The sequence below is a fragment of the Pseudomonas plecoglossicida NBRC 103162 = DSM 15088 genome, from assembly GCF_000730665.1.
Classification (GTDB): domain Bacteria; phylum Pseudomonadota; class Gammaproteobacteria; order Pseudomonadales; family Pseudomonadaceae; genus Aquipseudomonas; species Aquipseudomonas plecoglossicida.
Window position 1 is genome coordinate 113579 of the sequence record NZ_BBIV01000009.1, and the last position, 55741, is coordinate 169319.

Annotated in this window: 55 protein-coding genes and 1 tRNA gene (2 of these 56 cut by a window edge); 29 read left to right on the top strand and 27 right to left on the bottom strand. The window is 63.0% G+C overall.

The window, feature by feature from the left end; translation table 11 throughout:
* The 3 genes from PPL01S_RS06860 to PPL01S_RS06870 form a co-directional block, all read right to left on the bottom strand.
* On the bottom strand, window positions 1-427 hold the start of the coding sequence (locus tag PPL01S_RS06860; protein ID WP_016395652.1) for a hypothetical protein. Its footprint begins 542 nt before the window's first position; only the first 427 of its 969 coding nucleotides appear in the window; its start codon is at window positions 425-427; its stop codon lies beyond the left edge, outside the window.
* A 71-nt stretch (window positions 428-498) separates the two neighbouring features.
* The gene (locus tag PPL01S_RS06865) at window positions 499-1488 is read right to left on the bottom strand and encodes an alpha-xenorhabdolysin family binary toxin subunit B (RefSeq protein WP_016395651.1); all 990 of its coding nucleotides are present in this window, start codon (window positions 1486-1488) and stop codon (window positions 499-501) included.
* Window positions 1489-1500: 12 nt separating this feature from the next.
* Window positions 1501-2664: an alpha-xenorhabdolysin family binary toxin subunit A gene (locus PPL01S_RS06870; protein ID WP_016395650.1), complete on the bottom strand. Its 1164-nt coding sequence runs from the start codon at window positions 2662-2664 to the stop codon at window positions 1501-1503.
* A gap of 206 nt (window positions 2665-2870) precedes the next feature.
* Between PPL01S_RS06870 and PPL01S_RS06875 the strand changes: the two genes are divergently transcribed.
* The 5 genes from PPL01S_RS06875 to PPL01S_RS06895 all read left to right on the top strand — a co-directional run bounded on the left by PPL01S_RS06875 (window position 2871) and on the right by PPL01S_RS06895 (window position 7289).
* Complete coding sequence (locus PPL01S_RS06875) at window positions 2871-3263, top strand: protease inhibitor I42 family protein (RefSeq protein WP_016395649.1); 393 nt, start codon at window positions 2871-2873, stop codon at window positions 3261-3263.
* Window positions 3264-3352: 89 nt separating this feature from the next.
* On the top strand, window positions 3353-4096 hold the full coding sequence (gene cmoA / locus PPL01S_RS06880) for a carboxy-S-adenosyl-L-methionine synthase CmoA (RefSeq protein ID WP_016395648.1): 744 nt from the start codon (window positions 3353-3355) through the stop codon (window positions 4094-4096).
* Window positions 4093-5049, top strand: coding sequence for a tRNA 5-methoxyuridine(34)/uridine 5-oxyacetic acid(34) synthase CmoB (gene cmoB, locus PPL01S_RS06885; RefSeq protein WP_016395647.1), 957 nt, complete (start codon window positions 4093-4095; stop codon window positions 5047-5049). Before cmoA ends, cmoB begins: the two co-directional genes overlap by 4 nt.
* Before the next feature lie 186 nt (window positions 5050-5235).
* Window positions 5236-5907 (top strand): heavy metal response regulator transcription factor, encoded by a 672-nt coding sequence (locus PPL01S_RS06890; protein WP_016395646.1) that lies wholly within the window; start codon window positions 5236-5238, stop codon window positions 5905-5907.
* Window positions 5907-7289 (top strand): heavy metal sensor histidine kinase, encoded by a 1383-nt coding sequence (locus PPL01S_RS06895; RefSeq protein ID WP_028625459.1) that lies wholly within the window; start codon window positions 5907-5909, stop codon window positions 7287-7289. Before PPL01S_RS06890 ends, PPL01S_RS06895 begins: the two co-directional genes overlap by 1 nt.
* Before the next feature lie 78 nt (window positions 7290-7367).
* On the opposite strand, the gene pdxJ is transcribed toward PPL01S_RS06895, so the two are convergent.
* The 10 genes from pdxJ to rpoE all read right to left on the bottom strand — a co-directional run bounded on the left by pdxJ (window position 7368) and on the right by rpoE (window position 17270).
* A complete protein-coding gene (gene pdxJ / locus PPL01S_RS06900; protein ID WP_153670549.1) occupies window positions 7368-8090 on the bottom strand; it encodes a pyridoxine 5'-phosphate synthase in 723 nt (240 codons plus the stop codon).
* Between the two features lie 61 nt (window positions 8091-8151).
* On the bottom strand, window positions 8152-8835 hold the full coding sequence (recO, locus tag PPL01S_RS06905) for a DNA repair protein RecO (RefSeq protein WP_016395644.1): 684 nt from the start codon (window positions 8833-8835) through the stop codon (window positions 8152-8154).
* Window positions 8836-8888: 53 nt separating this feature from the next.
* Window positions 8889-9791, bottom strand: a complete 903-nt coding sequence (era, locus tag PPL01S_RS06910; protein WP_016395643.1) for a GTPase Era — start codon at window positions 9789-9791, stop codon at window positions 8889-8891.
* Window positions 9784-10473, bottom strand: coding sequence for a ribonuclease III (gene rnc / locus PPL01S_RS06915; protein WP_016395642.1), 690 nt, complete (start codon window positions 10471-10473; stop codon window positions 9784-9786). The genes era and rnc overlap by 8 nt, the downstream gene beginning before the upstream one ends.
* Window positions 10474-10634: 161 nt before the next feature.
* The gene (gene lepB, locus PPL01S_RS06920) at window positions 10635-11489 is read right to left on the bottom strand and encodes a signal peptidase I (protein WP_016395641.1); all 855 of its coding nucleotides are present in this window, start codon (window positions 11487-11489) and stop codon (window positions 10635-10637) included.
* 5 nt (window positions 11490-11494) lie between these two features.
* Window positions 11495-13294 carry a translation elongation factor 4 gene (gene lepA, locus PPL01S_RS06925; protein ID WP_028625460.1) on the bottom strand — a complete coding sequence of 600 codons (1800 nt, stop codon included), beginning with the start codon at window positions 13292-13294 and terminating at the stop codon, window positions 11495-11497.
* Between the two features lie 182 nt (window positions 13295-13476).
* Window positions 13477-14880 (bottom strand): DegQ family serine endoprotease, encoded by a 1404-nt coding sequence (locus PPL01S_RS06930; RefSeq protein ID WP_415639433.1) that lies wholly within the window; start codon window positions 14878-14880, stop codon window positions 13477-13479.
* 208 nt (window positions 14881-15088) lie between these two features.
* Window positions 15089-16054, bottom strand: a complete 966-nt coding sequence (locus tag PPL01S_RS06935; protein WP_028625462.1) for a MucB/RseB C-terminal domain-containing protein — start codon at window positions 16052-16054, stop codon at window positions 15089-15091.
* 12 nt (window positions 16055-16066) lie between these two features.
* Complete coding sequence (locus PPL01S_RS06940; protein ID WP_008094989.1) at window positions 16067-16657, bottom strand: sigma-E factor negative regulatory protein; 591 nt, start codon at window positions 16655-16657, stop codon at window positions 16067-16069.
* Between the two features lie 31 nt (window positions 16658-16688).
* Window positions 16689-17270 carry an RNA polymerase sigma factor RpoE/AlgU gene (gene rpoE / locus PPL01S_RS06945; protein WP_003252049.1) on the bottom strand — a complete coding sequence of 194 codons (582 nt, stop codon included), beginning with the start codon at window positions 17268-17270 and terminating at the stop codon, window positions 16689-16691.
* 435 nt (window positions 17271-17705) lie between these two features.
* Here rpoE and nadB point away from each other — a divergent pair, with 435 nt between their 5' ends.
* A complete protein-coding gene (gene nadB, locus PPL01S_RS06950; protein ID WP_016395637.1) occupies window positions 17706-19310 on the top strand; it encodes an L-aspartate oxidase in 1605 nt (534 codons plus the stop codon).
* A 17-nt stretch (window positions 19311-19327) separates the two neighbouring features.
* Here the strand turns inward: nadB and PPL01S_RS06955 are convergent, their stop codons facing one another.
* Window positions 19328-19786: a protein YgfX gene (locus tag PPL01S_RS06955; RefSeq protein WP_016395636.1), complete on the bottom strand. Its 459-nt coding sequence runs from the start codon at window positions 19784-19786 to the stop codon at window positions 19328-19330.
* Window positions 19770-20024 (bottom strand): FAD assembly factor SdhE, encoded by a 255-nt coding sequence (locus PPL01S_RS06960; RefSeq protein ID WP_008094993.1) that lies wholly within the window; start codon window positions 20022-20024, stop codon window positions 19770-19772. Before PPL01S_RS06960 ends, PPL01S_RS06955 begins: the two co-directional genes overlap by 17 nt.
* A gap of 133 nt (window positions 20025-20157) precedes the next feature.
* On the opposite strand from PPL01S_RS06960, the gene ygfZ reads away from it, so the two are divergent.
* The gene (ygfZ, locus tag PPL01S_RS06965) at window positions 20158-21099 is read left to right on the top strand and encodes a CAF17-like 4Fe-4S cluster assembly/insertion protein YgfZ (protein ID WP_016395635.1); all 942 of its coding nucleotides are present in this window, start codon (window positions 20158-20160) and stop codon (window positions 21097-21099) included.
* A gap of 31 nt (window positions 21100-21130) precedes the next feature.
* Window positions 21131-21937, top strand: coding sequence for an HDOD domain-containing protein (locus tag PPL01S_RS06970; protein ID WP_016395634.1), 807 nt, complete (start codon window positions 21131-21133; stop codon window positions 21935-21937).
* Between the two features lie 14 nt (window positions 21938-21951).
* Here PPL01S_RS06970 and PPL01S_RS06975 read toward each other — a convergent pair whose 3' ends face one another.
* Window positions 21952-23331 carry a sensor histidine kinase gene (locus tag PPL01S_RS06975; protein WP_016395633.1) on the bottom strand — a complete coding sequence of 460 codons (1380 nt, stop codon included), beginning with the start codon at window positions 23329-23331 and terminating at the stop codon, window positions 21952-21954.
* The gene (locus PPL01S_RS06980) at window positions 23324-23995 is read right to left on the bottom strand and encodes a response regulator (protein ID WP_016395632.1); all 672 of its coding nucleotides are present in this window, start codon (window positions 23993-23995) and stop codon (window positions 23324-23326) included. Before PPL01S_RS06980 ends, PPL01S_RS06975 begins: the two co-directional genes overlap by 8 nt.
* 200 nt (window positions 23996-24195) lie before the next feature.
* On the opposite strand from PPL01S_RS06980, the gene PPL01S_RS06985 reads away from it, so the two are divergent.
* The 5 genes from PPL01S_RS06985 (at window position 24196) to PPL01S_RS07005 (ending at window position 29567) form a co-directional block, all read left to right on the top strand.
* On the top strand, window positions 24196-25485 hold the full coding sequence (locus PPL01S_RS06985) for an OprD family porin (RefSeq protein WP_016395631.1): 1290 nt from the start codon (window positions 24196-24198) through the stop codon (window positions 25483-25485).
* Between the two features lie 34 nt (window positions 25486-25519).
* Window positions 25520-26500, top strand: coding sequence for a Bug family tripartite tricarboxylate transporter substrate binding protein (locus PPL01S_RS06990; protein WP_016395630.1), 981 nt, complete (start codon window positions 25520-25522; stop codon window positions 26498-26500).
* Window positions 26501-26566: 66 nt separating this feature from the next.
* Window positions 26567-27025, top strand: a complete 459-nt coding sequence (locus tag PPL01S_RS06995; protein WP_016395629.1) for a tripartite tricarboxylate transporter TctB family protein — start codon at window positions 26567-26569, stop codon at window positions 27023-27025.
* A 3-nt stretch (window positions 27026-27028) separates the two neighbouring features.
* A complete protein-coding gene (locus PPL01S_RS07000) occupies window positions 27029-28543 on the top strand; it encodes a tripartite tricarboxylate transporter permease (protein WP_028625463.1) in 1515 nt (504 codons plus the stop codon).
* On the top strand, window positions 28536-29567 hold the full coding sequence (locus PPL01S_RS07005; RefSeq protein ID WP_016395627.1) for an AbrB family transcriptional regulator: 1032 nt from the start codon (window positions 28536-28538) through the stop codon (window positions 29565-29567). Before PPL01S_RS07000 ends, PPL01S_RS07005 begins: the two co-directional genes overlap by 8 nt.
* Window positions 29568-29610: 43 nt before the next feature.
* Here the strand turns inward: PPL01S_RS07005 and ung are convergent, their stop codons facing one another.
* Entirely contained in the window at window positions 29611-30303 is a 693-nt protein-coding gene (ung, locus tag PPL01S_RS07010) for a uracil-DNA glycosylase (protein ID WP_016395626.1), read from the bottom strand.
* A 126-nt stretch (window positions 30304-30429) separates the two neighbouring features.
* On the opposite strand from ung, the gene dspII reads away from it, so the two are divergent.
* A complete protein-coding gene (dspII, locus tag PPL01S_RS07015; protein WP_016395625.1) occupies window positions 30430-31536 on the top strand; it encodes an enoyl-CoA hydratase/isomerase DspII in 1107 nt (368 codons plus the stop codon).
* Window positions 31537-31639: 103 nt separating this feature from the next.
* Here the strand turns inward: dspII and PPL01S_RS07020 are convergent, their stop codons facing one another.
* A complete protein-coding gene (locus PPL01S_RS07020; protein ID WP_028625464.1) occupies window positions 31640-32068 on the bottom strand; it encodes a hypothetical protein in 429 nt (142 codons plus the stop codon).
* 166 nt (window positions 32069-32234) lie between these two features.
* On the opposite strand from PPL01S_RS07020, the gene PPL01S_RS07025 reads away from it, so the two are divergent.
* From PPL01S_RS07025 to PPL01S_RS07050, 6 genes are all read left to right on the top strand, one after another.
* A complete protein-coding gene (locus PPL01S_RS07025; protein WP_028625465.1) occupies window positions 32235-32453 on the top strand; it encodes a cysteine-rich CWC family protein in 219 nt (72 codons plus the stop codon).
* 33 nt (window positions 32454-32486) lie between these two features.
* Window positions 32487-33179, top strand: a complete 693-nt coding sequence (locus PPL01S_RS07030) for a pseudouridine synthase (protein ID WP_028625466.1) — start codon at window positions 32487-32489, stop codon at window positions 33177-33179.
* Window positions 33180-33559: 380 nt separating this feature from the next.
* A complete protein-coding gene (locus PPL01S_RS07035) occupies window positions 33560-34447 on the top strand; it encodes an alpha/beta fold hydrolase (protein ID WP_016395621.1) in 888 nt (295 codons plus the stop codon).
* 109 nt (window positions 34448-34556) lie between these two features.
* Window positions 34557-34630, top strand: a tRNA-Gly gene (locus tag PPL01S_RS07040).
* Window positions 34631-34788: 158 nt separating this feature from the next.
* Entirely contained in the window at window positions 34789-36489 is a 1701-nt protein-coding gene (locus PPL01S_RS07045; RefSeq protein ID WP_016395620.1) for a SulP family inorganic anion transporter, read from the top strand.
* Between the two features lie 114 nt (window positions 36490-36603).
* The gene (locus PPL01S_RS07050; protein WP_016395619.1) at window positions 36604-37611 is read left to right on the top strand and encodes a DUF4917 family protein; all 1008 of its coding nucleotides are present in this window, start codon (window positions 36604-36606) and stop codon (window positions 37609-37611) included.
* 143 nt (window positions 37612-37754) lie between these two features.
* Here the strand turns inward: PPL01S_RS07050 and PPL01S_RS07055 are convergent, their stop codons facing one another.
* A complete protein-coding gene (locus tag PPL01S_RS07055; protein WP_016395618.1) occupies window positions 37755-38975 on the bottom strand; it encodes a class I SAM-dependent methyltransferase in 1221 nt (406 codons plus the stop codon).
* Window positions 38976-39047: 72 nt separating this feature from the next.
* A complete protein-coding gene (locus PPL01S_RS07060; protein ID WP_028625467.1) occupies window positions 39048-39665 on the bottom strand; it encodes a TPM domain-containing protein in 618 nt (205 codons plus the stop codon).
* 189 nt (window positions 39666-39854) lie between these two features.
* Between PPL01S_RS07060 and bglX the strand changes: the two genes are divergently transcribed.
* The 5 genes from bglX (at window position 39855) to PPL01S_RS07085 (ending at window position 48209) form a co-directional block, all read left to right on the top strand.
* Complete coding sequence (gene bglX, locus PPL01S_RS07065; protein WP_028625468.1) at window positions 39855-42146, top strand: beta-glucosidase BglX; 2292 nt, start codon at window positions 39855-39857, stop codon at window positions 42144-42146.
* 129 nt (window positions 42147-42275) lie between these two features.
* The gene (locus PPL01S_RS07070) at window positions 42276-44033 is read left to right on the top strand and encodes a sensor histidine kinase (protein ID WP_016395615.1); all 1758 of its coding nucleotides are present in this window, start codon (window positions 42276-42278) and stop codon (window positions 44031-44033) included.
* The gene (locus PPL01S_RS07075) at window positions 44027-45361 is read left to right on the top strand and encodes a sigma-54-dependent transcriptional regulator (RefSeq protein WP_016395614.1); all 1335 of its coding nucleotides are present in this window, start codon (window positions 44027-44029) and stop codon (window positions 45359-45361) included. Before PPL01S_RS07070 ends, PPL01S_RS07075 begins: the two co-directional genes overlap by 7 nt.
* Window positions 45362-45593: 232 nt before the next feature.
* A complete protein-coding gene (locus PPL01S_RS07080; RefSeq protein ID WP_016395613.1) occupies window positions 45594-46913 on the top strand; it encodes an MFS transporter in 1320 nt (439 codons plus the stop codon).
* A gap of 156 nt (window positions 46914-47069) precedes the next feature.
* A complete protein-coding gene (locus PPL01S_RS07085) occupies window positions 47070-48209 on the top strand; it encodes a Fic family protein (RefSeq protein WP_028625469.1) in 1140 nt (379 codons plus the stop codon).
* Here PPL01S_RS07085 and PPL01S_RS07090 read toward each other — a convergent pair.
* Together PPL01S_RS07090 and PPL01S_RS25325 are read right to left on the bottom strand one after the other, a co-directional pair.
* A complete protein-coding gene (locus PPL01S_RS07090) occupies window positions 48188-48901 on the bottom strand; it encodes a COG4705 family protein (RefSeq protein WP_244212837.1) in 714 nt (237 codons plus the stop codon). The genes PPL01S_RS07085 and PPL01S_RS07090 overlap by 22 nt on opposite strands.
* The gene (locus PPL01S_RS25325; protein ID WP_162176850.1) at window positions 48840-49043 is read right to left on the bottom strand and encodes a hypothetical protein; all 204 of its coding nucleotides are present in this window, start codon (window positions 49041-49043) and stop codon (window positions 48840-48842) included. Before PPL01S_RS25325 ends, PPL01S_RS07090 begins: the two co-directional genes overlap by 62 nt.
* A gap of 248 nt (window positions 49044-49291) precedes the next feature.
* Between PPL01S_RS25325 and PPL01S_RS07095 the strand changes: the two genes are divergently transcribed.
* Window positions 49292-49579, top strand: a complete 288-nt coding sequence (locus tag PPL01S_RS07095) for a hypothetical protein (protein WP_016395610.1) — start codon at window positions 49292-49294, stop codon at window positions 49577-49579.
* A gap of 116 nt (window positions 49580-49695) precedes the next feature.
* Window positions 49696-50301: a flavin reductase family protein gene (locus tag PPL01S_RS07100; RefSeq protein WP_016395609.1), complete on the top strand. Its 606-nt coding sequence runs from the start codon at window positions 49696-49698 to the stop codon at window positions 50299-50301.
* Here the strand turns inward: PPL01S_RS07100 and PPL01S_RS07105 are convergent, their stop codons facing one another.
* The gene (locus tag PPL01S_RS07105; protein WP_028625470.1) at window positions 50302-50535 is read right to left on the bottom strand and encodes a hypothetical protein; all 234 of its coding nucleotides are present in this window, start codon (window positions 50533-50535) and stop codon (window positions 50302-50304) included.
* A 56-nt stretch (window positions 50536-50591) separates the two neighbouring features.
* On the bottom strand, window positions 50592-50885 hold the full coding sequence (locus PPL01S_RS07110; RefSeq protein ID WP_016395607.1) for a putative quinol monooxygenase: 294 nt from the start codon (window positions 50883-50885) through the stop codon (window positions 50592-50594).
* Between the two features lie 201 nt (window positions 50886-51086).
* On the opposite strand from PPL01S_RS07110, the gene PPL01S_RS07115 reads away from it, so the two are divergent.
* Complete coding sequence (locus tag PPL01S_RS07115; protein ID WP_028625471.1) at window positions 51087-52007, top strand: AraC family transcriptional regulator; 921 nt, start codon at window positions 51087-51089, stop codon at window positions 52005-52007.
* A 150-nt stretch (window positions 52008-52157) separates the two neighbouring features.
* Here the strand turns inward: PPL01S_RS07115 and PPL01S_RS07120 are convergent, their stop codons facing one another.
* A complete protein-coding gene (locus tag PPL01S_RS07120; RefSeq protein ID WP_028625472.1) occupies window positions 52158-53795 on the bottom strand; it encodes a 5-guanidino-2-oxopentanoate decarboxylase in 1638 nt (545 codons plus the stop codon).
* A gap of 114 nt (window positions 53796-53909) precedes the next feature.
* Between PPL01S_RS07120 and PPL01S_RS07125 the strand changes: the two genes are divergently transcribed.
* Window positions 53910-54785, top strand: a complete 876-nt coding sequence (locus tag PPL01S_RS07125) for a LysR substrate-binding domain-containing protein (protein ID WP_016395604.1) — start codon at window positions 53910-53912, stop codon at window positions 54783-54785.
* A gap of 99 nt (window positions 54786-54884) precedes the next feature.
* Here the strand turns inward: PPL01S_RS07125 and PPL01S_RS07130 are convergent, their stop codons facing one another.
* Window positions 54885-55741 carry the 3' portion of an isocitrate lyase/PEP mutase family protein gene (locus PPL01S_RS07130; RefSeq protein WP_016395603.1) on the bottom strand. It continues 13 nt past the right edge of the window, so the window shows 857 of its 870 coding nt (coding positions 14-870); the start codon falls outside the window, past its right edge; its stop codon occupies window positions 54885-54887.

The following is a 55741-nucleotide window of genomic DNA, read 5'->3' on the forward strand; positions in this document are numbered from 1 at the left end:
CGGATAGCTCCCATTTTTCCGCGTTCGGCCCCAGTGCGCTGGTTTTTCCCGCATAACCCATTACCTCAGTCCCTTGAGTCTGAATACTGTCGGCAAATACGATCAGGTCTTGAGCGACAGCTTTACTACCCACCCGCACGCGGGACCAACCACCGGCGTGCTCTTTCAATGCTTTAAACAATTCAAGCATCTTTGCCGGAAGCAGCTCAGGCTCTTCTATATAAGTGTAAGCCAGGTACTGCTCAGTCTGCGGCACCGTATCCGGTAACATCGACACCGTTAGTCCATAGCCATCCAACAACCACAACGTTTCTTGCGCCACCAGAAATGGCACATCTTTCCTGCCACCAAGCTCTCGCAAGGCCTCGACGATCTTCTGATGTTTTCCTGCCCAAGCGTCATCAAACGCGTCAGATTCACCTGCCATACCGTCGCCCCATGGAACTGTAAGAATCCCCCCGCCACCGGGCTGTTACCCGGCAGCTGGAGAGCGGTTCATCACGCCTTGCTTATCAGGCCCAACAGGCTTTTGTTATAGTTTAGAATCTCGGCGAAGAGTGCATTCAGTTTATTAACATCCTGAACATCCGCGATTGACGCTCCTTTCAGTCTTGCGCACTGGCCTTCCAGCGATCCAATGATTGCCCGCACAGTGGAAACCCAACCCGCGGCATATGCCAAAAGCTCCGGAATTACATCCAGCATTGTCTGTTGGCGCTCAATTTCTTTTATTTGCCTGGATTTATCGCTCACTTCACGTTCGAGATCAGCCACCCTTTTTATCACTTCACGGCGGCGCTCCTGCAGCTCCGAATACTGCATACCCTCAAGGAGGGACCCCATCATTTTTTCAAGGTCCTTCATCGCTTTGGTTGCAGCATCAAGCGCCAATTTTGCCTCGGCGCCGGGAACTGCAAGCGCGCTCAACTGTTCCGACGTAGGAACGAGACCACTGAGGTCAAGCTTTACCTCCTTAGCCTCCAGAGCCTCGATCGCATCCGACAAGGTTGCACGCTTTTTTTGTTCGTCCTCTACCAGCTTGCTCAAGCGGCCAATCTCTTCTTGAAGCGCTGTCCCGTTCTTTTCCAGACGACTACGCTCCGTGCTGCCATCAATCGTTGGCAGAGAGGAAAAACCGTCACAATCCGCTTTCAAACAGTTGATCACACTCGCCAGCGGCGTCAGCACGTCATCGCGCAACTCTTGTGCAAGGCTCAGCAAGTCGGCATCGTCACCCTTTTCCAAGCCTTCGAGGACGAGTTGAAGCGGTTCATCAGAAAGTTGCGCAAGCAGCGCTTTCAAACCCAACCTTACGTTGTTCTGATTTTCATCCAGGAGGCTGGCATGGCGCTTGATCAAATCATGAAGCGTAGGTTGGAATGCGAATTGCTGTTTTTGAAACACACCAAGAAATGCACTGACTGCCATGTTCATGGCTTGTACGTCTGGCAATTTTCCACCCGACAGATAAGATACATTGTCGTTCATTTTTAACGCCTCTTATTTAGCTGCTGCCGCTTCATCAAAAATAACAGTCAGTTGCCTTGACGTTTTCTCGATACTGCTCCACTGCCCAAGAAACTGTCGAAAATAAATCATGAACCGCGCAAGCGACTGATTATCTGTCAACTTACCGAGCTTATCGATGGACGCGACAATGTAACTATCCACTGTATCCCAGGCTGTCTGTAGATGAGCCGCGGCCGTCAGCACACTGGCCAAACGAAAATCCAGGTCATCTACAAACTGGTCCAACTGCCTGAGGCTGCCCTCCATTTTTACGCGGGCTTCCAGTTTCCTGGCCACCGCCTTGCGCTCGTCTTCTCGTTTCTTGCGTTCCTTCCTGGCTTTCTCAGCCTTGGCACCATATATGGCACCACCGACAAGAAGCCCGATCGGCCCCGCCGCGGCGCTCCCTATCACACCCTTGATGTAATTGTCATACTCTTTGCGCAGGGTCGCTATCTCCTCATCCAGGTCTGCCAGATCTTTTCGCAGTTGCTGAGTTTCACCACTTGCCAACTCCCTCTCTAGCGCATTGTTTTTTTGCGCCAGCTCCGGAATCAGCTTGAATTTTATTTCGTTGCGCCACTCGCTGGTCTGCGACTTTACGCTGTCCACTCGACTTGCATATCTGACAACATCTTCTCTCAGCACTTCCATGTATTCGACCAGCTGGGTTACCGTCCGCTTGTCATCACTGCTAAGCGCCACCGGCGTTTCCAGTGCCACTTTTTCCCAGGTTGCAACCTCATTGCCCAACGCTTTGATACGTTTGCACTCTTCGGTGATGACCTTGCCACTGGCATCGATCGAGACCGCCGTACTCGCCAACTCACTGGAAAGTTTCTTGCTGTTGTCGGAAAGCGCTGACCATTGACCCGCATGGGTACGCAGCAACTGGAAAAGCGCCTCCCATTTGCTGGGCATCAGCTCTGGATCTGCGATTTTCTTGTACCCTAACCAACGTTCAATATTTTCAAGTTCGCTGGGCAGCGCGAAAACATGATTGACGTATTGATTGATGGTGATGATGTGCTCTCGAGTAAGTGTCAAGCCGCCCTCATTCGGCCCATCACGCTCGGCCATGGCGGAGACCAAGTCACCGGGCAAACTTGCTGCTTGCTCCGACAACGCCTCATAGTTGACGTGTTCTGCACTCATGATTGTTACCTCTCGCTTAGTGACCGTACAGCTCGGTTCCGAGAGGCAAACTTAAGGTACGCCTATCAACGCCGTCAGACTGCAAGCTTTCCCGCCCTGCCCAGTGCAACAAGTTCATGAGTTGATGGGAGCAGGACAACCCGCGGCAACACAAAACCCCGTTCCCTTCAGTTATGCTCTGGCCATTGTCAGCCCCAGGAGCCACCATGACTGCCCATCGCCTGCTCATTCCCTTGTCCCTTTCCCTGCTCTCTGCCTGCGCCCAGCACCCCAGGCAGCCTGTAGAACTGGATGCGGAAAGCGAATGCCCCACGCGCCTGGAAGTGGGCCAGCCCCTTACCCTGAGCCTGCCCAGCAACCCTTCCACCGGTTACCGCTGGCTGGTACAGAACCCGGCTTCACCTATCCTGCGCAGCATCGGCTCCGAGGTTTACAGTTCGCCAGAAGAGGCCGGCATCGTCGGTAGCGCAGGCGTTTCCACCTGGCGTTTCGAAGCCAGAGCCAATGGTGAAGGCCATCTGGTGCTGGTCTACCAGCAACCTTGGGCCCCGGAAGTACGCCCGGTGCAGACCTTCGATTGCGCCATCCGGGTCAATTGAACGCACAGCGCTGGTCAGCCAACCATGCATCCTGGGCGCGGTTTGGCTAGAATGCCGGCCCTGCCTATTGTCAGCCGCCTGGATTCACCGTGAGCAAACAACCCGACCGCCTTTTCGCCCAGCCTCTGGAGCAAGTGCCCGACTTCGTGTTCAACGAAGATGTGGTGCGCGTGTTCCCGGACATGATCAAGCGCTCGGTGCCCGGTTACCCGACCATCGTCGAAAACCTTGGTGTACTGGCTGCGCGCTTTGCCCAGCCGAACACGGCGCTGTATGACCTGGGCGCGTCGCTGGGCGCCGTCACCCAGTCGCTGCGCCGCCATGTACGCATTGATGGCTGCCGGGTCATCGCGGTGGACAATTCGGCGGCCATGGTCGAGCGCTGCTGCCAGTACCTCACCGCACAAGATTCGATGTTCCAGGAACTGCTACCGGTGCAGGTCCTGGAAGCCGATATCCTGGCCCTGCCGTTGGAGCCTGCCTCGGTGGTGGCAATGAACTTCACCCTGCAGTTCATCGCACCCGAGCAACGCCTGGCGCTGCTCGGCCGCATCCGTCAGGCCCTGCTGCCTGGTGGCGCGCTGATCCTGTCGGAGAAACTGCGTTTCGCCGACGAAGAGGAACAGACCCTGCTCAATGAACTGCACCTGGACTTCAAACGTGCCAATGGCTACAGCGAACTGGAAATTGCCCAGAAACGCAGTGCCATCGAGAACGTGATGAAGCCCGACACCCTGCAGGCCCACACCGAGCGATTGCGCGCAGCAGGCTTCAGCAAGGTGGTGCCGTGGTTCCAATGCCTTAACTTTGCCTCGTTGATAGCCCTGCCATGATCGATCTGTCCCCCCTCGTCCGCCGCCTGGCGGGCACGCCCCTGGCTTCCTGGTCCCAAGGCCTGCAAGCGCAACTGGACGCCAAGCTGGAAAAAGGCCACGGCGACCTCGACCGCTGGCGCGGCGCGCTCGACGCCTTGCCTGATCTGCAACCCAGCCAGGTCGACCTGGTCGATGGCCTGCGCCTGGACTGCGACTGCGACGCCACCACCCGCGCGCGCATGCGCGATGCGCTGATGGGGCTTTCGCCATGGCGCAAGGGGCCCTTCGACCTGTTCGGCGTGCATGTCGACACCGAATGGCGTTCGGACTGGAAGTGGTCGCGGGTAGGCCCGCATCTCGACCTCAAGGGCAAGCGCGTGCTCGATGTCGGCTGCGGCAACGGCTACTACCAGTGGCGCATGCTCGGTGCCGGTGCCGACATGGTCATCGGCGTCGATCCCAACTGGTTGTTCTTCTGCCAGTTCCAGGCGGTGCAGCAGTACCTGCCCGAGCTGCCTGCCTGGCACCTGCCGTTCGCCCTGGAAGACCTGCCCGCCAATCTCGAAGGCTTCGACACGGTGTTCTCGATGGGCGTGTTCTATCACCGCCGCTCGCCAATCGAACACCTGCTGGCGCTCAAGGATTGCCTGGTCAAAGGGGGCGAACTGGTGCTGGAGACATTGGTGATCGAGGGGGACGAGCAACAGGTGCTGGTCCCCGAAGACCGCTACGCGCAGATGCGCAATGTCTGGTACCTGCCCTCGGTGCCTGCCCTGGAGCGCTGGCTGCGGCGTGCGGGCTTCAGCGACGTGCACTGCGTGGATGTCAGCGTGACCAGCGTCGAGGAGCAACGCAGCACCGAGTGGATGCGTTATCAATCGCTCGGCGACTTCCTCGACCCGAACGACCACAGCAAGACCGTCGAAGGCCTGCCTGCCCCCCGCCGGGCGACGCTGCTGGCGCGCAAGTGAGCAAAGGCGCCCCAAGGGGCGCCCGTACCCAGCTGTGCTGAAATTCATGCCCAAGCGAACACCCAGATAACGGCTGGATTACAAATCCGTTATCTGCGCCACCCTGCCGCGTTCCTGACGTAAGCTCTTGACCCTGAAGCCCCTACAGGGTCGAAAATCTTCCCTTTTCATACACTCCGAGCCCCCATGCGCCTGCTGATCATCGAGGACGAACTGCGTACTGCCGACTACCTGCAACAGGGCCTGCGCGAAAACGGCTACGTGGTCGACTGCGCCCACACCGGCACCGACGGCCTGCACCTGGCACGCCAACAGCCTTACGACCTGATCATCCTCGATGTGAACCTGCCGGAACTCGATGGCTGGAGCGTGCTGCAGCACCTTCGCGCGGAGTCGCCCACCCGCATCATGATGCTCACTGCCCACGGCCGACTGGCCGACCGGGTCAAGGGCCTGGACCTCGGTGCCGACGACTACCTGCTCAAGCCGTTCGAGTTTCCCGAACTGCTGGCACGCATTCGCAGCCTGCTGCGCCGCAACGACCAGCAGTTGCAGCCCACCACCCTGCGCGTCGCCGACCTGGAACTGGACCCAGGCCGCCACCGCGCTTACCGCGCCGGGCAACGCATCGACCTGACCGCCAAGGAGTTCGCCTTGCTGCACCTGTTGATGCGCCAGAGCGGCGAGGTACTGTCGCGCACACAGATCATCTCGCTGGTGTGGGACATGAACTTCGATTGCGACACCAATGTGGTCGAAGTTTCCATACGACGTCTGCGCGCCAAGATAGACGATCCGTTCGACGACAAGCTCATCCACACGCTGCGCGGTGTGGGCTACGTCCTGGAAGCACGTTGATGCATCAGGCCAGCCTGTCCCTGCGCCTTGGCCTGGGCGTCACCCTGATGGGCGCGGCGCTGGTGCTGTTGCTGGCCTGCCTGGCCGTGTTCGCCCTCGAGCACGAGCTCGACAGCCGCGCCCGCAAGGACTTGGCGCGCAAGATGTTGCAAGTGGAGCACAACCTGCGGGTCGACCTGCGTAGCGAAGACCTGGGCAGCCGCGCCCATCCGCTGCTCGACCTGGTGATGGGGCACGACAACCTGAGCCTGAGCGTGCTCAGCCTGGATGGCCGTCACCCGCAACTGCTCAGCCTCGGCCCGGCCCTGGAATCACAGGTGGGCGAGCTTTCCACAGACGCCCGTCTTGGCTTCCACGAGTGGCGGGACAGCACTGGCCAGCAGATGCTCACGGCAACCCGGCAAATGCGCTTGCGCGACGACACCCCGGTGCGGGTGATGATGTCGCTCAACCGCGCAGACGACAATGACCTCCTGCAGGCTTACCTGCATTCGACCTTGCTGGCCCTGCCGTTGCTGCTGATGCTTATCGGTGCAGGGGCGTGGTGGTTGATGCAACGCGGTTTGAGGCCGCTGCGCCACTTCAGGCGCATCGCCGGCAGGGTTTCCGCCCAGGACCTGCAGCACCGGCTGCCCGCGCAGGGTTTGCCCTTGGAACTGGCCGAGCTGGCCACCGGCATCAACGTGATGCTCGACCGCCTGGATCAGGGCGTACGCCAGCTCTCGGAGTTTTCCGATGACCTGGCCCACGAGCTGCGCACGCCCTTGAGCAACCTGATGGGCAAGGCCCAGGTGACCCTGGCCCGTGAGCGTGACAGCGAGAACTATCGGGAGGTCCTGGCGGACAGCATCGAAGAGCTGACCCGCCTGAACCGCATCATCAACGACATGCTCTTTCTCGCCCAGGTCAGCCAGCCCCAGGCGCAGTTGGCACTCAAGCCGCTAGCTTTGGCTGACGAAGCGCAGCAGGTACTCGAGTTGTTTGCCTTCAGCGCCGAACACAAGCGGCTGACGCTGCAGCTCAAAGGCTGGGGGACTGCCCTGGCCGACCGGCTGATGTTCCAGCGCGCGCTGTCGAATCTGTTGAGCAATGCCATCCGCCACAGCCCGGCGGGCCGTGAGGTCAATCTGGGCATCGAGCGGCGCGGCGATGAGGTCTGGCTTTGGGTAGCGAACGAAGGGCCGGGAATAACCGATGAGCATCTGCCTCGGTTGTTCGAGCGGTTCTACCGGGCGGGGTCGGGGCGTTCACGACTGGAAGGCGGGACGGGGTTGGGGCTGGCGATCGTGAAGTCGATCATGGAACTGCACGTGGGGCGGGTCGAGGTGAACAGCAGCCCCACCGGGCCTACTCGCTTTTCCCTGGTGTTTCGCGCCGAATAGGTTGTTGTCTGTACTGGCCTCATCGCCGGCAAGCCGGCTCCCACAGAGGGCGATGAGGCCGGTACAGACCAGCAATGATCAGCGCGAAGCCGCGACGATCAGCGCCTTCATCTCGGCCACCGCCGCCTTGAAGCCGACGAACAGCGCATGGGCCACCAGCGCATGACCTATGTTCAGTTCATTGATGCCCTTGATCGCCGCCACCGCTTCCACGTTGTGGTAATGCAAACCGTGACCAGCATTGACGATCAGCCCCTGCCCTACACCAAACGCCACGCCATCGACGATGCGCTTGAGCTCTTCAGCCACCTCGGTTGGGGTTTCGGCATCGGCATAGCGACCGGTATGCAGCTCGATCGCCGGCGCGCCGACCCGGCGCGAGGCCTCGATCTGCCGCTCGTCTGCATCGATGAACAGCGACACTTCGGCGCCGGTGCGCGACAGGCGCTCCACCGCGGCCTTGATCCGTGCCTCCTGGCCGGCCACATCCAGGCCGCCCTCGGTGGTCAGCTCCTGGCGGGTCTCCGGTACCAGGCAGATGTGCGCCGGGCGGATCTTTTCGGCAAAAGCCATCATTTCTTCGGTGACGCCCATCTCGAAGTTCATGCGCGTCTGCAGCACGTCCTTGAGCAGCACCACGTCGCGCTCCTGGATGTGCCGGCGGTCTTCGCGCAGGTGCACGGTGATGCCGTCTGCGCCCGCCTCTTCGGCATCCAGCGCGGCTTTCACCGGGTCGGGGTAGCGTGTGCCGCGGGCCTGGCGCAGGGTCGCCACGTGGTCGATGTTGACGCCAAGAAGCATGCGGTTGCTGTGAGTCACGAAAGGCTCTCCTGAGGATTTAGCCACACAGCATACGACGAGCTCAGCGCTTGCGAAACAGTTCGCGGCTGACCAGGGGTTTGGACCCCAGGTGCACCGCCAGCGCCTGGCGCATCAGGCGTTTGGCCGCGAGCAAGGCGCCGGGTGCTGCCCAGTCGGCCTGGGCCAGGGCCAACAGCTCGGTACCATTGAACAGGCCAGGCTGGGCCAGGTACACGCGCTCGAGGCCGGCATCGACCCGCAAGCGGTACAGGCCTTCGGCCTCGACCGGGTCGTCATTGATGTCGTGGCTGAGCGAAAAGGTGTAGCCCAGGTCTTCCAGCAGCCGCCACTCGAACGAACGCAGCAGTGGCTCCAGTGGCCCGCCCTCGGCCAATGCCTGCAGGGTCAGGGCGTAATGCTCGAACAGCTCTGCCTGCGGCGCCTCGGCGGGCAACAGGCGCATCAGCAGTTCATTGAGGTAGAGGCCGCTGAACAGCGCGTCGCCATGCAGCCAGGCGGCAATACCGACGGTGTCCAGGCGCCTGACGTTCTTCAGCTCACCTTTGCCGAACAGTTCCACTTCCAGCGGTACGAACGGTCGCACAAGGCTGCCACCCTTGCCCCGCGCACGGCGCAGCACCGCCCGCAGGCGGCCCTGCGGCGTGAAGAAGTCCACCAGTGCACTGGTTTCCTTGTAGGCACGGCTGTGCAGGACATAGGCCGGCTGGCCGACAGGTTGTTCCATGGGAAATGGCCTGGAAAGGCAAAGGTCCGGAGAAATCCGGGCCTTTGGGGGGATTACAGGTCGCCGTAGCCCAGCGAACGCAGTGCGCGCTCGTCGTCGGACCAGCCGCCCTTGACCTTGACCCAGAGGTTGAGCATGACCTTGGAGTCGAACAGCACCTCCATGTCCTTGCGCGCTTCAGAACCAATGCGCTTGATACGCTCGCCCTTGTCACCAATGATGATCTTCTTCTGGCCATCACGCTCGACCAGGATCAGTGCATGGATATGCAGGACGTGGCCCTGCTGCTTGAACTCTTCGATTTCCACGGTGATCTGGTACGGCAGCTCCGCACCCAACTGGCGCATGATCTTCTCACGCACCAGTTCGGCGGCGAGGAAGCGGCTGCTGCGGTCGGTGATCTGGTCTTCCGGGAAGAAGTGGTCGTTTTCCGGCAGGTGCTTGGCGATCTGGGCTTCCAGCGCTTCCAGGTTGTGGCCCTGCTGCGCGGAAATCGGCATCACTTCAGCGTTCGGCAGTTGTTCCTGCAGCCACTGCAGGTGCGGGATCAACTCGGCCTTCTCTTCCATGCGGTCGGTCTTGTTGACGGCGATGATCAGCGGGCCGGTCACGTACTGCACGCGCTCCAGCACCAGCTGGTCCTCGTCGGTCCACTTGGTGCGGTCGACCACGAAGATCACCACGTCGACGTCCTTCAGGGCCGCCGAAGCGTTACGGTTCATGTAACGGTTCAAGGCCTTGTCGTTGGCCTTGTGCATGCCCGGGGTGTCGACGTAGATCGCCTGCACGTCACCCTCGGTCTTGATGCCGAGCATGTTGTGCCGGGTGGTCTGCGGCTTGCGCGAGGTGATCGCCAGCTTCTGGCCGAGGATGTGGTTGAGCAGGGTCGACTTGCCCACGTTGGGACGGCCGACGATGGCCACATAACCGCAGCGGGTCGAATTGTTCTCAGTCATTGCCATTCTCCACGCCCAGGGCGATCAATGCGGCGGCGGCAGCGACTTGCTCGGCGATACGCCGGCTAACGCCCTGGCCACGGCTCTTGTTGTTCAGCAGCACCACTTCGCATTCGACGAAGAAGGTGCGGCAGTGCGGTTCGCCCTGGATGTCCACCACCTCGTAACGTGGCAGCTCGCAGCTACGCGACTGCAGAAATTCCTGCAGGCGGGTTTTCGGGTCCTTGTTGGTGTCGACCAGCGTCAGGCTGTCGAACTCGTCGGTCAGCCAGGCCAGGATGCGCTCGCGCGCGGTCTGCATGTCGGCATCCAGATAGATGGCACCGATCAGCGCTTCCAGGGCATCGGCCAGGATCGATTCACGGCGAAAACCGCCGCTCTTGAGCTCGCCGGAGCCCAGGCGCAGGTATTCGCCAAGGTCGAAGCCCCGGGCCAGGCGGGCCAGGGTCTCGCCTTTGACGAGGCGGGCACGCAGGCGCGACAGCTGGCCCTCACGGGCCTGCGGGAAGCGCTCGAACAGCGCCTCGGCGGCGACGAAGTTGAGGATGGAGTCACCGAGAAACTCCAGGCGCTCGTTGTTGCGCCCGGCATAGCTGCGGTGGGTCAGGGCCAGCAGCATCTGGTCCTGGTTCTTGAAGGTGTAGCCGAGCTTGCGCTCGAGACGGGCAAGGGGAGCAGTCATGCAGCCACCCGTGGGTTATTCAACGCGTTGTTCAAATCAACATCCTGAAAGACTGTTGGGCTGTGGTCCGACGCAGCGAGCGGCGAATCTCTCGGTCCTTGAGAACACAGCCTATGTCAGAAATGCATTCGGCGCTGTCTGCAGGACAGCGCCGATAGGTATCAATGGATCAGGCCAACCCGCGACAGGTTGGGCAGGTGGCTGAGTTTTGGCTCTGGCCAGCTCATCCACACCGCGAAAGCCTTGCCGACGATGTTCCGGTCGGGAACCATGCCGTGCAGTTCCTTGGGAATGTTCGGGTCATCCCAGTAACGGCTGTCGTTGGAGTTGTCGCGGTTGTCGCCCATCATGAAGTAATGGCCGGCCGGCACGGTCCATTGCTGGTCCGGCGGCATGCGATAACGGGTCATTTCCTTGCGGATCAGGTGCTCGGCTTCGCCGAGTTTCTCCTTGTACAGCTGGGCACTGCCCAAGGTGCCCGGCTCGGCGCCGATCAGTTGCTCGGCAATCGGCTGGCCATTGACGAACAACCGCTTGTCGCTGGTATAGCTCACCTTGTCACCCGGCAGGCCAACCACACGCTTGATGTAGTTGACGTTCGGGTCGCTCGGGTAGCGGAACACCATTACATCGCCGCGTTGCGGGTCACCGACCTCGATGACCTTCTTGTCGATCACCGGCAGGCGAATGCCATAGGAGAACTTGTTCACCAGGATGAAGTCGCCCACTTCCAGGGTCGGTTTCATCGACCCCGACGGAATCTGGAACGGCTCGACCAGGAACGAGCGCAGCACCAGCACGATGAACAGCACCGGGAAGAACGACTTGCCATACTCCACCAGCAGCGGTTCCTTGCTGAGGCGCTCTACCACGGCCATTTCTGGCTGGTTGACGCTACCCTGGTAGGTGGCGATCGCCGCCCGCCGGCGCGGGGCCAGGAACAGCAGGTCGATCAAGCCCAACAGGCCGCAGACGGCTACGGCGATGACAAGCAACAGCGGGAAATTTAGCGACATAGGACCTAGCTATCCAACCTGAGCACGGCGAGGAAGGCTTCTTGTGGAATTTCCACGTTGCCGACCTGTTTCATGCGTTTCTTACCGGCCTTCTGCTTCTCCAGCAGCTTCTTCTTACGACTGACGTCACCGCCGTAGCACTTGGCCAGTACGTTTTTTCTGAGCGCCTTGACCGTGGTCCGCGCGATGATCTGGCCGCCAATGGCTGCCTGGATCGCCACATCGAACATCTGCCGAGGGATCAGTTCCTTCATCTTTTCGGTCAACGCGCGGCCTTTGTACGCCGCGTTGTCGCGGTGCACGATCAATGCCAAGGCATCGACCTTGTCGCCGTTGATCAGTACATCCAGCTTGACCAGGTTGGCCGACTGGTAGCGATCGAAATGATAGTCCAGCGAAGCATAGCCGCGACTGGTGGACTTCAAGCGGTCGAAGAAGTCCAGCACCACTTCGTTCATCGGCATGTCGTAGCGCACCTGCACCTGGCTGCCGAGGAACTGCATGTCGCGCTGGACGCCACGTTTCTCGATGCACAGGGTGATGACGTTGCCCAGGTGCTCTTGCGGCACCAGGATGGTCGCAGTGACGATAGGCTCGCGGAAATCGGCGACTGCCGACACATCCGGCAGCTTCGACGGGTTGTCGACGATGATGGTTTCACCGGTCTTGAGTTCGAGCTCGTAGATCACGCTCGGCGCGGTGGTGATCAGGTCCAGGTCGTATTCGCGCTCCAGGCGCTCCTGAATGATCTCCATGTGCAGCATGCCGAGGAAGCCGCAACGGAAGCCGAAGCCCAGAGCGTCGGAGCTTTCCGGCATGTACTGCAGCGACGAGTCGTTCAGGGTCAGCTTCTGCAGGGCATCGCGGAAGTCCTCGAAGTCGTCGGAGCTGACCGGGAACAGGCCGGCGTAGACCTGCGGCTGGATCTTCTTGAAGCCCGGCAGCACTTCGACTTCAGGGGTGGTGGACAGGGTCAGTGTGTCACCTACCGGTGCACCGTGGATGTCCTTGATGCTGGCGATGATGAAGCCCACTTCACCGGCTTTCAGATCGGCGGTCTGGGTGTGCTTGGGCGTGAACACGCCGACGCTGTCGACCAGGTGCAGCTTGCCAGTGGACTTGACCAGGATCTTGTCGCCCTTCTTGACGCGGCCGTGACGCACACGCACCAACGAGACGACGCCCAGGTAGTTGTCGAACCAGGAATCGATGATCAGCGCCTGCAACGGCGCGTCGATGTCGCCTTCCGGCGCAGGGATGGTCTGTACCAGGCGCTCGAGCACCTCGTCCACGCCCATGCCGCTCTTGGCGCTGCAGGCCACGGCGTCGGTGGCGTCGATGCCGATGATCTTCTCGATCTCGTCCTTGACGCGGTCCGGGTCGGCCTGCGGCAGGTCCATCTTGTTCAGAACCGGCATGACCTCCAGGCCCTGCTCGATGGCGGTGTAGCAGTTGGCAACGGACTGGGCTTCGACGCCCTGGCCGGCATCCACCACCAGCAAGGCACCCTCACAGGCCGCCAGCGAGCGCGAGACTTCATAGGTGAAGTCGACGTGGCCGGGGGTGTCGATGAAGTTGAGCTGGTAGACCTTGCCGTCCTGCGCCTTGTAGTTCAGCGTGACACTGTGGGCCTTGATGGTGATACCGCGTTCACGCTCAAGGTCCATGGAATCGAGGACCTGGGCTTCCATTTCGCGTGCCGACAGGCCACCGCACATCTGGATGAAACGGTCGGCCAGCGTCGACTTGCCATGGTCGATGTGGGCGATGATGGAGAAATTGCGGATATGACTCAAATCACTCACGGGTCAACACTCGAAAAGGCTGCGAGCCGGAACGCCCGCCGAAAAATAGCCGGGAATTGTACCTCAAGCCGCAAGGATATGGGAGATTCCTCTGTCGCACAGTACACAGCGATTACCCAGTGGAATTGTGAAATCTCATGAAAAAGGGCAGCCGAAGCTGCCCTTTCCTCCCTCGAAGCCGCTTATTCAGCCAGCTTGAAGGTGATGAAGCTCGCGCGCCCTTGACGCAGCACGCGCATCGACACCGAACGGTTCTTCGGCAAGTCCTTGGCGATTTCGGTGAACTGCTTGGCCGAAGCGATCGCCTGGTTGTTCAGGTGGCTGATGACGTCACCCGGACGCAGGCCGATCATCGCCGCCGGGCCATCCTGGACTTCCTTGATGACCACACCGCCCTTGAGTTCCAGCGATTTCTTCTGCTCGGCGGTCAAATCCGAAACGGAGACGCCCAGGCGGTTGCTGCTGCGCTCGGCGCTGCCTTCGGCACTGCTGCCGGTGCCGATATCGGCGTCGTCATCGGGCATCGCGCCAATGGTCACATCCAGGTTCTGGCGCTTGCCGTTGCGGATGATCTCCAGCTTGGCCTTTTCGCCATCCTTCAGCGTGCCGACCAGGTGCGGCAAGTCGGCCGACATGACGATCGGCTGGCCATTCATGCTGAGGATCACGTCGCCCACCTGCAGGCCGCTCTTGGCTGCAGGGCCGTCTTCCAGCACCTGGGCCACCAGCGCGCCGGCCGGCTTGTCGAGGCCGAAGGATTCAGCCAGGTCCTTGTTGACCTCCTGGATCACCACGCCCAGCCAGCCACGGCTGACCTTGCCGTCTTTCTTCAGCTGGTTGGAAACATCGATCGCCACGTCGATCGGAATGGCGAAGGACAGGCCCATGAAACCACCCGACCGGGTGAAGATCTGCGAGTTGATCCCCACCACTTCGCCGTTCATGTTGAACAGCGGGCCGCCGGAGTTGCCCGGGTTGATGGCTACGTCGGTCTGGATGAACGGCACGTAGGTGTCGTTGGGCAGGGTGCGCCCCTTGGCACTGACGATACCCTTGGTCACCGAATGGTCGAAGCCGAACGGCGAGCCGATCGCCAGCACCCACTCGCCCACCTTGAGCTTCTCGGAGTCGCCCAGCTTGACCGTCGGCAGGTTCTTGCCCTCGACCTTGAGCAAGGCCACGTCGGTGCGCGGGTCGGTGCCGACCAGCTTGGCCTGCAACTCGCTGCGGTCGGACAGACGGACGATGATTTCGTCGGCGTCGGCGACCACGTGGTTGTTGGTCAGCACGTAACCGTCGCTGGAAATGATGAAGCCCGACCCCAGCGACTGCGCTTCACGCTGGCGATCGCCGCGCGGCGAACGCGGCTGCTGCGGCATGTTGCGCTCGAAGAACTCGCGGAACATCGGCGGCAGGCCTTCGAGGTCCGGCATCTGCCCGGAAGCGATGCGGTCTGGCAGCTTCTGCTTGGTACTGATGTTGACCACGGCCGGCGAGGCCTGCTCGACCAGCGTGGTGAAGTCCGGCAGGGCTTCCTCGGCCTGGGCGCTGAGCACCTGGCCGAGCATCAGCACGGCGGCGAACATCGATAGGTAGGATTTCAAGCGTGGTATTGACATACGGCTCCCGTCACAACGAGCGTAGTTAGCAAGAGGCCCCTGCAAAAGCAGGAAAGGCCAGACTCCAAGAAGCCTGACCTATAGAAAATTTACCGATGGATTGCAAATGACAATGCTTTAATTTCATTTCAGGCGCATGTCCGCAAGCCTTGGCACGGGCCGAAAAAGCGCGCCATCACTGGCGCGCCTGCGCATCCAGGGGCCGCATCGACAACGCGATGCGCTCTGCGGTACCCAGGGGGATTTCCCCGACCACGGTGACCATCACCTTGCCCTTGGGCGTGTTCAGGCGACGCGAAACCGCCACGGTCGGGCCGAGTTGAGTGCGCACGTCAGCACCGGAGTCGTCCTTGATCGGTTCCAGGAACACCGAAAAACGTGCCAGGCCATCGTCATACATCAGGCTGCTGATGGTGCTGTCACGGGAAGGATCGCGGCGAACGGAGCTGTTGATCAGCTCGAAACCTGCCGGCAGCCAGTCCGAACGCCAACCGGCGACGGCCTCGGTCTTGGCGGCTGCCACATGCTCCACCGGCTTGCAAGACGCACTGGGGCGCAGGTCCTGGTCGGTAGGCAGGTCCTCGGTATCCAGCCGCGTCATCTGGAAACGCTCGAGAAGCTGACCTTTGTCATTGAGCATCAATGAACGCAAGGGCAGGCCCGTCTGGCGATCGAGGTGCAATTCGAAGGCGTAGCGGTGCTGATCGCGTGGAGTCAGGGTGACGATCACGGCATCGCGTCCCGCGACGCGCGCCCTGCCCGCCAGGCGCAGGTCATACCAGCTCATCAGCTTGAGAGGGTCAAGCACGCGCGCACGAGCGTCGGGGGGCGTGCCTACACCGCTGACCAGGGCACCACTGACGCACTGCACCTGGCCATCCACGCGCACGATTTCCTGGGCGGCGCCATCGAGCTGCAGTAGCCGCTCGCTGACTTTGCCGTCCTGAACCCGGTGCGAGATATCGTGGGAAGAGAAGCTGCCATTGCGTTCGTAGACGAAGGAGCCCTGGTAACTCTGCTTTTGCTCGGCCTGTGCCAGCTTGTTCAGCCACTCACTCGCCTCGGGCGAGGAATTGGCCGCCAACGCTGGCACCATCACACAGCTGCCAATCAGCAGCGACAGGAGAGGTAGCGCGCGCATGATCCTCCTTACTTAACGATTTTCCAGGCTGGCGGCGCGAGCATAAGGCAATGCGGTTTCAGTGCCCTTGAGCGCAGATTCCTGGGCATGCTGGCGCAGGTACCCTGGCAGACGCTGATCCCAGCCGGCCTGGTTCTGCAGCACGCCGTTGGCCATCGGCCCGGTCGGTTGCTCACTGCTCTCACTATAGCCTGCCAAAACAGCCGGGCCTTGAGTTTGTGGCATGCTCAGGCCTTGTTGTGCAGGTTGCTGGGAAGCCAGCTCGGCACCGGTGATCTCGTCCTGGTTGTACATACGCACACCGGCCAGCACCGCGACCGTCACCGAGGCGGCGACCGCCAGGCGACCAATGCTGCGCCACGGGCCTTGCTTGACCTTGGCCGGTACGGCTTCGTCGGCCAAGGCGGCAGACACCGCCGAGGCGATATCAAGCTTGGGCAGCAGCAGCTCCTTGTGCATGGCTGCACGGGCAACCTGGTAACGCGACCAGGTGGCACGTGTCTCGGCATCGTCGACGGCGTTCAACACGCGACGCAATTCCAATTCGTCCGCTTCGTTATCCATTACCGCGGACAGCGATTCCTGCAAAGCTTCACGACTCATGGCGGTTCCTCTCTTGGCTGTCGCCGCTGTCTCAGGTTTCCTGCAACAACGGTTGCAGGGCTTTGTCTATGGCCTCCCGAGCGCGGAAGATTCGGGAGCGCACGGTACCCACCGGACATTGCATGACACTGGCAATGTCTTCGTAACTCAACCCATCGAACTCGCGCAGGGTCAGGGCCGTGCGCAAATCTTCGGGCAGTTGCTGGATGGTGCGATGGACAGTGCCTTCGATTTCATCCCGCAACAGGGAGCGTTCTGGGGACTCGAGATCCTTGAGACCATGATCGCCGTCGTAAAACTCCGCGTCCTCGGAGCTCACATCACTGTCTGGTGGCCGTCTTCCACGGGACACCAGGTAGTTCTTCGCCGTGTTGATGGCGATGCGGTACAGCCAGGTATAAAACGCACTGTCTCCGCGGAAATTGCCAAGCGCACGGTAGGCCTTGATAAAGGCTTCCTGCGCCACATCCTGGGCCTCGTGGGTATCGTGAACGAACCGCACGATCAACCCGAGAATCTTGTGCTGATACTTCAGCACCAACAGATCGAACGCTCGCCTGTCGCCGCGCTGCACGCGCTCGACAAGCTGCTGATCCTCTTCCTGGGTTAGCATGAACACTCCTCAGTGAACTTGAAGGAGCGTTGCAAAAGCCATCGTTCAGGCTTGCAAACATAGACTCGGGCTTTTCGCAAAAGTTCTCTCCTCCAAGCAAGTTTCCTGCGGCCCTTGGTCGGCTCGCACGGAAGACGCGGCGCGGGCACGGCCGGCTGCGTCGATAATCAGGTTTCGGATACGCAGGTGTCAGCCCGGATAGAGCTGCCGCCACGCGTCGCCGCGCGAAAATTAGGCGCACGGGCAGCCTTCATAGGATTTCCAGGCGTACAGGAAAGTTCCCGCGAAGATTGCCTCAACCTCGCAGGTGGCATGGAAATTGGCTACCGCAGGCTGCTATAAAGGCAGCCCGGCCTGCGTTCACCATAGTTTCACAATGCCATCTGCGCGTGACTATTGTGCCGTGCCCCTTTCAAAGATTACTAGTGTCCCGACATGAGCCAACAATTCCAACATGATGTCCTGGTGATCGGCAGCGGCGCCGCCGGTCTCAGCCTGGCACTGAACCTTCCCGGCCACTTGCGCATCGCCGTGCTGAGCAAGGGCGACCTGGCCAACGGATCGACCTTCTGGGCCCAGGGTGGCGTCGCCGCGGTGCTGGACGACACCGACACCGTGCAATCGCATGTCGAGGACACCCTCAATGCCGGCGGCGGCCTGTGCAATGAAGAGGCGGTGCGTTTCACCGTCGAGCACAGCCGCGAAGCCATCGAATGGCTGATCGAACAGGGCGTGCCGTTCACCCGCGACGAACACCACGGTGTCGATGACGGTGGTTTCGAGTTCCACCTGACCCGCGAAGGCGGCCATAGCCATCGGCGGATCATCCATGCCGCCGATGCCACAGGCGCTGCCATCTTCACCACCTTGCTGGCCCAGGCACGGCAGCGGCCGAACATCGAGCTGCTCGAGCAGCGCGTGGCGGTCGACCTGATCACCGAACGACGCCTGGGCCTGCCCGGCGAGCGCTGCCTGGGCGCCTATGTGCTGAACCGCAACAGCGGCGAAGTGGACACCTTCGGGGCGCGCTTCACGGTACTGGCCACCGGTGGTGCGGCCAAGGTCTACCTCTACACCAGCAACCCCGACGGCGCCTGCGGCGATGGTATCGCGATGGCCTGGCGGGCCGGCTGCCGGGTGGCCAACCTGGAATTCAACCAGTTCCACCCGACCTGCCTCTACCACCCCCAGGCCAAGAGCTTCCTGATCACCGAGGCCTTGCGTGGCGAAGGCGCCCTCTTGCGCCTGCCCAACGGCGAACGTTTCATGCCACGCTTCGACCCTCGCGAGGAGCTGGCCCCACGCGATATCGTGGCTCGAGCCATCGACCACGAGATGAAGCGCCTGGGTGTGGATTGCGTGTACCTGGACATCACCCACAAGCCGGCCGACTTCATCAGGAATCACTTCCCCACGGTCTACGAGCGTTGCCTGACCTTCGGCATCGACATCACCCGCCAGCCGATTCCGGTGGTGCCGGCTGCCCACTATACCTGTGGCGGGGTGGTGGTCGACGAGCGCGGCCATACCGATGTGCCAGGCCTGTACGCCATCGGCGAGACCAGCTTCACCGGCCTGCACGGGGCCAACCGCATGGCCAGCAATTCGTTGCTCGAGTGCTTTGTCTATGGTCGCTCCGCAGCAGCGGACATCCAGGCGCACCTGGCGCAAGTCGACATGCCCAGCGCCCTGCCCTGCTGGGACGCAAGCCAGGTCACCGACTCGGACGAGGACGTGATCATCGCGCACAACTGGGATGAGCTGCGGCGTTTCATGTGGGACTACGTGGGCATCGTGCGCACCAGCAAGCGCCTGCAGCGTGCCGAGCACCGCATTCGCCTGCTGCTCGATGAGATCGATGAGTTCTACAGCAACTACAAGGTCAGCCGCGATCTGATCGAGCTGCGCAACCTGGCTCAGGTGGCCGAGCTGATGATTCGCTCGGCGATGCAGCGCAAGGAAAGCCGTGGCTTGCACTACACCCTGGATTACCCGGGGATGTTGCCCGAGGCCAAGGACACCATCCTTAGCCCAGCCTGAAATCAGTGGCGCCCTGATCACTGCACCGATGCCTCGGCCCACCGGCGGCGACTGAACTTCAGCCTTACCCGAAGCCGCCGATGCTGATCAGCCCCCAGGGCATCCCTGGGGATACATTGACTCTCGCCAAACCAGCCCCCCGCTCGCACGAAGCGCAACACCACCAGTTCCGGCAGCGCCATGCTGTCCCGACACAAGCGTACCGGCTGCCACCCCTGCGCACGACTGAACACCCGCCAACCCAGCACATCGCGGCGCAGGCCGGTAACGGCACGCGGATCAGTCAACAGGATACGTCGGGGAATGGCCCAGCAAGCGTGGGCAAAACAGGCGGCCAGCACGGCCAGGCAGATCCACCAGGGCAGCGCACTCGACCCCAAGGCCAACTGCGCCAGTACCTGGCAGAGCAGGTAGGCCGTCAGCAGCAGGCGCGAGCCCTGCCAACGGCACTCGAAACATTCACTTGGGCTGGACACGGTCCAGGATGATGCGAACCATGCGCTGCAGCTCCGGGTCTTCGGACTCGGTGCGCTCCATGAACCAGCCGAACATGTCCTGATCCTCGCAGCTCAACAGGCGAACGTAGAGTTCGCGGTCGGCTTCGCTCAGGGTCGGATAGACTTCCTGCGTGAATGGCACCAGCAGCACATCCAGTTCCAGCATGCCACGGCGGCTGTGCCAGAAAAGCCGGTTGAGTTCAGTTTGTTCGACCATGGGGCCCTCCTCGAATGGTCGCGCAGTATACCGCGGGAAGCCGCGAGCGACACCGGGCGTTGGTCTAGTCACCTACCTATTTTGTTACTGGCGTTCTATGATGGCCGCCAGACTTTAGCCACCGCGAAGACCCATGGCCGATTCCGCTTTCTTCAGCCCCCTGTCCCACGAGGGCATCCTCGCCGTCCGCGGCTCCGACGCCGGCAAGTTCCTGCAGGGCCAGCTGACCTGCAACATCAACTACCTCAGTCAGGCGCATTCCAGCCTCGGCGCCCGGTGCATGGTCAAGGGGCGCATGCAGTCGAGCTTCCGCATCCTCCCTGAAGGCAACGGCTACCTGCTGGCAATGGCCAGCGAGTTGCTCGAGGCGCAGCTGGTCGACCTGAAGAAGTACGCCGTGTTCTCCAAAGCCACGCTCAGCGATGAAACGGTTGCCTGGGCCCGTTTTGGCGTGCACGGAGGCGATGCCGCGCTGCAGGCGCTGGGCCTGAGCGTGCCAGCCGCCGCCGGTGCCACCGTGCGTCATGAAGGGCTGATAGCGGTTGCCGTCTCGCCGGGTCGCATCGAGCTGTGGGTGCCAGCGGAACACGCCGCCAGCGTGCAACGGACCCTCGCCGCGAGCTTGCCTGAAGGCAGCCTCAACGACTGGCTGTTGGGCCAGATCCGCGCCGGTATCGGCCAGGTCATGGGCCCGACCCGCGAGCTGTTCATCCCGCAGATGATCAACCTTCAAGCGGTCGACGGGGTAAGCTTCAAGAAAGGCTGCTATACCGGCCAGGAAATCGTCGCCCGCATGCAGTACCTGGGCAAGCTCAAGCGCCGCCAATATCGCCTGGCCCTCGTTCAGCAAGAGATCCCGGCTCCGGGGGCGGAAATCTTTTCGCCCACCCATGGCTCTTCGGTCGGTGAGGTGGTCCTTGCCGCCAGCACGGACCAGGGCTGCGAGCTGCTCGCGGTACTGAGCGCCGACGCAGTGGAAGACGACAACCTGCACCTGGGCAGCCTTCAAGGCCCTCGCCTGCAGCTGTTGAGCCTGCCCTACGAACTGGACCGCGACCGGGAAATCCAGCGCTGACCAGCACGCCACCCTTGCGGTAGAGACGTTCATGAACAAGCTGGCCGAGACGGTTCAAGCACAGTTGCTGGCTGCCATCGACAATGATGACCTGGTCTTGCCGACCCTTCCGGAAGTGGCCCTGAGCATCCGCGAGGCCGCCGAGAACACGGAAATCAGCGTTGCCGCCCTGAGCAAGGTGATCGGCCGCGACGCTGCGCTCTCGGCTCGCCTGATCAAGGTGGTCAACAGCCCGCTGTTGCGTGCGTCGATCGAGGTCACCGACCTGCACACCGCCATCACCCGCCTGGGGATCAACTACAGCTGCAACCTGGCCATCGGCCTGGTGATCGAGCAGATTTTCCATGCCCGATCATCAGCCGTGGAGCAGAAGCTGCGCGATATCTGGGCCAACAGCCTCGAAGTGGCCGGTATCAGCTACGAATTATGCCGTCGCTACACCCAGCTGAAGCCGGACCAGGCAACCCTGGGCGGGCTGGTCAACCAGATTGGCGCGCTGCCGGTACTGATCTATGCCGAGGAGCATAACGAGCTGCTCTCCGATCCGGTCTGCCTGCATTACGTGATCGAGCAGATCCAGCCGGTGCTGGGCGACAAGATCCTGACTTCCTGGGAATTTCCCGAGCAACTGGTGAAACTGCCGAGCCAGATACAGGACCTGGAGCGCTGCACGGCCAAGGTCGACTACATCGACGTGGTACAGATTGCCCGTTGCCTCAGCCAGCGCGGGCGCAGCCGACCGTTGTCGACGCTGCCGGCCTATCGGCACCTGGGGTTGCCTCCTGGTGTGGAGCTGGAGATTGGCGAGTTGCTGGAAGCGCGGAGCATGTTGCGCTGAATCGCTGTAGCGCATCAATCGGCGATGAAACTCACCCGTACCTTCAACCCGCCCCGCTCACCATCATGCAGGCTGATCTGCGCCAGATGCGCACGGCAGATCTCGCCGACGATGGCCAACCCCAGGCCACTGCCGTGGGCGCCGCGCCGGTAGAAGCGCTCGAAGACCCGCTCACGCTCGTCCAGGGGAATGCCTGGCCCATCATCCTCGACCTCCAGCACCGCCGGCGCCAGCACTCGCAGGATCACATTGCCTCCTGCAGGCGTATGCGCCAAGGCGTTGTCCACCAGGTTGCTGAGCAGCTCATTGAGCAAGGTCGGCTCACCCTTGAGCCAGACCGGCGCTTCGGCCTCCAGCGCCAGTGCCACGCCGCGATGGTGCGCCAGGGGCGCCATGGCCATGCCCAGCTCGCGTGCCAGCTGACTCAGGTCGAGGCGCTGCGCCCCGCCTTCGGCAATGGCCCTGGCACCGTTTTCCACCCGCGCCAGCGACAGCAACTGATTGGCCAGGTGAGTCAGGCGGTCGGTGCCCTGGGCCGCTGACTCCAGGGTCTGACGCCACTCCTCGGGCGCCTGCGAACGCAACCCCAGCTCGACCCGCGCCTTGAGCGCCGCCAGCGGTGTACGCAACTCGTGAGCGGCCTCGGCGATGAACTGCGCCTGGCGCTCGAACTGCTCGCGCAGGCGCTCGGTGAAGTGGTTCAGGGCACGCACCAGCGGCCCCAGCTCCCGTTGCACCTGCACCACCGGCAGCGCTCGCAGGTCGTCCGGCTGACGCTCTTCCACGGCTGTGCGCAAGCGCTCCAGTGGGCGCAGCGCCGCGCTCACCGCGAACGAGACCAGCACCAGCGCACCGAGTGCCAGCATGCCCAGGCGCAGCAGGGTGTCGGTCATCAGCCCACGGGCCATGCGCACCCGCGCCTCTTCGGTCTCGGCCACGCGGATCTCCGCCATGCCGTTCATGTTCGGTTCGCTCACCGCCTTGAGCAGGCTGACCACGCGCACGTCCTGGCCCTGATAGGTGGCGTCGTAGAAGCGCGCCAGCGCCGGGTAGTCATCGGTACGCGGCGTGCCAGGTGGCGGTGGTGGCAGGTTCTCGTAGCCAGAGATCAGCTTCTGGTTGATGTCCAGCACCTGGTAGTAGATACGCCCGGCACTGTCGTAGGCGAAGGTGTCCAGCGCAACGTAGGGCACGTCCGCGCTCAGCGTCCCGTCGCGCTGGGACAGGCCGGCGGCGATAGTCCTCGCCGACGCCAGCAAGGTCCGGTCGTAGGCGGTATCGGCGGCTTCGCGCCCGTTCCAGTAGGCGCTCAGGCCGCTGGCCAGCATCAGCACCACCAGCAACAGCGCCAGGTTGCCCAGCAACCGCCCGCGCAGGCTGCCATTGTCACGCATCACGGTGCTCGAGCAGGTAGCCCAGACCTCGGAAGGTGACAATGGCCACCGGGTGGCCGTCGAGCTTCTTGCGCAGCCGGTGGATGTAGATTTCGATGGCGTCGGGGCTGGCTTCTTCATCCAGGCCGAACACCTGGGCGGCCAACTGCTCCTTGCTCATCACCCGCCCCGGCCGGGCGATCAGCGCTTCGAGCACGCTCTGTTCGCGCGAGGTCAGGGTGAGGTTGTCTTCCCCCAGGGTGAATCGGCGGGTATCGAGGTCGTATACCAATGGCCCGCAACGCTGCTGGCGCTCGCCGCCGAGCACGCTGCGCCGCAACAACGCCTTGACCCGCGCCTCCAGCTCGGTCAACTCGAAGGGCTTGGCCAGGTAGTCGTCAGCGCCAAGGTTCAGGCCGTGCACGCGGTCCTTCACATCGCTGCGCGCGGTGAGCATCAGCACCGGCACCGTCTTGCCCCGGCCACGCAGGCGCGCCAGCACCTCGAAGCCATCCATGCGCGGCAGCCCCACGTCGAGCACGGCAACGGCGTACTCCTCGCTGGCCAGGGCCAGATCGGCAGCCACGCCATCGTGCAATACATCCACGGTCAGGCCATGGCTCTTCAGGGCCTGGGCCACGCTTTCGGCCAGTTGCAGGTGGTCTTCGACCAGCAGCACACGCATCGGATTCTCCCTGCTCGGGTGGGGCGGTGGCGCGGAGTGTACCGCTGTCGAACGGCCTGTGAAGCCCCTTGTAACAAACCTTTCACGCTGAAAGGTTAGCGAAAGGTTCGTTACCTAGCATCGCACCACGGCCGCCCCGTGCGCCGAAAAAAAGCACCAGCAAGGTGCAACGAATAAGAACAATAAGTGGAGCCACCCCGATGCTGTCAGCGCAGCCGCAGGCATTCGCACCTGCCCGTTCCTTGTCCGCACGCCCCTCGGCCGTCGTCAGTGCCCTCGCACTTGCCGGTGTCGCCCCGATCAGCCAGGCCGCCTTCTTCGAAGACAGCTCGGCGACCTTCGAAACCCGCAACATGTACTTCAACCGAGACTTCCGCGACGGCACCAGCGCGCAGCAATCCAAGCGTGACGAATGGGCCCAGGGTTTCCTGCTCAATGTCGAATCGGGCTATACCGACGGCACCGTCGGCTTCGGTGTGGATGCACTGGGCATGCTGGGCATCAAGCTCGACTCCAGCCCCGACCGCACTGGCACCGGCCTGCTGCCTACCCATGACGACGGCAAGGCCGCCGACGAATACGCCAAGCTGGGCCTGACCGGCAAGGTGAAGGTGTCGAAGACCGAACTGAAGGTCGGTACCCTCATCCCCGAGCTGCCGACCCTGCAGCCCAACGACGGCCGCATCCTGCCACAGACCTTCGAGGGCGGCCTGCTCACGTCCAGGGAGATCAAGGGCCTGACGTTCACCGGTGGGCGCCTGGACAAGGCCAAGGACCGCGACGACACCAACTGGGAAGACCTGGCCCTCAACAACAAGAACGGGCGTTTCGGCGGCAGCTTCAGTGCCGACAACCTGGACCTGGCCGGCCTGGACTATCAGTTCACCGACCGCATCACCGGCAGCTACCACTTCGCCCAACTCGACGACATCTACCGCCAGCACTTCCTCGGCATGCTCGCGACCCAGCCCTGGGGCCCGGGCACCTTCGGCGCCGACCTGCGCCTGGCGGTAAGCGACGACCAGGGCGCGGCCAAGGCCGGCAACATCGACAACACGACCGTCAACGGCATGCTCAGCTACGCCCTGGGCGGGCACAAGGTCAGCACCGCCTACCAGCATCTGTCCGGCGACAGCGCCTTCCCCTACGTCGATGGCGCCGACCCGTACCTGGTCAACTTCGTCCAGATCAACGACTTCGCCGGTGCCGACGAGCGCTCCTGGCAGGTGCGCTACGACTACAACTTCACCGCGCTGGGTATCCCCGGCCTGACCTTCATGACCCGTTACATCAACGGCGACAATGTCAGCCGTGCCGATGGCAGCGAGGGCAAGGAGTGGGAACGCAACACCGAGTTCAAGTACGTGGTACAAAGCGGCCCGTTGAAGAACGTCGCCGTGCGCCTGCGCAATGCCACCTTCCGCTCCAACTTCACCCGCGACGCCGACGAAGTGCGGCTGCTGGTGAGCTACAGCGTGGCCCTGTGGTAGCCCATTACAACAACAACGCTCACGGAGATAGACGATGACCTTTTCACTGCGCCGCCTCGTCCTGGCTACCGCTTGCCTGCTGCTGGCCGGCAATGCCCTGGCCGCCGAACCGAAACGTCCCGAATGCATCGCCCCGGCATCGCCCGGCGGCGGTTTCGACCTGACCTGCAAGCTGGTGCAGAGCGCCCTGGTGCAGGAAAAGATCCTCAGCAAGCCGATGCGCGTGACCTACATGCCCGGCGGTGTCGGCGCAGTGGCCTACAACGCCGTGGTGGCCCAGCGCCCGGCCGATGCCGGCACCCTGGTGGCCTGGTCCAGCGGTTCGCTGCTGAACCTGGCCCAGGGCAAGTTCGGCCGTTTCGACGAAAACGCGGTGAAGTGGCTGGCAGCGGTCGGCACCAGCTACGGCGCCATCGCCGTGAAAAGCGATTCGCCCTACAAGACCCTCGACGACCTGGTCGCCGCGCTGAAGAAGGACCCGAGCAAAGTGGTGATCGGCTCCGGCGGAACCGTCGGCAGCCAGGACTGGATGCAGACCGCGCTGATCGCCAAGGCCGCCGGCATCAACCCGCGCGACCTGCGCTACGTGGCCCTGGAAGGTGGCGGCGAAATCGCCACCGCGCTGCTCGGCGGACACATCCAGGTGGGCTCCACCGACATTTCCGACTCCATGCCACACATCCAGAGCGGCAACATGCGCATCCTCGCGGTGTTCTCGGAAAACCGCCTGGACGAGCCGAAAATGAAGGACATCCCGACCGCCAAGGAGCAGGGCTACGACATCGTCTGGCCGGTGGTGCGTGGCTTCTACCTCGGGCCGAAGGTGAGCGACGAAGAGTACGCCTGGTGGAAGGACTCGTTCGACAAGATGCTGGCTTCTGAAGACTTCGCCCAGCTGCGGGACCAGCGCGAGCTGTTCCCGTTCGCCATGACCGGCGCGGAGCTGGACGGCTATGTGAAGAAGCAGGTGGCCGACTACAAGGCGCTGGCCAAGGAATTCGGCCTGATCCAGTAAGCCCGGTTTGCCTGTGCCGGCGATGAGGCCAGCACGGCCTCTACCTGCCCCAACGAGGATTCCCCAATGATCCTGCAACGTATCTTCGCCCTGGCCCTGCTGGCGATCTGCGCCGTCCTGGCCGTGATGGCCTGGCCCTACCAGGCCGCGTTTTCCTATGAACCGGTGGGCCCACGCGCCTACCCGCTGCTGATGCTCGGCCTGATGAGCCTGGGCCTGCTCTACCTCGCCATCCGCCCGACGCCGATCGTGCGCAAGGACGATGAGCCTGAACTGGACCGCGAGACCCTGACCAAGATCGGTTTGTGCATCGGCCTGCTGATCGTCTTCGCCGCCACCTTCGAGGCCTTGGGCTTCATCCTCAGCGCCATCCTGGTCGGCATCCCCATGGCCCGCCTGTATGGCGGTCGTTGGCTGCACAGCGCCATCGTGGTGGTGGGCATGAGCCTGTTCCTCTACTGGCTGTTCGACCGCGTGATGGATGTGCCCCTGCCCCTTGGCCTGCTGAGCGTACTGGAGAACTGACACATGGATACCTTGAGCTACCTGGGCCAGGGCTTCGGCGTCGCCCTGAGCCCCTACAACCTGGTCACTGCCCTCTCGGGCACCTTGATCGGCACCGTGGTCGGCCTGCTGCCGGGCCTTGGCCCGATCAATGGCGTGGCCTTGCTGATCCCGATCGCCTTCGCCCTTGGCCTGCCACCGGAGTCGGCACTTATCCTGCTGGCCGCGGTGTACCTCGGTTGCGAGTATGGCGGACGGATCAGCTCGATCCTGCTGAACATCCCGGGCGAGGCCTCGACCGTGATGACCACCCTCGACGGCTACCCGATGGCCCGCAATGGCCTGGCGGGTGTGGCCCTGTCGCTGTCGGCCTGGAGTTCGTTCATCGGCGCGCTCATCGCCACCTGCGGCATGGTGCTGTTCGCCCCGCTGCTGGCCAAATGGGCGATCGCCTTCGGCCCGGCGGAGTACTTCGTGCTGATGGTGTTCGCCATCGTCGCCCTGGGCGGCATGGCCGGCGACAAGCCGCTGAAGACCTTCATCGCCGCGCTGATCGGCCTGTTCCTGTCGGCGGTCGGCATCGATGCCAACAGCGGCGTGTACCGCTTTACCGGTGACAGCGTGCACCTGGCCGATGGCATCCAGTTCGTGGTGCTGGTGCTGGGCCTGTTCTCCATCAGCGAAATCCTCCTGCTGCTGGAAAAGACCCACCATGGCCATCAGGCGGTCAAAGCCACCGGGCGCATGCTGTTCAACTTCAAGGAAGCCGCCTCGGTGTTCGTGGTCAACCTGCGCTGCGGCCTGCTCGGCTTCATCATGGGCGTGCTGCCAGGTGCCGGCGCCACCCTGGCCAGCGCCGTGGCCTACATGACCGAGAAGCGCATCGCGGGCGAAAGCGGCAAGTTCGGCAAGGGTGATGCCCGTGGCCTGGCTGCCCCGGAAACCGCCATCGGCGCCTCCTGCTGCGGTGCCCTGGTACCGATGCTGACCCTGGGCGTACCGGGCTCGGGCACCACTGCGGTGATGATCGGCGCGCTGACCCTGTACAACATCACCCCGGGGCCGCTGTTGTTCGAACAGCAGCCGGACATCGTCTGGGGCCTGATCGCCTCGCTGTTCATCGCCAACATCATGCTGGTGATCCTGAACATTCCGATGATCCGTATCTTCACCCGCATCCTCGCCGTGCCGAACTGGGCGCTGGTGCCGGTGATCGCGATCATTACCGGGATCGGCGTGTATGCCGTGCATGCCACCACCTTCGACCTGTTCCTGATGGTCGGCATCGGCATCATGGGCTACATCCTGCGCAAACTGGACTTCCCGTTATCGCCGATCCTGCTGGGCTTCATTCTCGGCGGCCTGATGGAGCAGAACCTGCGCCGTGCGCTGTCGATCTCCAACGGCGAGTTGGGCATCCTCTGGTCCAGCCCGATCAGCATGGGCGTGTGGGTACTGGTGGTGTGCATGCTGGGCCTGCCACTGCTGCGTATCTGGCGTAAACGCAGCCAGCAGCGCCGGGCGCTGGCCGATGCCTGATCGGTCATTGCCGCTGTTCTGGGCAACCGGGCTGGTCGGCCTTGCGGGCGGGTATCTCGCCAGCAAGGTCGGCTGGCCTTTGCCATGGATGGTCGGTTCGCTGCTGGCGATCATCCTGGTGCGCTGCCTGACGCCATGGCAGCTGTGGGAAATCCCCCATGGCCGCAAATGCGGCCAATGCATCATCGGCCTGGGGATCGGCCTGCACTTCACCCCGGCAGTGATCGAACAGGTGGCCAGCCACTTCGTACTGATCGTCTGCGCGGCATTGCTCACCACCCTTTCCAGCGTGATCGGCGTGTGGTTGCTGCGGCGTACCGGTGAAGACCGGGCCACCGCGTTCTTTGCCAGCATGCCTGGCGGTTCGGGGGAGATGGTCAACCTCGGTGCGCGCAATGGTGCGGTGCTCAGCCAGGTGGCGGCGGCGCAGAGCCTGCGCGTGCTGGCGGTGGTGCTGTGCGTGCCGGCACTGTTCAAGTTGCTGATCGGTGATGGCGTGGCCCTGAATCACGCAGGCAGTGTCAGCTGGGCCTGGCTTGCGTTGATCGTGCCACTGGGTGTGCTGGCCGGCTTCATCTGGCAGCGTGTGCGTCAGCCCAACCCCTGGCTGTTCGGGCCCTTGCTGGTGGCGGCGGCGGTGAGCCTGACTGCCAACCTGCAGATCGCCTTGCCCAACGGCGCCAGCCAGATCGGCCAATGGTTGATCGGCAGCGGCCTGGCCTGTCACTTCAACCGCGCGTTCTTTCGGCGGGCGCCGTCGTTTCTGGGGCGTACGCTGGTGGCCACGGCACTGTGCATGCTGATTGCCGGCGGTGCGGCCTGGGGGCTGAGCGTGATGACCGGGCTGGACCTGCGGTCGCTGACCTTGGGCATGATGCCTGGCGGTATTGCCGAAATGAGCCTGACGGCGGAGACCTTGCAGTTGTCGGTGCCACTGGTGACGGCGCTGCAGGTGATGAGGCTGTTGTTCGTGCTGTTTCTGGCAGAGCCGCTGTTCAGGCTGTGGCGCGCTGATCAGCAGTGATCGTGGCGCCTTCATCGCCGGCAAGCCGGCGATCGGGCCAGCGCTAGAGCGGCGGCAGTGCCCAGTTGATCGGCGCCAGCCCACGCTGTTCGAGGAAGCCATTGGCCCGGCTGAAATGTCCGCAGCCAAGGAACCCTCGATAAGCCGACAACGGCGACGGATGCACCGACTTCAGCACCAGGTGCCGGGTGCCATCGATCAGCTTCTGCTTGCTCTGGGCATGCGCTCCCCACAGCAGGAACACCACGTTCGGGCACTGCTCGCTGACCACCTGGATGACTCGGTCGGTGAAGAACTCCCAGCCTTTCTTGGCATGCGAAGCGGCATTGGCGCGCTCGACCGTCATGGTCGTGTTGAGCAGCAACACCCCCTGCTCGGCCCAGCTTTGCAGGTAACCATGACTGGCGATGGGGATATTCAGGTCGCGCTGCAGTTCCTTGTAGATGTTCACCAGCGACGGCGGCGTCGGCACCCCTGGCTGCACCGAGAAACACAGGCCGTGGGCCTGGCCGGGGCCGTGATAGGGATCCTGGCCGAGAATCACCACTTTCACCTGCTCCAGCGGCGTGGAGTTCAGCGCATTGAAGATCATCGGCCCCGGCGGGTAGATCTCTTTGCCGGCAGCGTATTCCTGGCGCAGGAATTCGCGCAGCTGGTGCATGTAGGGCTGGTCGAACTCGGCGCGCAGAGCAGCCTTCCAACCGGGTTCGAGTTTGATGCGATCGTCGTCAGTCATGGGGCCATCCGTAAACAATGGCGCGACACTAGGTAAGCGCTCCCCCCTTGTCAATCGATCCGACCGACGACCGGCATGTTCAGCCAGGCAAGCCATACTTGTGCGATGACTTGCGCGAGGTAGTCCATGGCCATTCATTGCGAGGTACTCACCGGCGCCGACGGCGCCCGCATCGGCATTGCCACCCTGGATGCACCCAAGGCACTCAATGCCCTCAACCTGCCGATGATCGAAGTGCTCGGCGAGCAACTGCACAGCTGGGCGCGCGACCCGGGCATCGTCTGCGTGCTGTTGCGTGGCAATGGCGCCAAGGCGTTCTGCGCCGGGGGCGATGTGCGGGCGCTGGCCCAGGCCTGCCGCGAGCACCCTGGCAGCGTACCGCCGCTGGCGGCCACCTTCTTCGCCGCCGAGTATCGCCTCGACTACCTGCTGCATACCTACCCCAAGCCCCTGCTGTGCTGGGGGCATGGGCATGTGCTGGGCGGCGGCATGGGGCTGCTGCAGGGGGCTGGCGTGCGCATCGTCACGCCCAGCAGCCGGCTGGCGATGCCTGAGATCAGCATCGGGCTCTACCCCGACGTCGGCGCCAGTTGGTTTCTCGCCCGCCTGCCGGGCAAGCTTGGGCTGTTTTTCGGGCTGACGGGGGCGCCAATCAATGCCCGTGACGCGCTCGATCTCGACCTGGCGGACCGTTTCTTCGGCGAGCACCAGCAGGAAGACCTGATCGATGAATTGCTGCAACTGAACTGGCAGGAGCAGACCGACTTGCAGCTGAACAGCCTGCTCAAGGCCGAGCAGCATCGGGCCAGCGAAGAACTGCCCCAGGCGCAATGGCTGCCACGGCGTCAGGTGATCGACGAGCTGCTCGATGTCGCCGACCCGGCAGCGGCATGGCATGCACTGGAAGGTTTGAAGCACCACAGTGATCCGCTGCTTGCCGCAGCGGGCGAACGCCTGCACGAGGGTTGCCCGCTGACCGCGCACCTGGTCTGGGAACAGATACGCCGGGCCCGGCACCTGTCACTGGCGCAGGTGTTCCAGATGGAGTACAGCATGAGCCTCAATTGCTGCCGTCATCCGGAGTTCAGCGAAGGCGTGCGCGCCCGTTTGCTGGACAAGGACAACCAGCCGCACTGGCATTGGCCGGATGTGGGGCAAGTGCCGGCGGCGGTGGTCGAGGCGCATTTTGCCAAGGTCTGGGAGGGACGGCATCCGTTGGCGGACCTGGCCTGAAGGGGCTGCTTTGCAGGACTGGCCCAATCGCCGGCAAGCCGACTCCCACAGGGACCGCACGACTTCTGACTTGAGTGATTTTCCTGTGGGAGCCCTTCAACCTTCACTGCTGCCGGTTGCGATCCCCTCCGCGCCCGCTGGAATGCCAGCGGTCATTCTGATAACGCTGGCTGCCATTGCGATAGTCGTGACGGTCGCGATCGCGCCCATAGTCATAACGCTGGCGATTGCCATAGTCGTAACGCGGGTTGCCGTGCCACTGGTTCATGCCCGGCTGCGGGTGGGGTTGGTAATGCGGCACTGGCGCCGGTCGGTAGTAATGCGGTGCGGGTGGGTAGTAACGCGGTGCCGGCTGGTAGTAGTAGCGCGGTTGCGGCGTTATATAGTAGCGGTCGTAGCGGTAATATCCCGGCGCCACGTAGCGATCGGTGGTGTAGTAATCCGAGCGATAATAGCCGCCGCCCTCTTGATAGGGCACGCAGGCGCCAATCATCAAACCCGCAAGGGCGGTCAACAGCATTCGATAGGACATGGCGGCCTCCTGGACCGCTAGGGTGCCCGAACAGCGGCGCTGGCGAGCGTCGACGCGAAAAGCGTTCATCGACATTGAATAAGACCGTCGCGCCAAGGTGCAGTGCCATTTTTGCAACAATTAGAAACAGCTCGACCAACCGAAAGATGCCACCCCGGAACCGATCATGAACGACCAACAGCACTGCCCCGCGTGCGGCGCCCTCAACCAGTGCGCCCTGGCCGATCCGCGCAGTGCCACGCAAGCCTGCTGGTGCTATGCCGTGACCATCGCCCCTGCTGTGCTGCAGGCCCTGCCTGCCGAGTTGCGCGACAAGGCCTGCCTGTGCCCTCGCTGCGCCCAGGTGCTGGATCAACTTCAGCAGACATCCAGCGATCAAGGGTAAACTGCGCGCCCATCGTCCGACTGCCTTGCCGCCATGCGCCTAGACCGCTTCCTCGCCAACCTGCCCTGCTACAACCGCCAGCAAGTGCGGCTGCTGCTGGTGCAACGACGTGTGCGCGTGGACGCTGCGGTGGTGACCGACCCGAAGGCCGAAGTGCGCGAATTCAGCCGAGTCGAAGTGGACGATCAGTTGCTCCAGGCGGGCCGCCCAGCCCGTTACCTGATGCTGCACAAGCCGACCGGCTGCGTCAGCGCCACCCACGACCCGCAGCACCGCACGGTGCTCGACCTGTTGCCCGCCGAGCTGCGCGACGACCTGCACATCGCCGGGCGCCTGGACTACAACACCACCGGCCTGATGATCCTGACCAACGATGGCCAGTGGTCACGGCGGCTGACCCAGCCGACCACCAAACTGCCCAAGCATTACCTTGTGCAAACCGAGGACGAAATCGGCGAGCACTATGCCGCGAAGTTCCGCGAAGGGTTCTACTTCGCCTTCGAAGACCTCACTACCCTGCCCGCCCAGCTCGACATCCTCGGTCCACGACGGGCGCGGCTGGCGATCGTCGAGGGGCGTTATCACCAGGTCAAGCGCATGTTCGGGCACTTCGACAACAAGGTGGTGGGGTTGCACCGGGAAAGCATGGGGGCGATCACGCTGGATCCGGGGCTGGCACCGGGGGAGTTCAGGGCATTGACGCTTGATGAGATAGCCACGGTCTAGGCTGTCTGTTCCGGCCCTATCGCCGGCAAGCCGGCTCCCACGGATTCGCCACAGAGTCGTCATACGACCGCCCAGCGGCAAAAGTCACATATTTGCGCAAACGGCACTTGCGGGAACCCCAACCCACTGCTTGAATCCTAACTCGTCAGTCTGCACGTGACTCATGAGTCACACTTGCAGTCGAAGACACCTTTTCGCCGGCTACCCAATGCCTAGATGCCTTGGGGCACGGCGAATTGCCCGCCAAAACAATACCGTCGACACGTGTACGAAGGATCGACACAGGGCCCCGCTTTTTTCTTCAGGCAAATGCCTACCTGTCATATAGAACGTGCACCCTAGGTGACGCGAATACCCTTTTTGCGCCAGGAGTCGATGACATGAGGCCAGAAATCGCTGTGCTTGATATCCAAGGTCAGTATCGGGTTTACACGGAGTTCCATCGCGCGGATGCGGCCGAAAAAACGATCATCCTGATCAATGGTTCGCTGGCCACCACGGCCTCGTTCGCCCAGACGGTGCGTAACCTGCACCCGCAATTCAACGTGGTGCTGTACGACCAGCCCTACGCTGGCAAGTCCAAGCCCCACAACCGCCAGGAGCGCCTGATCAGCAAGGAGACCGAGGCGCACATTCTTCTTGAGCTGATCGAGCACTTCCAGGCCGACCACGTGATGTCGTTCTCCTGGGGCGGTGCGGGCACGCTGCTGGCGCTGGCGCACCAGCCGCGGCGGCTGAAGAAGGCGGTGGTCAGCTCGTTCTCGCCGGTGATCAACGAACCGATGCGCGACTACCTCGACCGTGGCTGCCAGTACCTGGCCGCCTGCGATCGCTACCAGGTCGGCAACCTGGTCAACGACACCATCGGCAAGCACCTGCCATCGCTGTTCAAGCGCTTCAACTACCGCCACGTGAGCGGCCTGGACAGCCATGAATATGCGCAGATGCTCTTCCACATCAACGAAGTGCTGCAACACGACCTGGAGCGAGCGCTGAAAGGGGCACGCAACATCGACATCCCGGTGCTGTTCATCAACGGCGACCGTGACGAGTACACCACCGCCGAAGACGCACGCCAGTTTGGGCAACATGTCGACAAGAGCCACTTCACGGTGATCCGCAACGCGGGCCACTTCCTCGACATGGAGAACAAGACGGCCTGCGAAGAGACGCGCAGCGCACTGCACAGTTTCCTCAAGCCAACCGCGCGCGAGCCCCGGCCGCGTAATCCCTACGCCGCCCAAGGTCAACATGCATGGGCGATCTGAGTGAATCGGCGCCCTCTGGCCATCACCCGCAGGCCATGGGCGCCGACAGCCTTTTTATAACTGGGGCTTCTAATTCGATGAGGGTTCTGGTAAAAAGTCGAGCGCAGACGCGGGTATAGTTTAGTGGCAAAACGAAAGCTTCCCAAGCTTTAGTTGAGGGTTCGATTCCCTCTACCCGCTCCACACCGCATTCCCCGCATGGCGTTCCAGCAACGTCATCGCTGTCAAAAGGAGCCCAGGCTCCTTTTTTCGTTTTTAATGACTTCGCTCAATTGCCACCCGCTCGACTTGTAGCGCATATGCTCTAAGCATTTCTGCGAAACATTTCGAAAGGACCGTGCATGTTTCTGTCACGCTGGCTCCCTGGCCTTGCCAACCTGCTTCATTACCGCCGCGAGTGGTTCCACGCCGATCTCCAGGCTGGCTTGTCGGTAGCCGCCATCCAGATCCCGATCGCCATAGCCTACGCACAGATCGTCGGCCTGCCACCCCAGTACGGCCTGTATGCCTGCGTGTTGCCGATGATCGTCTACGCCCTGGTCGGCAGTTCCCGGCAACTGATGGTCGGCCCGGACGCGGCCACCTGCGCGATGATCGCCGGTGCCGTGGCGCCGCTGGCCATGGGCGACCCGCAGCGTATCGCCGAACTGGCAGTGATCGTCACCGTGCTGGTAGGCGTGATGCTGATTGCCGCCGGCGTGGCGCGTGCCGGGTTCATTGCCAGCTTCTTCTCGCGGCCGATCCTGATCGGCTACCTCAACGGCATCGGCCTGAGCCTGATCGCCGGACAGCTGTCCAAGGTCGTGGGATTCAAGATCGAGGGCGATGGCTTCATCCTCAGCCTGATCAACTTCGTGCAGCGGCTGGGCGAGATCCACTGGCTGACCTTGGCCATCGGCTTGGCCGGGCTGGCACTGCTGATCTGGCTGCCGCGACGCTACCCACGCCTGCCTGCCGCCCTGGTCACCGTCGCAGTGTTCACCTTGCTGGCAGGCCTGTTCGGCCTGGACCACCTTGGCGTTGCCGTCCTCGGGCCGGTACCGGCAGGCATCCCGCACCTGGCCTGGCCACAGAGCAACCTTGCGGAAACCAAGAGCCTGCTGCGCGATGCCGTGGGTATCGCCACGGTCAGCTTCTGCAGCGCCATGCTCACGGCGCGCAGCTTCGCCGCTCGCCACGGTTATGCGATCAATGCCAATCATGAGTTCGTCGCCCTCGGCGTGAGCAACCTGGCAGCCGGCATTTCCCAGGGGTTTGCCATCAGTGGCGCGGACTCGCGCACCGCGGTCAACGACATGGTCGGTGGCAAGAGCCAGCTGGTGGGCATCATCGCCGCCCTGGTAATCGCCATGATCCTGCTGTTCTTCACCGCGCCCATGGCGTGGATTCCTCAGGCAGCGCTGGGAGCAGTGCTGCTGATGGCCGGCTGGGGACTGATCGATATCAAGTCGCTGGGGAGCATCCGGCGCCTGAGCCGCTTCGAGTTCTGGCTGTGCCTGCTGACCACTGTCGGCGTGCTCGGGCTAGGCGTGTTGCCGGGCATCATGGTTGCCGTGACCCTGGCGATCCTGCGCTTGCTCTACAGCATCTACCAGCCCACCGACGCCGTGCTGGGCTGGTTGCCGGGCACCGAGGGCCAGGTGGACATCCGCAAGCACCCCGAGGCGCGTACCGTCCCGGGCCTGGTGGTGTATCGCTTCGACGACGCGATCCTGTTCTTCAATGCCGACTACTTCAAGATGCGCCTGCTCGAAGCCGTGCAGAGCCAGGCACAACCCAAGGCGCTGCTGTTCGATGCCGAGGCGGTCAGCAGCATCGACGTGAGCGGTATTGCTGCCTTGCGCGAAGTGCGCGACACCCTGGCGGCGCAGGGTATCTACTTCGGTATCGCCCGCGCACGCGGCGCGTTCCTGCGCATGCTGGTGCGCTCCGGGATGGCGCGGGAGATGGAGGAGAAATTGCTGTTCGGTTCGGTACGGGCGGGGATTCGGGCGTATCGAGTATGGCGCAACAGGAGCAGCAAAGTACCGGCGCAGGAGTAAGAAAAAGCAGCCGCGGGTTCGCCGAGGTTATCGACCGGTACGACGGCAGCCCGCGCACGCCTTGCCTGCCATGCTAAAGTCGCCCCCATTTGCGCCCCACCGAATGGACCCAGCATGCCTGCACTCGACGCCCACCTCGCCACCTGGCCGGACCTCGCCCAGCGCCACCCCTGCGACGCCCTGCTGCTGGGCAACGGCGCCAGCCGTGCGCTGTGGAAAACCTTCGGCTACTTCTCGCTGTTCGAAGAAGCGCAGCGTGCCGGGCGCAAGAAAGGCCTGGCGATCAGTGACCAGGCCTTGTTCAAGTCGCTGGGCACGGAACTGTTCGAGCCTGTGCTGAGCACCCTCAACCATACCGTACGCGCCAACGCCGCCCTGGCCATCAATTCCACCGCACCGCTGAACCGCTACTACTCGATCAAGGAAGCGCTGATCCACGCCATGCGCACCGTGCATCTGCCCTGGTCGCTGATGCCGGCAGCTACCCTGGCTTCGATCAACCAGGCCCTGCGCGGCTACCGCAGCGTGTACACCAGCAACTACGACCTGATCCTGCCCTGGGCGGTGCAACATGCCCCCAACGGTTTCGCCAATCTGTTCGACGAGCAGGGCTACTTCGACGTGCGCCGCACTCGCAGCGAGGGTACCCGGGTGTTGCACCTGCACGGCGGCCTGCACCTGCTCAAGCTGCCCGACGGCACCACCCGCCAGCGCAGCGCCGACAGCGCCGAGCTGCTCGACGGTTTTGCCGTGAACATTCCCGGTGAGGTGCCATTGTTCGTCAACGAAGACCGCAGCGACGAGAAACTGCGGGCAATCCGCAATTCGGATTACCTGGCGTGGAGCCTGGGCCAGCTGGCCCAGGAGAACGAGGGGTTATGCCTGTTCGGGCAGCATCTGGACGCCAGCGATCAGCATTTGCTCGAGGCCATTCGCCAGGCGCGGCCGACGCATCTGTCCATTGCCATTCGGCCGTTGAGCGAGGCCTCGGTGATCAACCAGAAACGGCATTTCGTCGAGCGCTTTGCCGACCTGCCGGAGACCGAGCTGCATTTCTTCGATGCGAGCAGTCATCCGTTGGGCAGGGTTGCAGCCATCGATTGGGTCAGCGGGCGCGGTTGAAGAAGCGTCGTGAAAGGCTCGCCTTGAGCCTTTCAGCGCTCTTGAGATCGAGCGCCGCCCGCGCGGCGCATCGCGGGCAAGCCCGCTCCTACATTTGTTGCAACGTACCTATGCCTGATAGGCCATGGTTGCAAGCCCGCGACTCAGGCGGGAATCAACCCATCCCCACGCAACAACGTCTCCAGGCAATGCTCCTGCACCCCGTAGAACGCCTTGAGCTGCGCAATCTTCTCGAGCAATGCGTCTGCCGCCACCGGCTGCCTGCGCTTCACCGCAAGAATCATCTTGTTCTTGTTGGTGTGCTCCAGCGAGATGAACTCGAACACCTTGGTCTCGTAGCCGCAGGCTTCCAGGTACAGGGCGCGCAAGCTGTCCGTCAGCATCTCCGCCTGCTGGCCCAGGTGCAGACCGTATTGCAGCATCGGTTGCAGCAGCCCCGGGCTGTGCAGTTGCGGGCGGATCTGCTTGTGGCAGCACGGCGAGCACATGATGATCGCGGCGTTGCAACGGATGCCGGTGTGAATGGCGTAGTCGGTGGCGACGTCGCAGGCATGCAGGGCGATCATCACCTCGATGGCCTCGGGCACCACGCTGCGCACGTCCCCACACTGGAACTCCAGGCCCGTGTGCTCCAGTCGCGCGGCGGCGGCATTGCACAGGTCGACCATGTCCTGGCGCAATTCGACACCGGTCACTTGCGCCTCGCGGCCTAACGTGTTGCGCAGGTAATCGTGCATGGCGAAGGTCAGGTAGCCCTTGCCAGAGCCGAAGTCGGCGACCCTCAGCGTCTGCTGTGCAGGCACCGGGGCATTGGCCAGGGCGTGGTCGAAGACTTCGATGAATTTGTTGATCTGCTTCCACTTGCGCGACATCGACGGGATCAGCGCACCCTGCGCGTCAGTGACGCCCAGATCGCGCAGGAACGGTCGCGACAATTCCAGGTAGCGCTTCTTTTCCCGGTCATGACCGGTATTGGCGGCCGCCTCATGCGGCGCTTGCGCGCCATGGCGCTGCAGCATCGGCTTGCCCTTCTTGCTGAAGGTCAGTTGCACTTCGCCGTCGGCATCGAACAGGTGGGCGTTGCGAAAGCTGCCCGGCAGCAGTTCGGCGACCAGCGCCTGGGCCTGGTCCAATGGCAGGTTGCGGGTGATGTCACGGGTCTGGTGGCGATACACCAGCGACAGGCTGGCCTGCCCTTTCACCTGCAACGGCTTGGCGATGATGCGCTGCAAGGTCTGGTCGCTGCCGACATGGCGCGCCAGCACCAGCTTGACCAGGGTGGTGCCGTGCAGGGCGGCATTCAGCAGGTCGAGAAACTGGGCGCGCGCATCCGGCGCAGAAGAAGCGGAAGAACTGGCGGACATGGAAAACAGGTGCCTCGAATCACAGGGGCGCGTTGCGCAATGCCGCGCATTCTACACCCTGCTGCCACCGGTTCAGTCGAGAATCACCAGGCGGTTGGGCAGCTCGTTACGCGCATGGGTGCGCGGCACATGCTCGCAAAGCAACTCCCCACACGCCTCGATGCAGTCGACGAAGCCTTGCAAGGTCCGGCCTTGACGTACCTGCTCGGCAAAACGCGCAACGATCACCGCCCGGGCCCGGGCATCGAGGTGGCAGTCGATCCCTTGGTCGACAAGGATCTCGACATGCCGCTCGGCTTCGGCAACGAAGATCAGCACGCCTGTGCCACCGGCCGTGCCCTTGAGGTTCTGCTCACGAAACTGCTGGCGCGCCAGCCTCGAGGCGCGCCAACGGCGCAGCGTAGCGGGAATCAGCGCTGCCGCAAGGCGCGGGCTGCGCAGTAGCAGGCAAAAGGCGATGAACAGCAGCACGTTGGCCACCAGCAGTCCACGCACGCCGGGCCAGCCAAGCAAACCCTGCACCACGCCCGGCACGGCCAGCGCCAGCACGGCGGCCCAGAACAATGGCAGGTAGGCGTAGTCATCGGCTCGCCGCGCCAACACCGTCACCAGCTGGGCATCGGTGCGCCGCTCCACGCGGGCGATGGCCTCGGCGACCTGGCGCTGCTGGTATTGGTCAAGAGGGGTCATGCCTTGGGTCTCCGAAGAGTTTTCTTATAGTTGTGGTCCCGGCACTCGGGTGCTCCTCCGCAGGCGACATATTCAGGCATAATCCGCCGCTGGAAGCATTACCTGCGAATCGTACAACAATAGCCGCCTGAAAACTTCGGCCACGCGCGTATCACCGTAGGTACGGCACAGGCCTCGACAACGGAATTCATGATGAAACTGTCTTTGCTGGGCCTGGCCATGGGCCTTGCCAGTCAGGTGGCCCTCGCCGCCCCCTCCGCCCCGCCCCTGCAGGACAAGCAGGCATTCATCGAGCACCTGATCAGCCAGATGACCGAAGCCGAGAAAATCGGCCAGCTGCGCTTGATCAGCATCGGCCCGGAAATGCCCAAGGAAAAGATCCAGGAGGAAATTGCCGCCGGGCGTATCGGCGGCACCTTCAACTCGCGCACCGCCCCCGAGAACCGGCCCATGCAGGACGCTGCGATGCGCAGCCGCCTGAAGATTCCGATGTTCTTCGCCTACGACACCATCCATGGCGAACGCACCATCTTCCCGATCGGCCTGGGCCTGGCGTCCAGCTGGGACATGGACGCCATCGCCAAGGTCGGGCGCACCTCCGCCATCGAGGCTTCCGCCGATGCCCTCGACATGACCTTCGCGCCGATGGTCGACATCGCCCGCGACCCACGCTGGGGCCGCACCAGCGAAGGTTTCGGCGAGGACACCTACCTGACCTCGAAAATCGGCCAGGTCATGGTCCGCTCGTTCCAGGGCAGCAGCCCGGCCAACGCCGACAGCATCATGGCCATCGTCAAGCACTTCGCCCTGTACGGCGCAGTGGAGGGCGGGCGCGACTACAACACGGTCGATATGAGCCTGCCGAAGATGTACAACGATTACCTGCCGCCCTACCGCGCCGCGCTCGACGCCGGTGCCGGCGGGGTGATGGTGGCGCTCAACTCGATCAACGGCGTACCGGCCACCTCCAACACCTGGCTGATGAACGACCTGCTGCGCAAGGAGTGGGGCTTCAAGGGCGTGACCATCAGCGACCACGGCGCCATCCAGGAACTGATCCGCCATGGCGTTGCCCGTGATGGCCGAGAGGCTGCCAAGCTGGCGATCAAGGCCGGCATCGACATGAGCATGAACGACTCCCTCTACGGCCAGGAGCTGCCTGGGTTGCTGAAGTCCGGCGAAGTGACCCAGCGCGAGCTGGACCAGGCCGTGCGCGAAGTGCTCGGGGCCAAGTACGACATGGGCCTGTTCAAGGACCCTTACGTGCGAATCGGCAAGGCCGAAACCGACCTGAAGGATTACTACAGCGACGACCGTCTGCACCGCGAAGCCGCCCGCGACGTGGCGCGCCGCGGCCTGGTGCTGCTGGAAAACCACAAGCAGACCCTGCCGCTGAAAAAAGCCGGCACCATCGCCTTGGTCGGCCCGCTGGCCGATGCACCGATCGACATGATGGGCAGCTGGGCCGCCGACGGCAAACCGATGCACTCGGTGACCGTGCGCGAAGGCCTGCGCCGCGCCGTCGAGGGCAAGGCCAAGCTGGTGTATGCCAAAGGCTCCAATGTCACTGGCGACAAGGCGATCTTCGACTACCTGAACTTCCTCAACTTCGACGCCCCGGAAATCGTCGATGATCCGCGCCCGGCTGCCGTGCTGATCGACGAAGCGGTCAAGGCCGCCCGGCAATCCGACGTGGTGGTCGCCGTGGTCGGTGAGTCCCGCGGCATGTCCCACGAATCGTCGAGCCGTACCACGCTGGAGATTCCTGCCAGCCAGCGTGAGCTGATCAAGGCCCTGAAAGCCACCGGTAAGCCGCTGGTGCTGGTACTGATGAACGGCCGCCCGCTGTCGATCGGCTGGGAACGCGAACAGGCAGACGCCATCCTCGAAACCTGGTTCGCCGGCACCGAAGGCGGCAACGCCATCGCCGACGTGCTGTTCGGCGACTACAACCCTTCGGGCAAGCTGGCCATCACCTTCCCGCGTTCGGTCGGGCAGATCCCGATGCACTACAACCACACCCGCATCGGCCGCCCCTTCACGCCGGGCAAGCCGGGCAACTACACCTCGCAGTATTTCGAGGAACCCAACGGCCCGTTGTATCCGTTCGGTTACGGCCTGAGCTACAGCAGCTTCGAGCTTTCGGGGCTGGACCTGTCGAACAAGGCGCTCAAGCGGGGTGACAGCCTGCAAGCCAAGGTGACGGTGAAGAACACCGGCAAGGTCGACGGCGAGACCGTGGTGCAGCTGTACCTGCAGGATGTCTCGGCATCCATGAGCCGCCCGGTCAAGGAGTTGAAGAACTTCCAGAAACTGATGCTCAAGGCTGGCGAATCGCGGACCCTGACCTTCCACATCAGCGAAGACGACCTGAAGTTCTACAATGGCCAACTGCAGCACGTGGCCGAGCCTGGCGAGTTCAATGTGCAGGTCGGGCTGGATTCCGAGGCCGTGCAGCAGCAGAGTTTCGAACTGCTGTAAGCGATTCGCAGGCAGGACCGGTCCCATCGCCGGCAAGCCGGCTCCCACAGGTACTGAGGTGCTCTCACTGTGGGAGCCGGCTTGCCGGCGATGAGGCCGTTACTGACAACCCCTCATTCGGACCCGCCGATGCCCTTTTCCCTTCGCGCCCTGCGTCTGGGGCTGATCACCCTGCTGATCCTGGCCGGCACCGCACTCAGCGCCGGCTTTGCCATGCACAAGGCCAAGCGCCAGGCGATGGAAGACGACGCCCGCCGTGCCAGCCAGCAGTTGGGGCTGTACGCCAATTCACTGCACACCCTGATAGAACGCTATCGCGCCCTGCCCGCCGTGCTGGCACTGGACCCTGAATTCATCGAAGCCCTGCGCGGGCCGGTCAGCGAGTCGGTCCAGGACACCCTCAACCGCAAGCTCGAGCGCATCAACGGGGCCGCCAATTCCTCCACCCTCGAGTTGCTCGACCGCACCGGGCTGGCAGTGGCCGCCAGCAACTGGCGCCTGCCGACCACCTACGTGGGGTCCAACTACGGCTTTCGCCCCTACTTCAAGCAAACCCGCAGCCAGGGCAGCGGCCGGTTCTACGCGGTCGGCGTGACCAGTGGCGTGCCGGGCTACTTCCTTGCCAGCGCGGTCAGCGATGAACATGGGCGCTTCCTCGGCGCCATGGTGGTCAAGCTTGAGTTCCCCGAGCTGGAACGCGAATGGCGCCAAGGCAGCGATATCCTGCTGGTCAGCGATGCGCGCGGCATCACCTTCATCGCCAACCAGGACGGCTGGCGTTATCGTGAGCTGCTACCGCTGACCAGCGCCGACCGCGCCGAGCTGGCCGAAACCCGCCAATACGACAAGCAGCCGCTGGTGCCACTGCAACATCAGGTACTGACCCGTTTCGCCGAGTACAGCCAGCTAAGCCGCGTGCAAGGCCCCGACGGGCCGGCCGAGTACCTGTGGGAAAGCCTGCCGCTGGAAGGCGAAGACTGGACCTTGCACCTGCTGCGCAAACCGCAGATGGCTGCCGACGGCCGCAACGCCGCACTGGGCGCCGCCGCCGTCTGGCTGAGCCTGGTATTCGCCGCACTGCTGGTCAACCAGCGCTGGCGCCTGGCTCGCTTGCGCCAGCGCAGCCGCGACGAGCTCAAGCGCCAGGTCGAAGAGCGTACCCGCGAGCTGCGCACCGCCCAGGAGGGCCTGGTGCAATCGGCCAAACTGGCCGCCCTGGGGCAGATGTCGGCGGCCATGGCCCACGAGATCAACCAGCCGCTGACCACCCAGCGCATGCAACTGGAAACACTGCGCCTGCTGCTCGATCATGGCCGCTACGAGGAAGCGCGCAAGGCCTTGGAACCGCTGGAGCAGATGCTCACGCGCATGGCCGCGCTGACCGGCCACCTGAAGACCTTCGCCCGCAACAGCCCAGGCGGTCTGCGCGAACGCCTGGACCTGGCGAAGGTGGTCGACCAGGCCCTGCAGCTGCTGGACACCCGCATCCGTGCCGAAGAGGTCGAAGTGGCCCTGTACCTGGCGCGACCGGCGTGGGTGCGCGGTGATGCGATCCGCCTGGAGCAAGTGCTGATCAACCTGCTGCGCAACGCCCTCGACGCCATGGCCGACAAACGCTACAAGCGCCTGGAGATCCGCATAGAGCCCGACCACGCGCAATGGCGCCTGAGCGTGCTCGACTCGGGCGGCGGCATTGCCGACGCCGACCTGGCCAAGGTCTTCGACCCGTTCTTCACCACCAAGCCGGTAGGGGAAGGGCTCGGGCTGGGCCTGGCCATCTCCTATGGCATCATCGTCGAGGCCGGTGGCCAGCTGCAGGCCGAGAACCTGCCGGGCGGTGCCCGCCTGAGCCTTACCCTGCCCCGTGACCTGGAGCCTGTATGTTGAATTCGGTGATCGTCGTCGATGATGAAGCGAGCATCCGCAATGCCGTCGAACAATGGCTGAGCCTGTCCGGCTTCAGCGTGCAATTGCATGCCCGCGCCGAAGACTGCCTGGCACACCTGCCACGGCATTTTCCTGGGGTGGTGATCAGCGATGTGCGCATGCCGGGCATGGACGGCATGCAGTTGCTCGAACGCCTGCAGGCGGATGACCCGGACCTGCCGGTGATTCTGCTGACGGGCCACGGTGATGTGCCGATGGCAGTGGAGGCCATGCGCAACGGCGCCTACGAATTCCTCGAAAAGCCCTTCAGCCCGCAGCATCTGCTGGGCAGCCTGCGCCGCGCACTGGAAAAACGCCAGCTGGTGCTGGAGAACCGCCGGCTGCATGAGCAGGCCGACCTCAAGTCCCGCCTGGAAACCACTTTGCTGGGCATGTCCCAGGGCTTGCAGCAGCTGCGAAGGCAAGTGCTGGACCTGGCCAACCTACCGGTCAATGTGCTGATTCGCGGTGAAACCGGCAGCGGCAAGGAACGGGTAGCGCGCTGCCTGCACGATTTCGGCCCGCGGGCCGACAAGCCCTTTGTCGCCCTCAACTGCGCCGCGATCCCCGAACAGCTGTTCGAGGCCGAACTGTTCGGCCACGAAAGCGGTGCCTTCACGGGCGCGCAAGGCAAACGCATCGGCAAGCTGGAGTACGCCAACGGCGGCACGGTGTTTCTCGACGAGATCGAAAGCATGCCTCTGGCTCAGCAGGCCAAGCTGTTGCGCGTGATCCAGGAGCAGAAGCTCGAACGGCTGGGGGCCAACCAGAGCATCAGCGTCGACCTGCGGATCATCGCCGCGACCAAACCCGATCTGCTCGACGAAGCGCGCGCCGGGCGTTTTCGCGAAGACCTGGCCTATCGATTGAACGTGGCGGAGCTGCGCCTGGCGCCATTGCGCGAGCGGCGTGAAGACATCCCGCTGCTGTTCGAGCACTTTGCCCAGGTTGCAGCGCAAAAGCTTGGTCGTACTGCGCCGCCGCTGGCCGGGGTGCAATTGGCCCAGCTGCTGTCGCACGACTGGCCGGGCAATGTGCGCGAGTTGGCCAATGCAGCGGAGCGGCATGCCCTGGGCTTGGGGTCGCCGAACCTTGAGGATGCACCTGCCGGGCAGTCGTTGGCCGAGCAGATGGAAGCATTCGAGGCACAGTGCCTGCGCGCGGCGTTGCGTGCGCACAAAGGTGAGATCAAGGGCGTGATGGAAGCGCTGCAACTGCCACGGCGGACATTGAACGAGAAGATGCAGCGCCATGGCTTGGCGCGCGAAGATTTCGTTTCGCGCGAATAAGCGGAAATCCGCCTATTGGATGCATTTGATGAGCGGGAAACCGCTTATCTTCCGGTTTTCTGGGGCTGCTTTGCAGCCCATCGCGGGCAAGCCCGCTCCTACAGAGTACGCGTCGTACCTGGGTTGATGCCCTCGAATGGATCGCTGCGCACTCATTTGGCACAGCTCGTGCAAAACCCTTCTCAAGCTGCGCCCCGGCGCGCTCCACAAAAACAACGAGAAGGTATCCCTGATGGATAACGCCACCTCCCTGCCAACAGGGGCGGCCATCGCGCCCGCCGCTGAAAAAACCACCGCCAGCCGCCTCAAGTCGATCTTCAGTGGTTCCATCGGCAACATGGTCGAATGGTACGACTGGTACGTCTACGCCGCATTCTCGCTGTACTTCGCCAAAGCCTTCTTCCCGGCAGGCGACTCCACTGCACAATTGCTCAACACCGCCGCGATCTTCGCCGTGGGCTTCCTCATGCGCCCGATCGGTGGCTGGCTGATGGGCCTGTACGCCGACCGCAAAGGCCGCAAGGCGGCACTGATGGCCTCGGTCCTGCTGATGTGCGCAGGCTCGCTGGTCATCGCCCTGACCCCGGGTTATGAAACCATCGGCGTCGCCGCCCCCATCCTGCTGGTCATCGCCCGCCTGATGCAGGGCCTGTCGGTAGGTGGCGAATACGGCACCTCGGCCACCTACCTCAGCGAAATGGCCAGCAAGGACCGTCGTGGCTTCTTCTCCAGCTTCCAGTACGTGACCCTGATCTCCGGCCAGCTCATCGCCCTGGCGGTGCTGATCGTGCTGCAGCAGACCCTGACTACCGAGCAGCTGTATGCCTGGGGCTGGCGTGTACCCTTCGTGATCGGCGCGCTGTGCGCGGTGGTTGCCCTGTACCTGCGCCGCGGCATGGAAGAGACCGCCTCGTTCAGCAAGAAGGAAAAGGCCAAGGAAAGCCTGATGCGCACCCTGATGCGTCATCCCAAGGAACTGATGACCGTGGTCGGTCTGACCATGGGCGGTACCCTGGCCTTCTACACCTACACCACCTACATGCAGAAGTACCTGGTGAACACCGTAGGGATGAGCATCAGCGACTCGACCACCATCTCGGCGGCCACACTGTTCCTGTTCATGTGCTTGCAACCGGTGATCGGCGGCCTGTCGGACAAGATCGGCCGTCGTCCGATCCTGATCGCCTTCGGTGTGCTCGGCACCCTGTTCACCGTACCGATCCTCAGCACCCTGCACACCATCCAGTCCTGGTGGGGCGCGTTCTTCCTGATCATGGCGGCGCTGATCATCGTCAGCGGCTACACCTCGATCAACGCCGTGGTCAAAGCCGAACTGTTCCCGACCGAGATCCGCGCCCTGGGCGTCGGCCTGCCGTATGCACTGACCGTGTCGATCTTCGGCGGCACCGCCGAGTACGTGGCCCTGTGGTTCAAGAGCGCCGGCATGGAAAGCGGTTTCTACTGGTACGTCACCGCGTGCATCGCCTGCTCGCTGTTGGTGTATGCGACCATGAAAGACACCAAGCAGCATTCGCGGATTACGACTGACTGACAGTGATCCAGCGGTTCAAAACGAGGGGCGTCCAGACGATGGGCGCCCTTTTTTAATTATCTTCGCCGTCCAGTGAGCCGAATAATAACCCTATTCGGCTCATTCCATGAGCCGAATAGGGTTATTATTCGGCTCACTGGACACCTCGAGGCGATCATGAACACTCCTTACTGGATCTGGCAGCAACCCGATTGGCCCCATTTCCGATGGCAACAAGACCAGCTCGCACCCTTGCTTCGCAGCTGCGTCCAGGCTCAAGGGCGTCTACTGGGCAGGATGGGTGCGGTTGATGAGCTCAGCGAGTGCGAAAACAGGCTCGACACTCTGCTGCAGAACATCATCACTTCGTCGGCAATCGAAGGTGAACAACTGAATGCCAGCTCTGTACGTTCGTCCCTGGCTCGACGATTGGGCATGCACGAGCAAGGCGCCACCACGGCCCGCAGTGAAGGGCTCGCGGAGCTGATGCTGGATGCAACGCAAGGATTTGAGCAGCCACTGACGTTGCAACGACTGTTCACTTGGCACCAATGGTTGTTCCCTGACCACAGCGACCTGCTGACAAAAGCGATAAGGGTTGGGCAACTGCGCGACGAAGCACCAATGCAAGTGATTTCTGGCCGCCTTGACCAGCCAACCGTGCATTTCGAGGCCCCGCTCCGCGCCGGCCTGGAAGGTCAACTCGGCAGCTTTCTCGACTGGTTTGCCAACAGCCAGCATGCCGCAGAACTCGATCCTCTGCTTCGCGCAGGCATCGCGCACTTCTGGTTTGTCACGCTGCACCCGTTCGATGATGGCAATGGTCGCCTGACCCGCGCGTTGACTGACCTGGCGCTCGCTCAGGGCGAACGCCAGGTCATTCGTTTCTACGCCATGTCCGCGAGCATCCTCGACGACCGGGCGGGTTACTACCGGATCCTGGAAAGCAGCCAGAAAGGCGATCTGGACATCAGCCAATGGCTGATCTGGTTCCTCGAAACGCTGTTGCGCAGCCTCGAACAGGCACTGCTGCGCATCGACCGGGTGCTGGTCAAGGCCCGGTTCTGGAACGCCCACCGTGCCGATGGACTTTTCCCAGAACAGGTAAAAGTGCTCAACCGCCTGCTGGATGGCGGCCCTCGCGGGTTCGAGGACGGCGTCAATGCGGCGCAATACCAGGCAGTAGCCAAGGTTTCCAAGGCTACCGCAACCCGTCACCTTGCAGACCTCCTGGACAAGGCCTGCCTGGTCCGGCTACCCGGTGGGGGACGCAGCACGCGCTACCAGGTCAATATTCAGGACATCTCCAACGCCTGACGCGGCTCACGCCGCTGGTACCAGGTCGCCAGCAGCACCAGTACCAGCAGCACGCCACCGAGTACGGCGGAAGAGCCGATGGTGCCGAAGTCCAGGCCGCCTTTCTCGTGCGGTTTGGTCAGGAAGTCGCCAAGGGTGGCGCCGAACGGACGGGTCAGCACGAATGCCACCCAGAACAGCACCACGCTCGGGATCCGCGTCCAGTAGCGAGCCACCACCACCAGCGCGATGGCACTGCCGATCAGCAGTGCGCCACCGGCAAAGCCAAGCCCCGAATCGTCCGCAAGGTAATCACCCAGAGCAGTACCGAGGGTGTTGGAGAACAGGATCGCCACCCAGTAGAAAATCTCGCCCGTGCGGTTCTTGATGCGGGTAACGTCCAGCGGGTTGCCGCTCAGGCGCCAGACCAGGAAGGTCAACAAGAGGATGCCGATGAGGATGGCCGAACCCGCTGCATAACCCAGGCCGAGGGTACGATCCATGAAATCCGACATGGTCGTGCCGGCGGTGCTGGTGGAAAGGATCACCAGCCAGTAAAGCATCGGATGGTAACGGCGCGAGTAAAGCTGGCCGAGCAAGGTCAGCAGGAACACGCTGATCAGCAGCATCGAGCTGACCGCATAACCTACGTCAAGGGTCATCGATAGCAGATCCCCGGCCGTCTCGCCCAAGGTAGTGGCGCAGATCTTCATGACCCAGAAAGCCAGTGTGATTTGCGGAAGTTTGTTCATTGTTTTGCCGCTCCGGAATAGGTGCGGCGATGGTGATCAGCGGTACCTGAAAAATCGGTTGGCGGTTCATGAAAAAACCGTTCATCCCTCGAAGAGCGATCATTCGCAGGTCTTAACCCTCGATTAATGACACCTCGTCAGGCTGCAATCTCTGGCGAGGCCTTGTCACTCGCTGGCAGGTTGGCCCTCACACAAGGTGGCCGACACAGGTGGGATCACGATGAGCGCACCCACTAACATCTATTAAATCGATTGTTTAACGCCATTTTTTGCGCTTTTTAATCAAATTAATCGGCGTAGCATGGAACCCATAGAAACAAGCAACCACTCAAACCCAACGGAGCAACGACCATGAACAACAAACTGATCCTCAGCCTTGCCTTCTCGGTTTTCGCCACTGGCGCGTTCGCCGAAGATGGTTTCGACCGCACCGGTGCTCACAGCTTCGCAGCAGCACAAAGCCAGACCGCCACCTACGCTGAAGATGGCTTCGATCGCACCGGCGGCCTACGCTTTGCCGAAGACGGCTTCGACCGCACCGGTGGCCAACGCTTTGCCGAAGACGGCTTTGATCGCACCGGCGGTCAACGTTTCGCTGAAGATGGCTTCGACCGCACCAACGCCCACCGCATCAGCTGATCCCTGATGCGTGCAACCAGCCCGGCCTCGGCCGGGTTTGATCATTTCCAGGCGGGCTCAGGCTTGGCACACTAGCCACCTTGTCCACCAGGAGGTAGGGCCAGCAGGCCCAACAGATGTACTACTACGAACCCGCCAAAGGCCACGGCCTGCCCCACGACCCGTTCAATGCCATCGTCGGCCCGCGCCCGATCGGCTGGATCTCTTCCCAGGACAGCGAAGGCCGCTTGAACCTCGCGCCCTACAGCTTCTTCAACGCCTTCAACTACATTCCACCGATCATCGGTTTCTGCAGCGTCGGGCGCAAAGACAGCCTGAACAATATCGAGCAGACCGGCGAGTTCGTCTGGAACCTGGCCACCCGCCCCCTGGCCGAAGCCATGAACCAGAGCTGTGCAGCGGTGCCGGCGCAGGTGAACGAGTTCGAGTTGAGCGGGTTGACGGCGACCCCATCGCGCGTGGTGAGCGTGCCGCGTGTGGGTGAAACGCCGGTGGCATTCGAATGCAAAGTGAGCCAGATCGTCCAGCTCAAGCGTGCCGATCAGGCGCTGGTGCCGAGCTGGCTGATCCTTGGCGAGGTGGTCGCGGTGCACATCGCCGAGCACCTGCTCAAGGACGGTATCTACGATACCGCCGCCGCCGAGCCGATCCTGCGCGGCGGAGGCCCTGCGGACTACTTCGAACTGGGCAACCTGTTCAAGATGAGCAGACCCCTGGTGTGATCACCAGATCAGCTCACCGTCTTCGCCAACGCCCTTGAGGCGTTCCAGCTCGGCGCAAGCGGCCTCGTCGGCCGCCACGGCCCCCTTGAACACCTGCCCTTCGAGCACCTTGTGAAAGCGCGGGGCGCCGCCCATGCCCAAGGCCTTGACCGCGATGGCAGCGTTGTAGCCGCCACCTTCCACCGGGACCATTGCCGAAACCGCTTCGAAGTGCGGGAATTCTCTACGTGCCATGTCGCTATCCGCGTCGTTGATCGAGGGGCGGCATTCTACCCCGTGTAGTCCGGCATTCAATCGAAGGTGTGCAGGTCCAGGCTGCTGACGACCTGGTCCTGGACCAGCTCGCCGAACACGTCCAGCGTCGGGGAAGCGAAATAGCCACTCATTGCCTGCTGGTCGCACCAGCTACCGCTGAGCAACCACAAGTCGGCATCGGCCTGCGAACGCTGCACGCTGAAACTCAGGCAGCCAGGCGTGCGCAACGAAGGTTCGAGCAAGTCGCGCAGGCGCGCGCCAAGCTCCGCAGAGCGGCCGCTGCTGGCCCGAATGAAAGCCAGGTGGGTGACCGGTTGTGGTAGGGTCATTGCACGATCTCCTTGAAGCACGCGGGCGGTTAACCAGGCTGCCAAGGTTAGGGGCTGGCCCGCGCGGCGCGTTAGGCCATTACTGCACGCCGCTTGCCTGATCCTGCGGCGCGGCAGGATCAGGCAAGCGACGTGCAGCTTTCGACTAGCGCCCGGCATTGCCCAAACCTATGCTGCGACGGTCAGCAGAGGAACGCCACCATGACTACCGCCCCGACCCTCGATCCGGCCCTGGAGGTGCAACGTCAGGAGCTCGCCGAACTGATCGGCCGGCATGCCGGCGAAATCCACGGCCCGGCATCGGCCATCGACGCGCTCTACCTGGTGCGCTACACGGAAAATGTCCGCTCGGTACCGACCTTGGCCCAGCCGGCCCTGTGCATCCTCGCCCAGGGCAGCAAGAGCCTGTTCCTCGGTGATGAGCAGTACGCCTACGACCCGCTGCACTACATGGTGGTCTCGGTTACCCTGCCGTTGAGCGGCGTGAAACTCGATGCCAGCCCGGAGCACCCAAGCCTTGGCCTGCGCCTGGACCTCGACCCGGCCGAGATCAGCCAGTTGATCGCCGAGAGCGGGCCGATGCTGGTACCCAACCTGCCTTCCGGCCGTGGGCTGTATGTGGAACGAACCGACCCACAGCTGCTGGACGCTCTGTTGCGCCTGGTGTGCCTGCTGGACACGCCGCGCGACATCGGCATGCTGGCACCGCTGATTCGTCGGGAGATTCTCTACCGTTTGCTGCGAGGGCCTCAAGGCTACCGTTTGTACGAGATTGCCCTGGCCAACAGCCAGACGCACCGGGTTTGCCAGGCCATCACCTGGCTCAACCAGCACTTCCAGCAACCTCTGCGCATCGAGGACCTGGCGCGGGAGGTCAACCTCAGCACCTCGACCTTGCATCATCGTTTCAAGGCCGTGACCTCGATGAGCCCCTTGCAGTACCAGAAGCAATTGCGCCTGCAGGAAGCACGGCGGCTGATGCTCAATGACGGGCTTGAAGCGGCAGTGGCGGGCTATCGGGTGGGGTACGAAAGCCCGTCGCAGTTCAGCCGGGAGTACAGCCGACTGTATGGCGCGCCGCCGATCCGCGATGTGGCGCGCCTGCGCGCCAGCGCGGGCTGATTTGCGTCACCACCTGTGGGAGCCGGCTTGCCGGCGATAGGGCCCTGACAGGTAATGCAACGTTGCCTGTCCCGACCTCATCGCCGGCAAGCTGGCTCCCACAGGGGTTTCGCATCAGTCTTCAAGACTTGCTCCCCGAGTGACCGCGCATCAACCTGCCACGGCCGCCTGCCACCGGTTCTGGTCAACTTCGATCAAGGTCGGCCCCTTGCGCTCCACTGCCCGCCCCAGGGCAGCCTGCAGTTGCTCCACGTCGACGACATGTTCAGCTTGCGCCCCCAGCGCCCGGGCTACGCCGATGAAGTCCGGGGTGTGGATATCCACCCCGACCGGCTCGATTGCCCGGTTGACCATGTACTTCTTGATCTCTTCATAGCCCTGGTTATTCCACAACAGCACGATCAGCGGCACCTGCGCCTCGACTACGCTCGCCAGTTCCGGCAGGGTGAATTGCAAGCCACCATCACCGATCAGGCACACCGCCGGCGCACGCTCGGCCAGCCGCTCGGCACTGCCCAGCCAGGCGCCCATCGCCGCAGGCAGCGCGTAGCCCAAGGTGCCGTAGCCCGTCGAGGCATTGAACCAGCGGCGCGGGTGGTCCATGTCCAGGGTCAGGTTGCCGGTGTAGACCGGCTGGGTCGAATCCCCCACCAGGATGGCGTTCGGCAGGCGCTCCAGGATGCTCGTCAGCAGGCGCGTCTGGCTCAGGGTCGGCTGATCCCAGCTCGCCGCCAGCGATTGACGCAGACGCTGCGCGCGAACCGCACCCCAGCTGCTGTCGCGGGTCGGCGCTGGCAGATCCTGCAAGGCGTCGAACAAGGCTTGTGCGGCCAGTTCCGCATCAGCCACCAGAGCCAGTTCCGGCAGGTAGTTGCGCACGGTCTGGTCCGGGTCGATGTCGACCCGCAGCAAGCTGCCCGGGATTTCGAAACCGCCCTTGAACGTCACGTCATAGTCGGTTTCGGCAAGCTCGGTACCGATCGCCAGGACCACATCGGCTTCGGCCACCAGCGCCCGGGTGGCGACCAGCGACTGGGTCGAACCGATCTGCAGCGGGTGCCCGGCCGGCAACAAGCCCTTGGCGTTGATGGTCAGTGCCACCGGAGCCTGCAGGTGCTCGGCCAGGCGCACCAGCGCCGAGCCCGCGCTCAATGCTCCACCGCCTGCCAGAATCAGCGGTCTGCGGGCCTTGGCCAGGCGTTCAGCCATGCCGGCCACGGCCTGCGGCGCGGCGCCTGCACGACTGCTGCGCACCGGGCGGCCCGGCAGCAGGTGGTCGGCCGGCTCGACCAGCACGTCCAGCGGGATCTCGATATGCACCGGGCGCGGCCGGGCGCCATCGAACACGGCAAAGGCGCGGGCCAGAACCTGCGGCAGGTCGTCGGCGCTCATCAAGGTCTGCGAGAAGGCTGCCACGCCGGCCACCAGTGCGCCCTGGTTGGGCAACTCGTGCAGCTTGCCACGGCCACCGCCCAGCTGGTCACGCGACTGCACGCTGGAGATCACCAGCATCGGGATCGAATCGGCGTAGGCCTGGCCCATGGCCGTGGTGATGTTGGTCATGCCGGGGCCTGTGATAATGAAGCACACGCCCGGCTTGCCGCGGGTTCGCGCATAGCCATCGGCCATGAAGCCAGCGCCCTGCTCATGGCGCGGGGTGATGTGGCGGATGGACGAGGCCGCCAGGCCACGGTACAGCTCCACGGTGTGCACGCCGGGAATGCCGAAGACATGGTCCACGCCATAGCCTTCAAGGAGTTTGACCAGTACTTCGCCGCAGGTTGCCATGGGTTTCACCTTGCATCTTGTTGGAAATCTAGGCTCATTGGACCCAAGGCACGGCTATCGCCACAATGCAAAAAAACACATACTAGCCATGTCCTGAGATCATGGCTCGACTTGATGAAACGACTCCCGCCCCTCCCCGCCTTGCACACGTTCCTGGTGACCGCACAGCACTGCAACTTCACCCGTGCCGCGCAGCAGCTGCATATCACCCAAGGTGCGGTCAGCCGGCAGATCGCCGGGCTCGAGGAGCACCTTGGCTACGCCTTGTTCAAGCGCCAGGCCCGTGGCCTGAGCCTGACTCGGGAAGGCCAGGACTGGCTGCCGCGGGTGCAACAGGTATTCGCCTTGATCGAACAGGGCGTGCGCGAAGTGGGTGGGCGCAGCGCCGCCTTGCAGCTCAAGGCCCCTACCTGCGTGATGCGCTGGTTGCTGCCGCGGCTGATGGAATGGCAGGCATTGCGCCCCGACGTGCCGGTGGAGCTGACCACCACCGTGCAACACGGGGTGGATTTTCGTCATGAAGGCTTCGATGCCGCGGTGGTCTATGGCAATGCGCCGAACCATGGGCTGCATGTGCGTAAGCTGTTCGATGAACAACTCACCCCGGTGTGCGCGCCATCGCTGCTGGCGGGGCCGGTACCGCTGAAGACCAACGAAGACCTCAAGCGTCACATGTTGCTGCACCCCTCTCGTGACGAGCATGACTGGCGCCTGTGGCTGCTGGCCGCTGGTGCGAACCTCGAAACCCAAGGGCCAAGGCAGCATTTCGAAACATTGGACATGGCCATGGCGATGGCCTCGCAAGGAACTGGAGTGGCCATTGGTGACTGGGCATTGATCGGTGATGACCTGAAAAGCGGCAGGCTGTGCATGCCCTTCGGGCTGAAGGTGCTGACAGGCAAGGGTTACTACCTGGCCTGCCAGGCCAGGAACATGCCGCCTGGATTGGTCGAGCTGATGGATTGGTTGCAGAGTCGGGTTGAGCCGTGAGGGCCTCTCGCGGATGAATCCGCTTCTACGCGCTCGATGCAGTCTTTGCAGGAGCGGATTTATCCGCGAGAAACACGACTCAGCAACCGGGGCAACCGCTCACTCCTCGACGCTCATGTATTCCTTGGCCCAGCGGATGTAGTCCTCAGGCTGGGTGTAGGTGTGCGAGAGCTCGGTGGCGCTGAGGTTTTCGGACTTGTTCTGCTGCCCACGCTGCAGGCGCAGGCAGTCGTAGGTGGCCTTGATCGCGGCGAAGTACGCAGCGTGGCCATCGACCACGATACGCACGCCAAGGCGCGCCAGGCGCTCGTCGTCACGCAGGTTGGGGTTGGCGTAGGTCACCAGCATCAACGGTACGGTCAGGTGCTCGGCGATCTGCTCCAGTTGCTCGAAGTCCTTCACGCCGACCATGCAGATGCCGTCGGCACCCGCTTTCTGGTAGCTCTGGGTGCGCACGATGATTTCCTCGGTGCTGAGCACGCCGGCGTTGGTCCGGGCAATGATCGACAGCGAGGAATCCACCCGCGCCTCCAGCGCCGCGCGGATCTTGCCCACGCCCTCGTCGACCGGAATCAGGTCGGTGGACTTGCGCCCGAACTGGGCTGGCAGCAGCGTGTCTTCGATGGTCAGCGCCGCCACGCCGGCGCGCTCGAGTTCGATGACCGTGCGCATCACATTGAGCGCATTGCCGTAGCCATGGTCGGCATCGGCCAGCACCGGCAGCTGGGCGATACGGCCGATACGGGTGGCCTGCTCGACGAACTCGCTCAGGGTGATCAGGGCGAAGTCCGGCGCCGCCAGCACCTGCAAGGACGCGACCGAACCGCCAAGGATCCCGACTTCGAAACCCAGGTCGGCGGCAATGCGCGCCGACATCGGATCGAACACGGAAGCGGTGTGATAGCAGGAACCTGAAGCGAGCAGCTCGCGGAAGGCAAAACGCAGATCTTGATGGG

Excerpts from the sequence above, each read along its gene's own strand:
- rpoE (WP_003252049.1), bottom strand. The coding sequence starts at position 17,270 with ATGCTAACCCAGGAAGAGGATCAGCAGCTTGTCGAGCGCGTGCAGCGC.
- PPL01S_RS07035 (WP_016395621.1), top strand. The coding sequence starts at position 33,560 with ATGAGGCCAGAAATCGCTGTGCTTGATATCCAAGGTCAGTATCGGGTT.
- PPL01S_RS07055 (WP_016395618.1), bottom strand. The coding sequence starts at position 38,975 with ATGTCCGCCAGTTCTTCCGCTTCTTCTGCGCCGGATGCGCGCGCCCAG.
- cmoB (WP_016395647.1), top strand. The coding sequence starts at position 4,093 with ATGATCGATCTGTCCCCCCTCGTCCGCCGCCTGGCGGGCACGCCCCTG.
- PPL01S_RS07025 (WP_028625465.1), top strand. The coding sequence starts at position 32,235 with ATGAACGACCAACAGCACTGCCCCGCGTGCGGCGCCCTCAACCAGTGC.
- PPL01S_RS06935 (WP_028625462.1), bottom strand. The coding sequence starts at position 16,054 with ATGCGCGCGCTACCTCTCCTGTCGCTGCTGATTGGCAGCTGTGTGATG.
- PPL01S_RS25325 (WP_162176850.1), bottom strand. The coding sequence starts at position 49,043 with ATGATCGCTCTTCGAGGGATGAACGGTTTTTTCATGAACCGCCAACCG.
- PPL01S_RS07020 (WP_028625464.1), bottom strand. The coding sequence starts at position 32,068 with ATGTCCTATCGAATGCTGTTGACCGCCCTTGCGGGTTTGATGATTGGC.
- PPL01S_RS07050 (WP_016395619.1), top strand. The coding sequence starts at position 36,604 with ATGCCTGCACTCGACGCCCACCTCGCCACCTGGCCGGACCTCGCCCAG.
- PPL01S_RS07125 (WP_016395604.1), top strand. The coding sequence starts at position 53,910 with ATGAAACGACTCCCGCCCCTCCCCGCCTTGCACACGTTCCTGGTGACC.
- PPL01S_RS07070 (WP_016395615.1), top strand. The coding sequence starts at position 42,276 with ATGCCCTTTTCCCTTCGCGCCCTGCGTCTGGGGCTGATCACCCTGCTG.
- PPL01S_RS07110 (WP_016395607.1), bottom strand. The coding sequence starts at position 50,885 with ATGACCCTACCACAACCGGTCACCCACCTGGCTTTCATTCGGGCCAGC.
- PPL01S_RS06970 (WP_016395634.1), top strand. The coding sequence starts at position 21,131 with ATGAACAAGCTGGCCGAGACGGTTCAAGCACAGTTGCTGGCTGCCATC.
- era (WP_016395643.1), bottom strand. The coding sequence starts at position 9,791 with ATGACTGAGAACAATTCGACCCGCTGCGGTTATGTGGCCATCGTCGGC.
- PPL01S_RS07045 (WP_016395620.1), top strand. The coding sequence starts at position 34,789 with ATGTTTCTGTCACGCTGGCTCCCTGGCCTTGCCAACCTGCTTCATTAC.
- ygfZ (WP_016395635.1), top strand. The coding sequence starts at position 20,158 with ATGGCCGATTCCGCTTTCTTCAGCCCCCTGTCCCACGAGGGCATCCTC.
- PPL01S_RS06985 (WP_016395631.1), top strand. The coding sequence starts at position 24,196 with ATGCTGTCAGCGCAGCCGCAGGCATTCGCACCTGCCCGTTCCTTGTCC.
- PPL01S_RS06870 (WP_016395650.1), bottom strand. The coding sequence starts at position 2,664 with ATGAGTGCAGAACACGTCAACTATGAGGCGTTGTCGGAGCAAGCAGCA.
- PPL01S_RS06990 (WP_016395630.1), top strand. The coding sequence starts at position 25,520 with ATGACCTTTTCACTGCGCCGCCTCGTCCTGGCTACCGCTTGCCTGCTG.
- bglX (WP_028625468.1), top strand. The coding sequence starts at position 39,855 with ATGATGAAACTGTCTTTGCTGGGCCTGGCCATGGGCCTTGCCAGTCAG.
- PPL01S_RS07115 (WP_028625471.1), top strand. The coding sequence starts at position 51,087 with ATGACTACCGCCCCGACCCTCGATCCGGCCCTGGAGGTGCAACGTCAG.
- dspII (WP_016395625.1), top strand. The coding sequence starts at position 30,430 with ATGGCCATTCATTGCGAGGTACTCACCGGCGCCGACGGCGCCCGCATC.
- lepB (WP_016395641.1), bottom strand. The coding sequence starts at position 11,489 with ATGTCGCTAAATTTCCCGCTGTTGCTTGTCATCGCCGTAGCCGTCTGC.
- nadB (WP_016395637.1), top strand. The coding sequence starts at position 17,706 with ATGAGCCAACAATTCCAACATGATGTCCTGGTGATCGGCAGCGGCGCC.
- PPL01S_RS07000 (WP_028625463.1), top strand. The coding sequence starts at position 27,029 with ATGGATACCTTGAGCTACCTGGGCCAGGGCTTCGGCGTCGCCCTGAGC.
- PPL01S_RS07005 (WP_016395627.1), top strand. The coding sequence starts at position 28,536 with ATGCCTGATCGGTCATTGCCGCTGTTCTGGGCAACCGGGCTGGTCGGC.
- rnc (WP_016395642.1), bottom strand. The coding sequence starts at position 10,473 with ATGACTGCTCCCCTTGCCCGTCTCGAGCGCAAGCTCGGCTACACCTTC.
- PPL01S_RS06980 (WP_016395632.1), bottom strand. The coding sequence starts at position 23,995 with ATGCGTGTGCTGCTGGTCGAAGACCACCTGCAACTGGCCGAAAGCGTG.
- PPL01S_RS06940 (WP_008094989.1), bottom strand. The coding sequence starts at position 16,657 with ATGAGTCGTGAAGCTTTGCAGGAATCGCTGTCCGCGGTAATGGATAAC.
- PPL01S_RS07100 (WP_016395609.1), top strand. The coding sequence starts at position 49,696 with ATGTACTACTACGAACCCGCCAAAGGCCACGGCCTGCCCCACGACCCG.
- PPL01S_RS07120 (WP_028625472.1), bottom strand. The coding sequence starts at position 53,795 with ATGGCAACCTGCGGCGAAGTACTGGTCAAACTCCTTGAAGGCTATGGC.
- PPL01S_RS07095 (WP_016395610.1), top strand. The coding sequence starts at position 49,292 with ATGAACAACAAACTGATCCTCAGCCTTGCCTTCTCGGTTTTCGCCACT.
- PPL01S_RS06890 (WP_016395646.1), top strand. The coding sequence starts at position 5,236 with ATGCGCCTGCTGATCATCGAGGACGAACTGCGTACTGCCGACTACCTG.
- PPL01S_RS06975 (WP_016395633.1), bottom strand. The coding sequence starts at position 23,331 with ATGCGTGACAATGGCAGCCTGCGCGGGCGGTTGCTGGGCAACCTGGCG.
- PPL01S_RS07075 (WP_016395614.1), top strand. The coding sequence starts at position 44,027 with ATGTTGAATTCGGTGATCGTCGTCGATGATGAAGCGAGCATCCGCAAT.
- recO (WP_016395644.1), bottom strand. The coding sequence starts at position 8,835 with ATGGAACAACCTGTCGGCCAGCCGGCCTATGTCCTGCACAGCCGTGCC.
- PPL01S_RS07080 (WP_016395613.1), top strand. The coding sequence starts at position 45,594 with ATGGATAACGCCACCTCCCTGCCAACAGGGGCGGCCATCGCGCCCGCC.
- PPL01S_RS07060 (WP_028625467.1), bottom strand. The coding sequence starts at position 39,665 with ATGACCCCTCTTGACCAATACCAGCAGCGCCAGGTCGCCGAGGCCATC.
- PPL01S_RS06930 (WP_415639433.1), bottom strand. The coding sequence starts at position 14,880 with ATGTTCGCCGCCGTGCTGATGCTCGGCCAGGTGCTCAGCGCCCAGGCC.
- PPL01S_RS06995 (WP_016395629.1), top strand. The coding sequence starts at position 26,567 with ATGATCCTGCAACGTATCTTCGCCCTGGCCCTGCTGGCGATCTGCGCC.
- PPL01S_RS06960 (WP_008094993.1), bottom strand. The coding sequence starts at position 20,024 with ATGGTCGAACAAACTGAACTCAACCGGCTTTTCTGGCACAGCCGCCGT.
- PPL01S_RS07090 (WP_244212837.1), bottom strand. The coding sequence starts at position 48,901 with ATGAAGATCTGCGCCACTACCTTGGGCGAGACGGCCGGGGATCTGCTA.
- PPL01S_RS06865 (WP_016395651.1), bottom strand. The coding sequence starts at position 1,488 with ATGAACGACAATGTATCTTATCTGTCGGGTGGAAAATTGCCAGACGTA.
- PPL01S_RS07105 (WP_028625470.1), bottom strand. The coding sequence starts at position 50,535 with ATGGCACGTAGAGAATTCCCGCACTTCGAAGCGGTTTCGGCAATGGTC.
- PPL01S_RS06895 (WP_028625459.1), top strand. The coding sequence starts at position 5,907 with ATGCATCAGGCCAGCCTGTCCCTGCGCCTTGGCCTGGGCGTCACCCTG.
- ung (WP_016395626.1), bottom strand. The coding sequence starts at position 30,303 with ATGACTGACGACGATCGCATCAAACTCGAACCCGGTTGGAAGGCTGCT.
- PPL01S_RS06875 (WP_016395649.1), top strand. The coding sequence starts at position 2,871 with ATGACTGCCCATCGCCTGCTCATTCCCTTGTCCCTTTCCCTGCTCTCT.
- PPL01S_RS07085 (WP_028625469.1), top strand. The coding sequence starts at position 47,070 with ATGAACACTCCTTACTGGATCTGGCAGCAACCCGATTGGCCCCATTTC.
- pdxJ (WP_153670549.1), bottom strand. The coding sequence starts at position 8,090 with ATGCTTCTTGGCGTCAACATCGACCACGTGGCGACCCTGCGCCAGGCC.
- PPL01S_RS07030 (WP_028625466.1), top strand. The coding sequence starts at position 32,487 with ATGCGCCTAGACCGCTTCCTCGCCAACCTGCCCTGCTACAACCGCCAG.